Below are 57,484 nucleotides of genomic sequence, written 5' to 3' on the forward strand. Positions count from 1 at the left end.
GTGGGATCATGGGGCGCATACTTTCTTGGTACTTGTTGGCTCTGAAACAAACAAAGGGAATTTGCCTTCATCTAGATTCGCGCGAACCTTATCTATGATACTGACATCGTGATCGTCATTGAATGTGTGCTTCTTAATTATAGTTCCGGTGTCATAGAGATGAAGGCCTCCATGTACGAAAAAGACATTCTGATCTGATCGATTTTCCCATGTAGTAAAACTAAACCCATCACCTGTACGGTAGCCCGTTGGTTCAATCTCAGTTTTATTGACTATCCAGTAAAGCAATAAGTCGTAGTTGAGAGTGAAGATGTTTTTGAATTCTAGGATGAATGGTTTAGCTTTTTCGTATTGTGCTACTGAAACATGACTTGATCTTTCTGGATGAGTATCAGAAATTGAATCAATTAATGAATTCTTTAGTTGCTCTTGGTCTGTGCTGATTTCATCAATTTTTACAGCATCAATACCATAAGTTTCGCAGATAGCTTCGGCAGCCTCTAGAGCACGCATTACTTGCTCGAAATCGTATGTGTCGAATTTCGTGAAAATTTCCTTTATCTGTGCATCACGAACGCCAAAATCCGCTCCGTGAAGCAGGTTTTTATAGTTGAAAATTGCATGATCCCATGCTTGTGAGAAGCCGTTACCCAGTAGGACAGACGGCTTTTTATTGTCAGGCACACGCTTATTCATCGCGTCTTCAAAAGATTGTAGTGGCATAATCTAACTCTCCTTACGTGAATTGATATGCAACTATACCCTGTTGATTTCCGCTATTCTATATACCTAGTTCACAGAACCAACCGATGGAGCGCGTCTTACATTTTACTTTTCTATTAGCCTAAGTATCGCAAAAACATGTACTGTGGCTTGTTCTTATATTGGCACTGACTTGGAATGGGGCAAAACTGTTTTAGCAAACCCCATCTATCATCATAAATGACATACTCCCAACGCTCACAAAACTAATTCCCTCCCCTTTAAGGGGGAGAAACAGAACCATTATGAGCTTCTACTTTAAAGCATTAAATGGCATAAAACTAAGTTGTATTAATTAACCGCACCCCCTCAACTGAGCCAACCCATCCAGTCTCCTGCCCTACCTGCACGCAATTCTTATTGAGGGAAATTGCGCCACTCTCTTTTTATTTGCATAACAAATGTGTTTGGTTAACCTATCAAACCTAACTATGATGCATGGCGATTTTTCACAGCATAACGACAGAGAAACATTAATGAACAAAAAGAGCATCACCGCTTTGGTAGGGATAGGCCTTTTATCGATAGGCTTACTTTATCTATTTTGGGGACGTGAGTTTATCGCCCAAGACCGCTGTTTAGATGCGGGAGGTGCCTACCAGCAAGCAACGCAAAGTTGTGATCACAGCATGGATGATATTGCCTACGATGCCTTCGATGGCGTGATCTACCGTGGAGCGTTGGATGGCAAATCCGTCACCTTGGAGATCATTGGTCACGGAGATGGCTATCGGATGTCTGTTGATGGGCTGGTGACGCTTGGGGAACTCAATACAGAACGTGGCTTTGAGCAGGATGATAATGCATCACTATTTATCCTAAATTGGCGCAAGCCAGAAGTAGAGCAGATAAAATTTGTCAAGCTATCCAATGATCATCAGCGTTTAGTTTTGGTCGATGTTGGTGGAAGCCTCGATACTAGAGCGATACTTTCTGCACCAGAAACCACCGCTACCCCGCGTTAAACTCCCCCCTCAAATAACATAAAATAAGAAAATAAAAAAAGCCCGCTTAATTCAGCGGGCAATGAGGTTGTCTGTAGGTCTTAGACCTACTGATTTATTATTTTTTAACGCTTATGCTAAGTGTGCTTTCACTTGCGCGTGTAACTCTTGCACTGACGTGACTGATGACTTCGCATCGGCCGTATGAGACATACAGGTTGCAAAAGCAGCATTCAGTGTTGTGGTGTAGTTGACTTTTTGTGCCAATGCACCACGACGAAGAACCTTAGAATCTTCAATCGCTTGACGCCCCTCGGCTGTATTAATGATGTAGGTGTATTCATTATTCTTAATACGGTCAAGAATATGAGGGCGACCTTCATGCACTTTATTCACCAAACGTGGGTTAATACCGGCTTCACCTAAAATTACGGCGGTACCGTGAGTAGCATCAAGCTGATAACCTAATTTCACCAGTTTCGACGCTAAATCAACCACACGCTGTTTATCACCTTCACGTACAGAGAGCAGAGCTCGGCCGCCTTCAGGATAAACATTACCGCAACCTAATTCCGCTTTTGCATAAGCTTCAGCAAACGTTGCACCCACGCCCATCACTTCACCCGTTGAACGCATTTCAGGGCCAAGCAGTGGGTCAACACCAGGGAATTTATTAAATGGCAGAACCACTTCTTTCACTGAGTAGTAAGGCGGGATGATCTCTTTAGTAAAGCCTTGTGACTCTAGAGACTGCCCTGCCATCACGCGCGCGGCAATTTTGGCAAGCGGTGCGCCCGTTGCTTTTGACACAAACGGTACAGTACGAGCGGCACGAGGGTTAACTTCAATCAGGTAAACTTGATTATCTTTAACCGCAAACTGCGTGTTCATCAAACCGCGAACGCCCAATTCAAACGCCAGCTTCTCAACTTGTTCACGCATCACATCTTGGATTTCTTGGCTTAACGTGTAAGCCGGTAGAGAGCAAGCTGAGTCACCAGAGTGAACACCCGCTTGTTCGATGTGCTCCATGATGCCACCAATAACGACACGCTCACCATCACAAATCGCATCGATATCGACTTCAATTGCATCATCAAGGAAACGATCAAGCAGTACTGGTGATTCGTTAGACACACTGACCGCTTCGTTAAAGTAACGACGCAGATCTTGTTCGTCATAGACGATTTCCATCGCACGGCCACCAAGAACGTAAGACGGACGTACCACCAGCGGGAAGCCGATGTCTTTCGATTTTTCAATCGCCTGTTCCATCGTAGTCACTGTTGCGTTTTCTGGCTGCAGCAGACCTAAACGCTCAACCGCTTGCTGGAAACGCTCACGATCTTCGGCGCGGTCAATCGCATCTGGGCTAGTACCAATGATAGGCACTCCAGCGGCTTCAAGGGCACGAGCCAATTTCAGCGGTGTTTGACCACCGTATTGCACGATGACGCCTTTAGGTTTTTCAACCCGAACAATCGCCAATACATCTTCGAGTGTCACTGGTTCAAAATAGAGGCGATCGGAGGTGTCATAGTCTGTTGAAACCGTTTCAGGGTTACAGTTAACCATGATGGTTTCATAACCATCTTCGCGTAGCGCGAGTGAGGCATGAACACAACAGTAATCAAACTCGATACCTTGACCAATACGGTTTGGACCACCGCCGAGCACCATGATTTTGTCTCTATCGGTCGGTTGTGCTTCACATTCGTCATCATAAGAGGAGTACATGTAAGCCGTATCAGACGAAAACTCCGCCGCGCAAGTATCGACACGCTTGTAAACCGGATGAATATTATATTGGTCACGCATACGACGAATTTCACTTTCAGCCACGCCAAGCAGTGAAGAGAGACGCGCATCCGCAAAACCTTTGCGCTTCATCTTGCGTAGAACATCCGCATTTAAGCCAGCAAAACCGCCCGCTTTGACTTCTTGTTCCATTTTGACCAGTTCTTCGATTTGTACCAAGAACCAGCGATCAACGTTAGTCAGGTTGAAGACCCCATCCACAGACAAACCAGCGCGGAAAGCATCTGCGATATACCAAATACGCTCAGCACCCGCTTCTTTCAGCTCATGGCGAATTTTAGTCAGTGCATCTGGTGCGTCTAAATCAACCATTTCGTCTAGGCCGTTTACGCCAATTTCAAGCCCACGCAGTGCTTTTTGCAGCGATTCTTGTTGGTTACGACCAATCGCCATCACTTCGCCCACCGACTTCATTTGCGTGGTTAAGCGATCGTTAGCACCGGCAAATTTTTCGAAGTTAAAGCGAGGGATTTTCGTCACAACATAATCAATAGTTGGTTCAAACGACGCTGGGGTTGCACCACCAGTAATGTCGTTCATTAACTCGTCAAGTGTGAAACCTACCGCCAATTTGGCCGCAACTTTGGCAATAGGGAAACCCGTCGCTTTCGATGCAAGAGCCGAAGAGCGAGAAACACGTGGGTTCATCTCGATGATCACCATGCGGCCATCTTTCGGGTTGATACCAAACTGTACGTTCGAACCACCCGTTTCTACACCGATTTCACGCAGTACGGCTAGCGATGCGTTACGCATGATCTGATATTCTTTGTCAGTTAGCGTTTGCGCAGGAGCTACCGTGATCGAGTCACCCGTGTGAATGCCCATTGGGTCAAAGTTTTCAATCGCACAGACTATGATGCAGTTGTCCGCTTTATCGCGAACCACTTCCATTTCGTACTCTTTCCAACCGATGAGTGATTCATCAATCAACAGCTCGTTGGTTGGCGAAAGATCAAGGCCACGACGGCAGATCTCTTCAAACTCTTCTTTGTTGTAAGCGATACCGCCGCCGGTTCCACCCATGGTAAATGAAGGGCGAATAATGCAAGGGAAACCCACCATCTCTTGAACGCGGTAAGCTTCTTCCATCGTTTTTGCCGTATCAGCGCGAGGACAAGCTAAGCCGATTGACTTCATCGCTTTATCAAAGCGAGAACGATCTTCCGCTTTATCAATCGCATCAGCCGTTGCGCCAATCATCTCAACGCCAAACTCAGCCAGAACACCATGCTTTTCCAGCTCAAGTGCACAGTTCAATGCGGTTTGGCCACCCATGGTCGGTAATACCGCATCTGGGCGCTCTTTTTCGATGATTTTACGCACAACTTCCCAATGGATAGGCTCAATATAAGTCGCATCGGCCATCTCTGGGTCAGTCATGATAGTGGCTGGGTTCGAGTTAACCAAAATCACTCGGTAACCCTCTTCACGCAGGGCTTTACATGCTTGAGCGCCAGAGTAGTCAAACTCACAAGCCTGACCGATTACAATCGGGCCAGCACCTAGAATTAGAATACTTTTAATGTCAGTACGTTTTGGCATTGTCTACTACTCCGAATTACGCTGTGTGCTTTTTAATTAGTTCAATAAAATGGTCAAACAAAGGGGCGGCATCGTGCGGACCTGGACTCGCTTCAGGGTGTCCCTGAAAGCTAAAGGCTGGCTTATCGGTGCGGTGAATTCCTTGTAGTGAACCATCAAAGAGCGATTTGTGCGTTGCACGAAGTGTGACTGGCAGCGTTGCTTCATCAGCAGCAAAACCGTGGTTTTGTGCCGTAATCATCACCACATTACGATCCAAATCTTTCACTGGATGGTTCGCGCCGTGGTGGCCAAATTTCATTTTTACTGTTTTCGCACCAGATGCTAATGCCAAAATTTGATGTCCTAAACAGATGCCAAAAATAGGCAGTCCTTTCTCTAAGAACACTTTGGTTGCTTCAATCGCATAAGTACATGGTTCTGGGTCGCCAGGGCCATTTGATAAAAAGACACCATCAGGTTTCAGCGCTAGAACTTCTTCAGCCGAGGTTTGTGCTGGTACCACAGTTAGGCGGCATCCTCGGTCAACCAACATACGGAGGATATTGCGCTTTGCACCGAAATCGTAGGCAACAACGTGATAGGGCAACTCGCTGTCATCTTTCGCTTCAGGAAGTCCACCTTCGAGCGTCCACGAACCTTGTTTCCATTGGTACGCTTCTTTTGTTGTAACTTCTTTCGCAAGATCCATTCCTTTTAAACCGGGGAACTCTTTGGCTTTTACCAGCGCCAATGCTTCATCTAAATGGTCACCTGCCATAATGCAGCCATTCTGAGCTCCTTTTTCACGCAAAATGCGCGTTAGCTTGCGCGTATCGATATCGGCAATGCCCACAATATTTTGTGATTTAAGGTAGTCAGAAAGGGAAAGTTGATTACGGAAGTTAGAAGCGATAAGAGGGAGATCGCGAATCACAAGGCCTTGTGCATGGATAGAAGAGGATTCTTCGTCTTCGGAATTGGTTCCGGTATTGCCTATGTGGGGGTAAGTAAGAGTAACGATTTGTTGAGAATAGGAAGGATCAGTGAGGATTTCTTGGTACCCCGTCATCGAGGTATTAAAGACGACTTCACCAACGGATATTCCATCAGCGCCAATGGATACACCGTGGAACACCGTCCCATCTTCTAGGACTAACAGTGCTGACTTACTCAAGACAACCTCCAGAATAAAAATGCAAAAAATATAAATTAAACTGCAAATTCGTCTTCCTTAAGGCTACAAAATAGCGCCATAGGGGGATTTAGACAAATTGGCGGTATTCTAATGACCACCATGATTACTGTCAACATTTCATAATAAATTAAAGCAACATTTAGAGCATTAGAGATTAAAAGCGAATCTAAGGCAGCAAAAAGATATGTTTATTGATTAAAAAGAGGAGAATGGAGGAATTATCATGAGCAAAGTGAGATCCCTTGATTCATTTTAGGCAATAAACGGCAAACAAAATCACGCAAACGTTAATCAAGCAGAGAACAAGATGAATTTTAGGCATCTAAAACAAAAATGGAGGACCAACCCACCAAAAGATAACAAAAGTAAGCCGATAAATTGAAAATAATGAGAGATAATTAAATCAGAAAAAAGAGAGGCAACAAGGATGCGCCAGTAAATACTGACGCATAATTATGTAATTAAAGATCGTTCAAGCCTAACACATCAGCCATGCTATAAAAACCGGCAGGTTTATCAGCAAGCCAAACCGCCGCTCTCACTGCACCGTTGGCAAAAGTCATGCGATCCGTCGCTTTATGGGTAATTTCTACACGTTCGCCAATATCCGCGAACATCGCGGTATGCTCACCCACGATATCGCCAGCACGAATCGTAGCAAAACCAATCTCATTTTTAGTACGCTCACCGGTAATACCTTCTCGCGCATAGACGGCAACGTCACTCAGTTGGTTACCCATAGCATTAGCTATCTCCTCTCCCATACCAATTGCGGTTCCTGATGGAGCATCCACTTTATGACGATGGTGGGCTTCAATGATCTCGATATCACAGTAATCGCCCATCACTCTAGCCGCTTTTTCAAGCAGCTTGAAAACAAGGTTAACCCCAACGCTGTAGTTAGGAGCCATGACAATCGCAACCTGTTGTGCGGCAGCATTGATTTGTGCTTTTTCAGCATCAGAAAAGCCAGTAGTGCCAATCACTAGCTTCTTACCGTGTTTTTTGCATAACTCAATATTGGCTAAGGTGCTCACTGGCGCCGTAAAATCGATAATGACGTCGAAGTTCTCTACGGCATTTTCTAGGTTATCCACCAAGGCGATATCAAATCGCCCTTCACCGCATAACTCACCGATATCAACACCAACCAACGAGGACTCAGGACGCTCTGAGCCCGCACCCACTCGAGCATGGTTATTTTGATAAGTGGCTTTCACCAAATTGCGGCCCATTCGACCCGCCGCTCCTGCAATCGCAATTCTCACCATTGCGTTATTCTCCATTGTGACGACATCAGCTTAAGCTTGCATCGTTTCTCTTCATTCAAGGTGTTTCTGTAAACTATCAATATTTGCTTGTGGTGGCTAGCGACTTAGGCAAACTCTTTCATGACGCGCTCAACGATAGGCGTATTGGCTTCAGGAAATGAATAGTTTGCCAACTCAGAAACCGCTACCCATTCTCCTTGCTGCCCTTCTTTACCATACGGCTGATGATCAAATTGTGTCACGCAAATAAAATCAAAAGTTAAGGACTTGTCTGAATAGTCAAACTCAAGGTATTGGTAAGGAGATTGCTCAGTAATATGAATACCAATCTCTTCATCGAGCTCGCGGCAAATGGCTTGTTCAATCGTTTCGCCCGCTTCAACTTTGCCGCCAGGGAACTCCCAAAAACCGCCTTTGTGAAGATGATCTGGTCGTTTGGTAATGTAAATTTCTGATTTATCGCTATTAAAAATAATAGCCGCAACAATATGAACGCGTTTCATAAAGACTCCGATTCGGCGACTTCCCAACCTAGAAAATAAAGATGAGAAATATTGAGTTAAAAAAAGAGTCGCCTAAGCGACTCTTGGGGTGATCATTCAAGGGATAAGTTGATCTGTCCGTGGCACTGTTTGTACTTTTTACCGCTACCACAAGGGCAAGGCTCATTACGACCGACTTTACGCTCTTCACGAACCATAGGCTGGTGTCCTTGATCTTCAGAAGCTTCATCTGCAACCGAACTGTCGGCACTTTGGTGCTGGAACTGTTGGCGACGCGCGGCTTCTTCCGCCTGCGCTTGACGCTGTGCTTCCATACGTTCAACTTCTTCTTGCTGTTGTACGCGTACCTTAGACAAGATGGTAATTACATCAGTTTTCAAAGAATCCAGTAGCTCTTCAAACAGCTCAAACGACTCACGCTTGTACTCTTGTTTTGGGTTTTTCTGCGCGTAGCCACGTAGGTGAATACCTTGGCGCAAGTGATCCATCGCCGCTAGATGCTCTTTCCACAAGGTATCCAGAGTTTGTAGCATGACTGATTTTTCAAAGTTACGCAGAACCGAAGCCCCGACCGTTTCCTCTTTTTCACGATATACGCTAACCGCTTGTTCAAGAATACGTTCGCGCAGCGCTTCTTCGTACAATTTATCATCAGCATCTAACCATTGCTGTAATGGCAGCTCTAAATCAAAATCGTTTTTCAAACGATTTTCCAACCCTTTAACATCCCACATATCTTCGAGCGATTGTGGCGGAATGTATTCATCAATAACGGAAGTCAAAACATCTTGACGATTCTGCTCAATCATTTCGCTGATATCGTCTGCTTCCATGAGCTCATCACGCAGCTCATAAACTACTTTACGTTGATCGTTAGCCACATCATCGTATTCAAGAAGCTGTTTACGAATATCAAAGTTACGTCCTTCGACTTTACGTTGCGCTTTTTCGATCGAGCGAGAAAGCATCTTACTTTCGATCGCTTCACCTTCATCCATACCACTTTGGATAAGGCTTGCCATACGATCTGAGGTAAAGATACGCAGCAGTGAATCTTCCATCGATAGATAGAAACGTGAAGAACCCGCATCCCCTTGACGACCAGAACGACCCCGTAACTGGTTATCGATACGACGAGATTCGTGGCGTTCAGTACCAATAATGTGCAGACCACCAGCGGCTAACACTTGGTTATGAACCTCTTTCCACTTCGCTTTGATCTCATCGATCTGCTCTTGTGTTGGATTCTCTAGCTGCTCAATTTGTGCCTGCCAGCTACCGCCCAATACGATATCTGTACCACGACCTGCCATGTTAGTCGCAATCGTAACGGCCCCTGGAGTACCAGCTTGCGCTACAATTTCAGCTTCTTTTTCATGGAATTTCGCGTTAAGTACGTTATGTTTCACTTTAGCTTCTTTTAACGCATTAGAAAGCAATTCAGATTTCTCAATCGAAACCGTACCAACTAGCGTGGGCTGCCCTTTCGCAACACGCGCTTTGATATCTTCAATGATCGCTGCAAATTTTTCAGCTTCAGTGCGATACACCACATCTGGCATATCGTTACGAACCATAGGTCTATTGGTTGGAACTACCACGGTTTCCAAACCATAAATCGATTGGAATTCAAACGCCTCAGTATCGGCAGTGCCCGTCATACCAGAAAGTTTTTCGTATAAACGGAAATAGTTTTGGAAGGTGATCGACGCAAGAGTCTGGTTCTCGTTTTGGATTTTAACACCTTCTTTCGCCTCGACAGCTTGGTGTAAACCTTCAGACCAACGGCGACCAGGCATGGTACGGCCAGTGTGCTCATCAACGATGACCACTTCACTCTCTTCTGTCACGATGTAATCGACATTTTTCTCAAATAGCACGTGCGCACGCAATGCGGCATTGACATGGTGTAGCAAACTAATGTTGGCTGGTGAATAAAGAGTATCGCCCTCTTCCATCAAACCATTTTTCACCATCAACTCTTCAACAAATTCTTGGCCCGTTTCAGTAAAATGAACTTGTTTTGATTTTTCATCAACCGTGTAGTGACCATCACCACGATACTCTTCAGAGTCTTCTTTATCTTGCTTTTGCAGAAGTGGAATGAGGGTATTAATGCGGATGTACAACTCAGAACTATCTTCGGCAGGGCCTGAGATGATCAGTGGCGTTCGCGCCTCATCAATAAGAATTGAGTCCACTTCATCGACTACGGCAAAGAAACGTTCACGCTGTACTCGATCTTCTTTACGGAAAGCCATGTTGTCGCGTAAGTAATCAAAACCAAACTCGTTATTGGTCCCGTAAAGAATGTCCGCTTGATAAGAAAGTTTTTTCTCTTGTGGTGGCATATTCGGTACGTTAATGCCGACCGTCATGCCTAAAAATTCAAATAGTGGGCGGTTTGTTTCTGCGTCACGCTTAGCAAGATAATCGTTGACAGTAACAATGTGCACGCCTTTGCCAGGCAAGGCGTTGAGATACGCAGGCAAAGTTGCGGTTAACGTTTTACCTTCACCAGTGCGCATTTCTGCGATTTGACCCGCGTTGAGAACCATACCGCCGATCAACTGTACGTCGAAGTGACGCATACCATATACGCGCTTGGATGCTTCACGCACGGTGGCAAATGCTTCAGGAAGTAATTGGTCTAAGGTTTCACCTTGCTCTAAACGTTGACGAAACTCAACCGTTTTGGCTTTTAGTTCTTCATCCGTGAGTGCTTCAAAAGTAGGCTCGTAGTTGTTGATCTCTTTGACAATTTTTTTAAGGCGGCGCAGCGTTCTGTCATTGCGACTGCCAATAACCTTTGTCAGTAGCTTAGTTATCATGTGTCAGGAATCTCTCTTTATTAGATCGTTTTCGATCTACTCTTAATGCCGTCAGTCTCTACCAGTTTTGAACTAAGGATACTGAGATAAATCATGTATCACAGATATTGTGACGGTGAGGTTTATTTTCAAGGTATTAAATAATTATGTAACGCATAGTGTAAGGAATTTTTGCAGCGACAACCAATAGCAAAACTGTTTGTTTGAAGCACACTTAATATTTTTACGCTTTTTGAGCACTGTTTAAGCAATAAAATCGATTTATTACTATACGCATCCTAGGCACCACAATAGAATTGAATGGCAACTTAAGAGGGAGACTCCATGCGCGATCACCGTCCCACGTTAACCAAAGAGCTGATCAGCGATTCATCTCTAAAGAAAATACAGCAACATGCCACCGAGATCCTCGCTTTAAATAAAGTGCTCAATAAGTTGCTTCCCAAAGGAACGGCCGATCATGTCCGAGCCGCTAACATTCGCGGCGGTCACTTAATCGTTGAAGTGGCCAGTGCATCGATAAAAATGAAGCTTGATTATGACCGATTACACATTTTGAATCAGTTACGCAACCAAGGATTTGCCAAATTGATCAGCATTGAGCTCAAGATAAACCCAGCGCTCTATCGTAATCGTGGTATGAAAGAAGAAAAAGAAACGGTCGCGCGCCCACCACTATCTGAAAATACGGCGCAAGCATTATTGATGGTGGCGAGTAGCGCTTCCCCTAAAGTCAAAAAACGTTTGGAAAATTTGGCGAAATTGGCTAGGCCCAAATAAGCGTCATCGATGAATCAACCTAAATAAAAAGGCCAGACAATTGTCTGGCCTTTTTATTTAAACATTGCGCCTAAGCGAGAACCATATTCGGTTCAGCAAACGCTACTGGAGAGCCAACTTCTTCTTCAAAAGTAGCCCATTCCCACGCCTCTTGGTCGGCTAAGACTGCACGCAGTAGCTGGTTATTTAAACCATGGCCTGATTTATAAGCACGGAACTCACCCACAATGGAATGACCACACATGTACAAGTCACCAATGGCATCCAATACTTTATGAGTGACAAACTCATTGGCAAAACGCAAACCTTCTTCATTAAGAATACGGTATTCATCTAATACGATGGCGCAATCAAAGCTGCCACCTAAACAGAGGTTTTGCGATTGTAGGTACTCAATGTCACGCATGAAACCAAAAGTACGAGCTCTTGAAATTTCCTTGACGAAACCTTGCGAGGAAAAATCAAACACCATGCGTTGCTCATCAGAATCGATAGCGGGATGTTGAAAATCAATCTCAAAATCCATACGAAAACCGTTATGAGGTACAAGTTCTGCCCACTTATCACCATCTTCAAATCGAACTGGTTTCTTAATTCGAATAAAACGTTTTGGTGTATTCAGCGTTTGAATACCTGCTTGTTGCAGCAAGTAAACAAAAGGACTAGCGCTACCATCCATAATCGGAATTTCGGGTGCGTCAACTTCGATGATAACGTTGTCGATTCCCATGCCCGCTAATGCTGCATTTAAGTGCTCAACGGTAGAGATACGAATACCTTCATCGTTGACCAAAGCAGTGCATAGCATGGTATCGCGAACAGATTCAGGATCCGCAGGGAAGTCTACTGGTGGATTGACATCAGTACGGCGGTAAATGATCCCCGTGTTTGCAGCAGCAGGGCGAAGCGTTAATGTGACTTTACGACCAGAGTGTAAGCCCACCCCAGTTGTTTTCACTATTTCTTTCAGAGTTCGTTGTCTGATCATCTACTTGCCTCTATGTCAGTGCGACAAAACACGGTCGGTAAAGCACCGACCGCAAATGCTACCATAATTTTGAACAGTGTCAAATTATGTCTAATTGTTAATCAGCCTGACGACGTAAAAATGCTGGGATATCAAGATATCCATTTTCCTTATCTGCTTTCGGTGCCGTATTTTGACTTGCACCGGAAGAAGATGAAACAGTTGACGACGATGCTGATTGCGGTTTCACTTCTGCTCTTTCTCGCAAAGGCTGTGCCGTTTTTTCTTCGATTTTCGCTGCTTGTTGAACCATTTGTGGCTGAACTGCTGGTGCGACTTTGGCTTTACCGCCTGCAACTAAAGTGATGTCTGGCTTTTTCTCATTACCAATACCCGTTGCAACGACAGTCACGCGAATTTCGTCTGCCATATCAGGATCTAACGAAGTACCGATGACAACTGTCGCATTGTCAGACGCAAACGCCTTAACAGTATTACCGACGGTTTCAAATTCGTCTAGTCGCATATCCAAACCAGCGGTAATATTGACCAACACGCCACGAGCGCCTGCAAGATCAATATCTTCCAAAAGAGGGCTAGAAATTGCCATCTCTGCCGCTTCTTCTGCACGATCTTCGCCGCGAGCCACTCCACTACCCATCATAGCGTGGCCCATTTCTGACATCACAGTACGTACGTCAGCAAAGTCCACGTTAATCATGCCTGGGCGTGTAATCAGTTCAGCAATACCTTGTACTGCATTTTTAAGCACGTCATTCGCGCTTGCAAAGGCTTCGAGCAAAGTAATACCACGACCTAATACTTTCAGTAGTTTTTCATTAGGAATGGTAATCAAAGAGTCAACGTGTTTTGACAACTCTTCAATGCCTTGTTCAGCAAATGCCAAACGTTTTTTTCCTTCAAAACTGAAAGGTTTCGTGACAACCGCTACGGTTAAGATACCCAGTTCTTTGGCAACTTCTGCAATAACAGGAGCTGCACCAGTACCTGTACCACCGCCCATACCAGCTGCGATAAACACCATATCGGCACCCATCAGAACTTCTTTAATTCTTTCTCGGTCTTCTAGAGCTGCATCACGTCCAACTTGCGGGTTTGCACCAGCACCCAAACCTTTAGTGATATCACCACCAATTTGAATGACGCTACTTACGCTTGTTTTACGAAGTGCTTGCGCATCGGTATTGACACTGATGAATTCCACGCCTTCGATGGACTCACGCACCATGTGTTCAACAGCGTTACCGCCACCACCACCAACTCCAACGACTTTAATTACAGCATCGTCAGACATTTCCATCATCGGTTCAAACATGTGTTATCTCCGTTTTCCCTGCAACTCAGGTTAAAACTCTTTTTGTATCCAGTTACGCAAACGACCAATTAAGCTCGACATGGATTGGCGTTTCGGTTCGCTGTATTCCGTGTCGTCATTAATTTGGCTCTCTTTCGCATAATGAAGTAAACCAACCGCCGTAGAATGATACGGCTCTTTTACGTAATCTGTAAGGCCACTCACCTCTAGAGGCTTGCCTACGCGAACTTGATTGCGGAAAACGCGTTCCGCACACTCAACCAAACCTTCAATTTGCGCAGCGCCGCCAGTTAAAACAACACCAGCCGCTAAATGGTGTTTAATGCCATTTTTGCGCAATTTGTCTTGGACAGTATCTATAGTTTGGTTAACTAATCCCATTAATTCAGTGTAGCGAGGTTCAATCACTTCCGACAAGGTTTGTCTTTGTAAACTTCGCGAAGGTCTCCCTCCTACACTTGGGACGTTAACGGTATCATCCTTGCTTACCAACTCACTCAGCGCACAGCCATATTTTACTTTAATCTCTTCAGCATCACTGACTGGTGTGCCAAATGCAAAAGCAATATCACTGGTTACTGCATTTCCCGCATAAGAAAACACTTCCGTATGCCGTAATGCACCACCAGTCCAGATAGCGACATCCATAGTGCCTGCGCCTATATCAATCACGCACACACCTAATTCTCGCTCATCTTCAGTGATAACCGCATTACTTGCCGCTAAGCCAGAGTAAACCAGTTGTTCAACTTTTAAACCACAGCGTTCTACCGCTTTGATAATATTTCTCGCCATATCATTATGACAAGAAATAAGATGCACGCTCACTTCCATGCGTACACCTGATAAACCAAGCGGGTTTTTAATTCCCTCTTGGTAATCAATCGTAAATTCTTGAGGAATGACGTGCAATATTCTTTGCTCTTCCCCAATCTTTATTGATTTGGCGGTATGAATCGCTCGATCCATATCCTCTTGAGAAACTTCTTCATCTGAAATAGTTCCCATGCCTTTTTCAATACGGCTCGCAATATGTCGCCCAGATAGAGAGAGAAACACATTACTAATTTGGCATTCCGCCATTAATTCTGCTTGGTCAACCGCTCTTTGGACAGACTTAACGACCGATTCAAGATCGTTAACTCCCCCTTTATCCATCCCACGGGATGGGCTGGTACCAGCGCCAATAATATTAATTTGACCGTCAGGCAGTATTTCGCCAACTAAAGCTGATACGGTAGCAGTGCCTATATCAAGACCAACAATAATGTTGTCATCAGCGGTCTTAGTCATTTTTACTCTCTTGTGCTTCTTGTTCAGGGAACCAACCTATTGCGGCTCCTGTATCATATCTAAGATCGATATAGCTCACTTGTTCAGTTTTATTGCCTAAATTCTTATACAGTGAAATAAAACGAGCCACTCGTTCATCTAGTGATTCTTTGCCTAACTCTAAGCGAATACCATTATCTAATATGATTTGCCACGCTCGGCGATCATTGAGTAACAGTGACGATATATTTAAGTTTAATAATTGAAACTTAGGGTTCGTTCTCTTCCAAACATTCAATACTTCTTGGCTAGTTCCTTGCGGGCCATAAAGTTTGACTCTTTCACCGTTCAATTGACCAATATCGCCATTAAATACTGTGCCATATCCATCTAACAAAGCGTTGCCATTCCAAATCGCGACTGCTCTATATTCTGTCAGAAACACTTTTATAGTGTCAGGCCACTGTTTACGAATCGATGCATGGGCTACCCACGGAATAGCCTGTACGCTCGACTGAAGTACATTAATATCTTGCGACATAAAAGTACCGATATGATCCAACTGAGCAAAAGCGCGCTGTACATCTAGCGAAGATACATATTGCAAATCACCTTGTAGTACAATCTTTGAAAGCGGTAGCCGCTGTTCGTCCCACATCCAACTGAGTGTTGAATAAACGAGTGAACTTATCAGCAGCAGCACTACAAACAAAAAAACAACACCAGAGGCGTGATTTTTTATGAGTGGCGAACGGGAAACAGCTCGGCTTTCATCGAACACATTCATTAACAAAGCCTGATGTTCCTGTTTTCAAATCGCAATCTCGTGCCCTATTTGGTTTGCAATAGAGGTAAAAGCACTGACTTTAACCTCCGGATTATACTGAGGTCGTTGAAAGTATCAAACATTGAAAGTAAGAAATCTGGACTGGATACCATGTTATTCAATATTGATACACAAATAAGCGCTCTAAATTAAATCTGTTGCATTTTATTGACATTCAATTCGAGAGCCGCTAGATGTTTCGCCACCTTGCCGATATCGCCGGCTCCTTGCGTCAACACAAGGTCACCCTCTTGTAATACATTAGCTAAAACTGAAGGTAGCATCGCACTGTCAGGAATAAAAATAGGATCAATTTTACCGCGACTGCGTATCGTTCGGCACAGCGATCGGCCATCGGCTCCCGCAATCGGCTTTTCTCCTGCTGCATAGACATCGAGCATGATCAGCACATCGACTTGCTCCAGAACATTGGCAAAATCATCATACAGATCACGAGTACGGCTATAACGATGGGGCTGGAAAATCATCACTAGCCGTTTTTCTTGCCAACCGCTACGCGCCGCCTTAATCGTCACTCCAACCTCGGTTGGGTGATGACCATAATCATCGACAAGCATGACAACACCATTGCCCGTGTCAAACTCACCAAGATGATCAAAACGACGTCCAGTGCCTTGGGTGCTCGCCATCGCTTTTAAAATCGCTTCATCGCAAATATCGTCTTCTGTAGCTACCGCAATAGCCGCGGAGGCATTAAGTGCGTTATGACGGCCTGGAATATTCAGCGTAATATCCAGATTGGCTCGCCCCTTTCTGACGACAGTAAAGTGGCCTTGTTGCCCCTGCTGATGGTAATTATTGATCCTGACATCGGCATCATCGGCAAAACCGTAGGTGATCACTTGACGGCTGATGCGTGGAATGATTTCCCGCACAACAGGATCATCAATGCATAATATCGCCTGACCATAGAATGGCAGATTGTGTAGGAAATCAACAAAGGTTTGTTTAAGCGTTTCAAAATCACCGCCATAAGTGTCCATATGATCCGCTTCAATGTTAGTCACGATACTGACCATAGGCTGAAGATGAAGGAATGAAGCATCACTTTCATCAGCTTCAGCAATTAAAATGCGACTTAAGCCTAAACGCGCATTAGTGCCTGCGCTTTTGACTAGCCCGCCATTAACAAACGTCGGATCTAAACCAGCCTCAGAATAAATTTGCGTGACCAATGCTGTTGTTGTCGTTTTTCCATGCGTCCCAGCTACCGCAATACCGTGACGAAAGCGCATTAATTCCGCCAGCATTTCAGCACGACGAACAACCGGAATACGTCGTTCACGTGCCGCTTTCAGTTCTGGGTTTAGCTCATTGATTGCGGTAGAAACTACCACCACGCTGGCAAGTTCAATATTAGTGGCTTGATGGCCGATATAAATGATGGCCCCTTTACTTGCCAATCTTTCAGTCACAGGGTTGGAAGCGAGATCAGAACCGGTAATTTGGTAGCCTTCATTGAGCAACACTTCCGCAATCCCGCTCATGCCCGCCCCACCAATACCGACAAAGTGAATACACTTGACGCGGCGCATCTCTGGCACCATGGCACGGATTTGAGCTAAATCTTGAGTATGTTTAATGGTCATGAAAAATTTCTCGTTATTGGGTAAGTGCGATGATAGCGTCAGCAACGACTTTATCAGCATCCAGTTGTGCGGCTGCACGCGCTTGTTGCGCCATCAACAGCAGATCATGACGCTCAAGAGAAGCAATCTCTTGCGCTAGTTTTTCTACTGTGAGCTGCGGCTGTTCAATCATTTTGGCCGCACCGCAAGTAACTAAATGATCCGCGTTAAGCGCTTGCTGTCGATCTTTATGCATAAAAGGGATAAATATAGCGCCAACACCGGCTGCTGCCACTTCGGAAACCGTTAATGCTCCCGAACGGCACACCAGTAAATCAGCCCACGCATAAGCGCCAGCCACATCCTCAATGAACTCGGTAACGTGTGCATTTTTGATCTGAAGCGCGCGATAAGCTTGCTCAACCGACTGTTGATTATTCTTGCCTGCTTGATGGCAAACTTGGTAATCATCGCCAAGCACAGCTAGCACGTCAGGCAAAGTTCGGTTGAGAATCTGCGCACCTTGGCTGCCGCCCATCACGAGAATGCGGATCGGTTCATTTCGCTCAGCAAAGCGTACTTGCGGTGCGGGTAATGTAGCGACATCTTGGCGTACCGGGTTACCTACAACTTGCGCCTCAGTAAAGGCTCCGGGGAAGGCTTGAAATACGCGTTTGGCAATTTTCGAAAGCCAACGGTTGGTTAACCCTGCTACGGCATTTTGCTCGTGAAGCACAACGGGAATTCCCATAGACCAGGCTGCCACGCCACCGGGACCACTGACGTATCCGCCCATGCCGAGCACCGCATCAGGTTGCCACTGCTTCAAATAACGACGCGCTTGAAAAATCGCGTTCACAATTTGAAAAGGCGCTTTCAGCAAACGCCCTATGCCTTGGCCACGTAACCCTTTGACCTGAATAAAGTCGATCTCAATACCATGTTTAGGCACTAATTCTGCTTCCATCCGATCCGCAGTCCCTAGCCAGCGGATCTGCCAACCTTGCTGTTGGAGCTGTTTAGCCACAGCGAGGCCGGGGAAAACATGTCCCCCCGTTCCACCAGCCATAACCATTAAACGTTTATTGTTTGTCATTGGATTCTTTTTCTATAGACACTCGATTGCGATCTTTGAGTCGACATTCATGATCAATTCTCAACAAGATCGACACCGCAATCGACATAATAATTAAACTTGAACCGCCGTAACTGATCAAGGGCAGCGTCAGGCCCTTAGTCGGCACCATGCCCGCTGCAGCGCCAACATTGATGAGCGTTTGGAATGCAAACCAAATTCCAATCCCAAAGGCCAAATAACCACCAAATTGCTGATCATGCTCAAAGGCTTTTTTACCGATAAACACCGCTTTAAGTACCAGACTAAAAATCAGCAGTAGGACTAGTACAACACCAACAAAGCCGAGCTCTTCAGCCAGCACTGCAAATACGAAATCAGTGTGCGCTTCAGGTAAGTACTCTAGCTTTTGAATCGAGTTACCAAGCCCTTGACCAAACCACTCTCCGCGCCCAAAGGCCATCAGAGATTGAGTCAATTGATAACCGCTACCAAACGGGTCTTCCCATGGGTCAAGAAATGAAGTCACACGGCGAATACGGTAAGGCTCTGCCGCAATCAGTGCGATTACCGCAACAATTCCAGCCACCATGAGCGCAATAAATTGTGACAGTTTGGCCCCAGCAATAAACAACATGCCAAACAGAGTCACCAACATCACAACCACGGTTCCCAAATCTGGCTGACCAAGCAGCAAGATGGCCAAGGTTCCAAACACCATAATCGGTTTCATGAAGCCACCAAAAAAGGTTTGCCTCACTTCATCTTGTTTACGAACTAAGTACCCAGCCATGAAAATAAACAGTGACAGTTTTGCCACCTCAGCAGGTTGCAGGTTAAATAACCCCAAAGGGATCCAGCGCGAGGCACCATTGACCGATTTGCCCGCGAGCAAAACCACAATCAGCAGCATAAAAGAGACGCCAAGTAGCACCGAGCTGTATTGCATCCAACGTTTCATTGGCACTTGCAACACCACACTCGATGTCACAATGGCCAGCATCAAGAAAATGGCGTGACGAAACATAAAGTGAAACGGTTGATCCGTTAAACGCGAACTGATAGGAAACGAAGCCGATGTCACCATCACCAGCCCAGTCAGCATCAAACCTAAAGCAATCCATACCAATTGACGGTCAAACAAGGCTTCAGGCGCTTGGCTCTGAAACCATTGACGAGTCATTTTGATGAGGCTTGAAAAGGACAAAATGCAATTTCCTGTTGATTAAGCGTAACGCTGCGCAAGCTCGGCAAAGGCGTCACCTCTGGCCATAAAGTTTTTAAACTGATCAAAACTGGCACAAGCAGGCGAAAGCATCACCATATCACCACGACGCAGCTGCGGTTTGATCGATACGATAATCTCTTCCATCGATGAATAGAACTGAGCCGATGGATGCAGTGGCATGAATTGCCCACCGTCAACGCCAAAACAGCACAGTTTTACGTTCAATGTTTTTAGTATCGGTGCTAATAGCGAGAAATCAGCGCCCTTGCCAACGCCCCCCACGAGCAGATACAAAGTTCCTTGGCAATTTAACCCCGACAACGCCGCTTGGGTGCTTGCGACATTAGTTGCTTTCGAGTCATTGACCCATTTTACGCCGTGATTATCAGCAACAACCTGACAACGATGTGTCAGCCCGCGGTAAGATTTCAATGCATCAAGCGCAGATGAGTAATCAACACCCGCCAAATCGAGTAGTGCGAGTACAGTGAGCACGTTGGCACTATTGTGTCGTCCCACTAATCTGAGCTCCTCGCTTGCCAACAATGGCGTGCCTTTCGCGACTAAAAACGATTTTCCATCAATCATTTGCGTGCAATAGTCGGCGTCATGTTCAACGGAAAAACGTGCGATGTGACCTGAAAATGAGGGAGGTTCCGTCTGGCTATCATCGGCGTTCACGACCGCCGCTTGCGCATACTTAAAAATGCGCAATTTAGCTTGGCGATACGATTCCATACCATCGTAGCGATCCATATGATCTTCAGTCAGATTGAGAAAGGCAGCAGAGACGAGTTTTAAACTTGAGGTCGTTTCTAGCTGGAAGCTTGAAAGCTCCAGCACATAAAGATCGGCCTCTTGCTGAAGTAGATCTAAAGCAGGCACACCAATATTGCCGCCAACGGCAACCTTAACCCCAGCAGCTTTAGCAAGCACTCCGGTTAAATCCGTCACTGTGCTCTTACCGTTGGATCCGGTGATAGCGATAACAGGCTTATCCACCTGCCAAGCAAAGAGCTCAATATCGCCCACCACGGGAATATGTTGCGCTAACGCCTGTTGAATCTCTGGCGTAGCTAAAGCAATGCCCGGATTAGTAACAATCAAGTCAGCGTCAAATAACCAAGCTTGGTTCCAGCTGCCACAATGTAGCTCAACTTGCGAGCTTAAATGTTCTCGACCTGGCGGGTTGTCCCGCGTGTCGATCACCTTAATCGTGAGCGAGCGATCTAAACTCAAAAGGTAGTTCACCACCGAGAGGCCCGTCATACCGAGCCCCACGACCACCACATTATTAACAGTTTGCCAACGATCCATCTTCATTCCATTCAACACCGTTTTGCTCTATCACTAGCGCACTTTTAGTGTAGCCAAACCCACTAACACCAACACAATTGAGATAATCCAAAAACGGACGATCACACGTGGTTCTGGCCAACCTTTCAATTCATAGTGGTGATGGATAGGGGCCATCCGGAAAATACGTTGACCACGTAATTTGTAGGAACCGACTTGTAAAATCACCGACAAGGTTTCCATCACAAACACGCCGCCCATGATCACTAACACAAACTCTTGACGAACCAACACCGCTATTGTACCGAGTGCACCGCCTAGAGCGAGTGAACCCACATCGCCCATAAAGACTTGTGCAGGATAAGTGTTGAACCACAGAAAACCTAAACCGGCCCCCACAATTGCAGTACACACCACCACTAGCTCTGAGGCATAAGGAACATAAGGAATATGCAGATAACTGGCGAAATTGACGTTCCCAGTTGCCCATGCAATCACAGCAAAACCGGCAGCAACTAAAACAGTCGGCATGATGGCTAAACCGTCCAGACCATCGGTTAAGTTCACCGCGTTACTGGTTCCGACGATGACAAAATAGGTCAGCACAATGTAGAGCAAGCCCAGTTGCGGCATCACATCTTTAAAGAAAGGCACCACAAGCTGAGTAGCTGCGGTATCGTTGCCATGTGCATAGAGAGCAAACGCCACTATCAACGCAATGGCTGACTGCCAAAAGTATTTCCAGCGTGCGATCAATCCATCACTATTTTTACGCACCACTTTGCGATAATCATCCACAAAACCGACTACGCCATAACCAAGCAGCACCGCAAGTACAGCCCACACGTAAGGGTTTGAGAGATCAGTCCACAGCAGTACGGTAGCAATGATAGAGGCGAGGATCATAACACCGCCCATGGTTGGCGTACCGCGCTTACTAAAGTGTGATTCTGGACCGTCGTTACGCACCACTTGACCAATTTGCAGTAGTTGCAAACGTTTAATCAAGCGCGGCCCCATCCATAACGACAGAGCAAGTGCGGTTAAAATACTGACGATGGCCCGAAATGAGAGATATTCGAACAGACGAAAAAAAGAGAAGTATGGCTGGAGTAGATCCGCGAGCCAAATAATCATGAGTATTTCTCCTTGAGAGCAGCCACAATTTTACTCATACCCGCACTGTTTGCACCTTTGACAAGTAAGGTATGAGACTCTTGATCGAATTGTGATAATTGCTGCTCGATATAAGCAATCATGTCCGCATGGCTTTCAAAATGGAGGCCATGGCATAGGTCACTGATCACTTTTGCATCGCGACCGTAAGTAAGGACATAGTCAAACTGGAATGGTGCAGCATGTTCACCGACTTGACGATGAAGTGCAAGGCTTTCATCGCCCAACTCGGCCATATTACCTAAAATTAACCAACGCCTTGCAGAGAAAGTGTTAAGTAGATCAACCGCCGCTTTCATTGCTGGAACACTGGCATTGTAACTGTCATCAATCAGTTTCACAGTCGAGCTCAATTGGGTGACATCAACACGCCCTTTCACCTGAGCCAGATGCGCAAGTCCGTACTGCACCTCTTCAAGATTTGCACCCAACTCCATGGCTAATGCCGCCGCCGCCAACGCATTAGAAACGTTATGTTCACCCACAATATTGAGCCCAATGTCAATATGACCGACTGGTGTGATCATTTCAAACTGAGCTTCACCTTGTTCGTTAAGCCTAATACCACGGGCGTAAAAATCTGCCATTTGACGGCTGGAAAAGGTTTTAACGGTTTTGTCCGCTAAAATAGCGCTCCACCGCTCACCACCGTGGCTTTCTAAATTAATAATGGCTGTCGCACCTGAAGCAAGGCCTTGATAAATTTCACCTTTCGCCTGTTTTACGCCCTCAATTGAGCCAAAACCTTCCAGATGCGCCGCGGCAACATTGTTCACCAATGCGACATCCGGCTTCACTAAAGAGGTGGTATAAGCAATTTCACCAATATGATTCGCCCCTAACTCAATCACTGCATACGCATCATTAAGACCAGAGCGAAGCAGAGTGAGCGGCACGCCGATATCATTATTAAAATTGCCAGCAGTAAAGAGCACGCGGCCTTTGGCTGATAAAATATTTGCCACCATCTCTTTGACTGTGGTTTTACCGCAACTACCTGTAATCGCTGCGGTCGGTGTTTGACACTGTTGGTGAACCCAAGCGCCAAGCAGGCCTAACGCCAGTTTGGTGTCGGTAACCACCAGCTGAGGAACCGAAACCGCCAAAGGGCACTGAACCAATAACGCCTTTGCACCAGAGGCAACCGCTTGTGCAGCAAACTCATGAGCATCAAATTTATCACCAACCAAGGCAACAAAGAGCGAACCCGGTTTGATTTGACGCGTGTCGGTCGAGACCTCAGACACGGTGACATCACAACCAACCAATTGTGCATGCAAAACGTGCGTCAATTGCTGTAAAGAGACTTCTATCATGCACTTATCTCCAGTAAGGTTTGCGCCGTTTCGCGATCCGAATAGTGAATAGTTTGATGGGCCATCACTTGATAATCTTCATGCCCTTTGCCTGCCAATAAAATGATATCTTGCTGATCGGCATGTTGCAGGGCGTATTGCACGGCAGCATAACGATTGTGCTCAACGTGTGCGCGACTTGCAAACTTAAGTCCTGCCACCATATCTTGCACAATGTCTGCCGGTTTTTCGCTACGAGGGTTATCGTCGGTCAAAATGATCTTATCAGCGCAGCGCTCTGCAATTTCGGCCATCATCGGACGTTTGCCTTTATCGCGGTCGCCACCACAACCAAAAATCGCCCATAGCTGACCTTGGCAATGAACGCGAAGTGCCAACAGTGCTTTTTCCAAAGCATCGGGCGTGTGTGCATAATCGACGACGATCTTCGCACGATTTGGCGCTTGAAAGAGTTCCATTCGCCCTAAGACCGGCTGCAGTTGAGAAGCCGTTGTCATCAAGGCTTGTTTATCAAACCCTAAAGTCAGCATAATGGCAAAAGCGAGTAGAAGATTGCTGGCGTTAAATTCGCCAATCAACGGCACGCTCAATTCACCTTGACCATAGTAGCCGTCGAAGGTTAATGAAATACCATTATCACTGTAAGAGACCGAGCTCGCCCACAGCGCTTTAGCGCATTGCGGTTGCTGCTTTAAAGAGACAGCAATCGGTGCTTTCAGCTGTGCTAACCAACTCGCACCCACCGCATCGTCGGCATTGATGACAGCGTGTTGGCAGTGATGAGCGGTAAATAAGGAGAGCTTTGCTTTGGCGTACTCTTCCATGGTGCCATGATAATCGAGATGATCGCGGCTTAAGTTAGAAAACACGCCCACAGCGAACTTCAATGCTTGAACTCGCCCTTGAACTAATCCGTGCGAAGAGACTTCCAGCGCGGTATAGCGAGCGCCTTGCTGCGCTAATTGATAGAGTGTTTCTTGGACCTCAATGGCATTACCTGTGGTATTGGCGGCAGGCTGTAAATGGTTAAGAAAACCATTACCCGTCGTACCCAGCACCGCCGCTTTATCGCCTAACAAGTCAATCCACTGCGCGATTAATTGAGTAATGGTGGTTTTACCGTTGGTTCCCGTAACCCCAATCAACGTACTGGTCTTCGAACGATAAAGCCGCGATGCCAGTTGAGATAAATGTTGGTTTAGATCAGCAAGGTAAATCACTAACACGCCATTGACCGTAGTCATACTGCCATGCGGATGCTGCGCACACGCTTGAGCCAATACCAGATTCGCCCCAGCTTGAGTAGCGCTATCAATAAACTGCCTTCCGTCGATGGCATGGCCGACCACTGCAATAAAGGTATCATTGGATGATATTTTACGGCTATCGAGCACTAAACGAGTCACCGACAACGTTGAAATAGAATGGCCATCGAGGTCAAGCCAAGGGGCGATGAGATCTTGTAAACACATACTCGGCGTCATTGTGCTTCTCTCTTAATTATTTTTGGAATCGATTTTCATCAGGAGCGACATTGAGGATCTGCAACGCTCCTTTCATTATTTCGGCAAAGACAGGGCCGGCAACGGAACCGCCATAATATAAGTCACCTTGAGGTTCATTCACCATCACCACTAACGAGACTCGAGGGTCACTCACTGGAGCCACTCCTGCCGTGTAAGCAAAATATTCATCACCATAACCGCCGGCAATCGCTTTGCGCGAAGTGCCTGACTTGGCCGCAATACGATAGCCCGGAACCGCGGCTTGAGTTGCTGTGCCACCGGGTTGGGTAACGGTTCCTAACATTTCCAACACTTTCTTAGCATTAGTTTTATCAACCACTTGGCGTGATAAATCTTGCTGGTTGCTGTCAATAATATGGATTGGTTGGTACTGACCTAAATTGCCTAAAGTGGCATAAGCATGAGCCAACTGAATGGGGGTAATTGACAAACCATAGCCAAATGCCAAGGTGGCAATTTCAAACGGTGACCAACGGCGGCGATTCGGGAAAATACCCAAAGTCTCACCGACAAGGTTTAAACCCGACATTTCACCAAGCCCTACAGAGGTATACATACCTAATAGAGCTTCGAGAGGCATTTCAAGCGCCAGCTTAGCCACTCCGATGTTACTCGATTTTTTCAGAATTAAGGTTAAATCGGCTTTGCCGACTTTTGAGGTATCACGCACTCGACTGCCGCCGATTTGCATGATGCCATTCCCTGTATCAATCACCGTTTTGTCATTCGCAACGCCATTTTCAAGCGCGGCCAATACTACAAAAGGTTTGACAGTTGAGCCCGGTTCAAAGGCGTCCGTGATCACGCGGTTACGCATTTTAAAACTTTGCCAATCGGAACGGTTATTGGGGTTGTATGAGGGGGCGTTAACCATCGCTAATACTGCACCCGTTTTCACGTCGAGCAAAATCGCCGATGCCGAAGTGGCACGATAGTCCGCCACAGCTTGCTTGACCGCACGAAAGGCGATCGCTTGCAAACGTTGGTCAATGGTCAACGCCAGTGGCTTGCCCTCTTCACGCTCTTCAAGCGAGATATTTTCCACCACTCGGCCATACCGATCTTTGCGGATCACCTGTTTGCCCGCTTCCCCCGTCAGCCATTTATCATAGCTGCGCTCAACCCCTTCTAAACCGTGGCCATCGATGCCCGTCACACCAATTAAGTGTGCACTCGCCTCACCGGCTGGATAGTAACGGCGAGATTCGGCCTTGAGCCCCACACCCGCTAATTTGAGTTCGCGAATATAATTGGCCATTGCAGGGCTCACTTGACGCTGCAAATAGATAAAACGGCGGGTTTGGTTCTCTTCAATTTTTTTCAGCAGCTCACTGCGCTTAATGCCTAACACATCAGCCAGTGCGTACCAACGTTCACGTTCAACTAAGCCGCCGGCTTTAAAAATAGCCACAGGATCAGCCCATACTGCATCGACAGGAACACTGACTGCGAGAGGTTCACCATTACGATCCGAAATGATTCCGCGTGCCGATGGCAAGGTTTTGGCTCGGACAGAGCGCATATCCCCTTCGCGGATCAAATTATCCGGTTCGATAATTTGGATGAAGGCAACGCGCCCAACCAATAAAGCGAAAGTAACGAATACAAAAAAGAGGATGAGATAGAATCGCCAACGGATCAAAATAGGAGATGTCGCTTTTTCTTGACGAGGTGCCGCTTGGGCTTTGTCTTTGTTTTTTTTCATTTGAGCGTAATCACCACTTCTTTATCAGAATCAGGTCGCTTCATTTCCAGCTCTTGTTTGGCAAGATTCTGCACGCGACTATGTTCTGCTAGGGCCGTTTCCTCAAGAATGAGGTTACGCCATTCATTATCGAGCCGCTCGCGCTCAACTAAGGTTTGATCTTTTTCCGAAATCGCCTGCCTAGAATGGTGGGTAATAAACACCACTCCCATCGCACTGGCAAAAATTAACATTAACAAAATAAGCGGCACTCGACCCACCGTAAACAGGTCAAGTGCAATCAGTTTGGTTAAATTCGGCGGCGATTTAGACATAGACTACAGTTTTTCAGCAACTCGTAATACTGAGCTACGTGAACGGGGATTGAGTTCCACTTCTTCTTTAGTTGGCATAATCGCTTTCCCAACTGGTTTTAAGTTGGCTGAGCCCAATGCCTGAATTTGTATTTCTGTTAACGGCAAACCATGTGGAACCTCTGGGCCTTTACTCTCTTTACGAATAAAGCGTTTGACCATGCGATCTTCAAGCGAATGGAAACTGATCACCGATAAGCGCCCTTGCGGGGCTAAGATCTTAGCTGCGCCTTTCAATGCAGTGTCGATCTCTTCTAATTCACTATTGATATAGATACGAAATGCTTGAAATGAGCGCGTAGCCGGGTGTTTTTTCTCTTTAAAGCTTTTCGGCGCAGCTTCTGAAATCAGTTTGGCCAATTGGCTGGTGCGCGTCAGAGGCTCTTTTTCATCGTCTTCACGGTAAGCGACAATCGCTTTGGCAATACGGCGTGCGTGCTTGTCTTCACCAAATTCACGAATCACCCAAGTAATGTCGTCCAAATCGGCTTGCGCAAGCCACTGCGAGACAGGGATCCCTGACGTCGGGTCCATACGCATATCAAGCGGGCCATCTTTCATGAAACTAAAACCGCGCTCGGCATCGTCCAACTGCGGCGAGGAAACGCCTAAATCAAGCAGTACTCCATCTACTTTCCCAACCAGATCGTAGCGCTCAGCGTATTGTGCCATGCCAGAGAATGGGCCATGAATGATAGTAAAACGCGGGTCGTTAATTTTTCCAGCTTCAGCAATCGCTTGTGGATCGCGGTCTATGCTGTAAAGCCGACCATTGTCACCCAACTTAGAGAGAATTGTACGACTATGACCACCACGGCCAAACGTGCCGTCGATATAAATACCGTCTGGTTTGATAGCAAGGCCATCAATGGATTCATTCAGTAGTACAGAAATGTGTTGAAAAGGTTCAGTCATCGTTTTCTCATCGGGCTAAAGCTGAAATATAGCAATCGGCTACGGCGCAAGTATTCAGTTTACTGATTTAACGCCGCATCGCTACCACTTGACGTTGGCATCACGTGATATTGCGCTAAGTTTAGTGCTTACGAAATAATTTTCGTCAATAAAAAGCAAAAAACCCATCATAACCGCAAGAGTTATGATGGGTCTGCAATAGGTGGAGTTGACGTATAAGCCGGGTTCTGTTCCGCTTGCGCGGCAGTAGCCATTCGTCTAGGCCAGCAATCACTCACTGGCTCAAGCAACCTACCCGCTTCCTTACGCGAGCAACGCAATGTGGAAGCCTATTTGGTCTTGCTCCGGGTGGAGTTTACCTTGCTACGAACTGTTGCCAGACGCACGGTGCGCTCTTACCGCACCCTTTCACCCTTACCTGTGCCCATTCCGAAGAAATTGGGCCATCGGCGGTCTTCTCTCTGCTGCACTTGTCGTAGGCTTTCGCCCCCCAGGCGTTACCTGGCACCCTGCTCTATGGAGCCCGGACTTTCCTCCCCTCCATCAGTCTCCCCAGCACAAGGCTAAAGGACATCAATGAAGCAGCGACTACCCAGTCAACTCCGAGGGCGGATTGTATAGAGAAAGATAGGTACTGTCTAGGCTCAAACAACTTCTGTGTTTAATTCACGCTTAAGCGTTTAATTATCCATCGATTTAAAGCATTAAGATGCTGCTGGCTAATTAAGCAGATAGGTTTTCAAGCCCCCACTTATAAAGGGCATTTTTCTTAAGGTTATAAATTTCAGCCGCCAATGCGGCCGCTTTTTTCAGAGGCAGCTCTTTTGTCAAAATCGCTAAACTGCGCAACGCTTCGTCCGGCAAGCTATCGTCCACGCTGTCTCTGTAACCATGGATCAGTAACACCATTTCACCACGCTTGCGGTTCTCATCTTCATTAATCCAATTAATCAGTTCGCCTAACGGCAAACCTTGAATCGTCTCGAAGGTTTTGGTGAGTTCGCGGGCTAGCACCACGTTACGATCTGGCCCTAAGATAGCTAACATATCTTGCAGTGATTCGCTAATTCGGTGTGGTGACTCATAAAAAATACAGGTGCGTTCAGCCTTAGCGATCTCGAGGAATTTATCTTTACGCCCTTTGCTTTTCGGCGGCAAAAAACCTTCAAAACTGAAACGATCAGAAGGTAAGCCTGATGCACTGAGCGCAGTAATCACAGCACAGGCGCCAGGAAGTGGCACAACTCTCACACCAGCTTGACGACATTGATTGACAAGATGGTACCCTGGATCACTGATCAGTGGCGTTCCTGCATCAGAAACCAACGCAATAGATTGCCCTGATAATAATTTATCGACTAACACTTGTGCTTTTTGCTGTTCGTTGTGATCATGCAAGGCAAAGGTTTTAGTCTGGATATTGAAGTGAGCGAGAAGTCTGCCAGTATGGCGTGTATCTTCCGCAGCGATAACATCAACACTTGAGAGTACTTCAATGGCTCGCTGGGTAATATCACCCAAATTGCCAATTGGCGTAGGAACAATGTAGAGAGTTGGGATCTCTGCTGGCAAGGTTTTGCTATCTGTCATTTGTTTACCATCACTTCAACGATTAATATAGAGACAATTTTACACGGAATAATGAAAGAACTCATGGCTATGAAGAACCATCCGAGACTCAGTGTACCACGCTTATTCACGCCCGTTGCATTAGCAATGGCTTTGGCGGCGTGTTCGTCTTCACCGTCGACGCCCACCTCAGTCGATATTACGCAAGATCCCGCCAAGTCAGCGCAAACTTACTTGATGCAAGCAGATAGTAGCCAAGGTCCACTGCAAAATGATTGGTTGATCATGGCTCTTAAAGCCGCCATTAACGAAAACAACAGCGAACAAGCGCAACTGTTGATTATGCGCTTAGCCAAGCAGTCGCTCTCTGAAGCGCAACAAGCTGAATGGCAAATGGCTAGGGCGCAGTTGCTGAGTAATGCGGAACAGTTTTCACAAGCGCTCTCTCAGCTTAATTTTCAGGCTTGGTGGAAGCTAAGCCCTGAAACATGGGCTCAATACCATCAAATGCGCGCCGATATTTTTACCGCGCTCAGCCGCCCTTTTGATTCAAGTAGGGAGCTTATTGCATTAAGCACTTACGTTGATGATGCCGAGCAAGAAGCGATTGCCGATCAAATTTGGCTCAATTTCAATCACTATAGCGAACGTGAAATTACCCAATTCAATCCAGAGCCTAACGAAAACGTGCTCGATGGCTGGCTACAACTGGCTGTATATATGAAAACGCTCAATAGCAATATTCCGCAGCTGAAGAATACGCTCGAAAAATGGCTTGCGGAAAACAGCAATCACCCAGCGGCTCGTTATACGCCTAAAGCGATACAAGATATTTTAGCGCTGGAGATCATCAAGCCCACTAACACCGCGTTGTTACTTCCTCTTTCAGGAAAGTTTGCCACGCAAGCTCAACTGATCCGTGATGGCTTTATCATGGCGATGATGAATGACCATAACCGTGACCTCAATGCTACCTTGACTGTGATTGATACCAATGTCGAAGACGCCGCGCTCATAGACAAGCAACTGATTGAAAAAAACATTGATTTCATTGTTGGACCACTCATCAAAGAGAACATCGAGAATCTACATAAGCTTCAACAAGCACGCTTAGCTTCTATCCCTACGCTGGCGTTGAATATTCCAGACCAAATTGAAGATCATCCTAACACTTGCTATCTTGCACTTTCGCCAGAGCAAGAGGTTGAACAAGCCGCTAAGTATCTGTTTAGCCAAGGCTATCAATACCCTTTAATACTCGCTCCTCAAGGTAATTACGGCCAACGTGTAGTAGAAGCATTTAGCGAAGAATGGCAAAAATACAGCAAGAATAAAGTATCGGTGAACCTGTTTGGTGATAAGCATCAATTGCAACGCAACATTAACTCAGTATTTGGTCTGCAAGATAGCCAACAAAATATCGCGCAAATGGATGCGTTGATGGGTATTGATTTGCAAAGCCTGCCCCGCAGTCGTCGTGATATCGATTCGGTTTATATCGTGGCTAACAGCGCAGAATTGACTTTAATTAAACCCTTTATCGAGGTCGCAATTAACCCTGACACTAAGCCACCCAAACTGTTTTCAAACTCTCGTAGTAACAGTGGTAACACACAGTATGAAGACCTCTCTGGTGTAACTTATAGCGATATTCCATTACTCATTCATCCCAATTCAATGCTGGATAATGAAATGAACCAATTGTGGCCAAAGAACTCTAATAGTGAGAGGCGCTTACAAGCATTAGGTATGGATGCTTACCAGTTGATGATTGAGCTACCACAAATGAAAGTCGTCGATGGGTATAGCATCGATGGCAAAACAGGCACATTAAGTATTGATGAACAATGCGTAATACAGAGAGAGATCAGTTGGGCGGTATATGGCGCTCTTTAGTCGCAGAGCGATAGGTCAACAGTATGAAAACGCAGCCAAACACTATTTATTGAGTTGCGGTTTAGTTTTTATTGAACAAAATTTCAATACCAAAATCGGTGAAATTGACCTCATCATTATGCGGGATAAAAATACCTTAGTGTTCGTAGAGGTTAAATACAGGAAAGATCAACATCATGGCCATGCAGCAGAAATGGTTACTACTGCAAAAATGACAAAGTTGATGAAAACCGCGAATTTATGGCTACTGAAGCGTGGCCTATCGCCCTATGACACCGATTTTCGTTTCGATGTGATCGCCATCCACCAAGATGTGCATCATATTGAGTGGATTAAAAACGCAATAACTCAAGGATAAACGATGCTAGACAGCATTAAAGACAGTTTTACCGAAAGCATCCAAATTCAAATTGCGGCTGCTGAAGCACTACCCCATGCGATCACGCATGCTGCACAAGCCATGGTGGCAACGCTACTTAACGGTCATAAAATTCTCTGTTGTGGTAATGGTGGCTCCTCGGCCAATGCCCAGCTTTTTTCTTCTTGCTTACTGAACCGTTTTGAAACTGAACGCCCGAGTTTACCCGCCATTGCATTAACCGCAGACAATACCACGTTAACCGCAGTGGCTAACGACTATCACTACCAAGAAATATTCTCGAAACAGGTGCGTGCATTTGGTCAACCTGGCGATGTTTTGTTGGCTATTTCAACCAGTGGTAACAGCAAAAACATCATTAAAGCGATGGAAGCGGCTGTGACTCGCGATATGACGATTATCGCTCTCACAGGCAAAGACGGTGGAGAAATGGCTGGTCTTTTAGGTGAAAATGATGTGGAGATCCGTATTCCATCGCAGCGGACAGCTCGAATCCATGAAGTTCATATGGTCACCCTACACTGCTTATGTGACTTGATTGATCAAGTCCTTTTCCCTTCTCATGAAGAATAGACAATGAATAGATTAAAACTTTCACTCATTCTACTGTTGAGCTTTGCTGTATCAGGTTGTGCAGGCGTTATCCTTGCTGGCGCGGCAACAACAGCGAGCCTAGTAACAGACCCTCGAACCACTCAAGAAATTTGGAATGATAATAACATCGAATTTGAAGTAGCAGGTATCGCCAATAAAGCCCCCTTTAACGGAAAAACTCGCATTACGGCCAGTTCTTATCAAGGGATTGTCGTGTTGATGGGACAAGCTAAAAACTCCGGATTACTCAATGAGTTTGAAAATAAAGCACGTGAGACAAAAGGGGTCACAACCATTCATAATCAAGTCAGAATAAAAGCGCCTTTATCGATTGGCGAAATCAGTAACGACAGTTGGATTACGACTAAAGTAAAATCAGCGCTGTTGGCCAATTCTGAACTGAACACAATCAAAATCAAAGTAATCACAGAAAATAGAGAAGTATTTTTACTTGGCTATATCTCGGCAGAACAGGCTAATCTAGCCAGCGATATCGCTCGAAACATATCAGGCGTAAAACAGGTGATTAAGGCATTTCAATACAGCGAATAACCTTGGTTATCCTTTGTTTTTGTTAGAAAAAAAGCAGCGAATATCGCTGCTTTTTCGATCATGACTGCTTAATGTGTGAAAATGAGTTACTTAATGACTCTTAAGCTTGGTTTTCCCTTAGGCCGAGAAGTTTCTTGTGCCCGAGTCTCTAATAATTCCTCATCTTCTTGAGAAGCAACGCTTAACATCGGTTCTTGTTCAGATTCCTCTGTTATGCCAGCTTCTAGATAAGCGATATAGGCCTCTTCAGGTTCAAACATAGTACCGGCACCGTTTTCACGTGCATAGATAGCTTGCACTGCGTACAAAGGCACTATGACCGAATGAGGACGTCCACCAAAGCGAGCATTGAACGTAATCGCTTCATTGCCAAGCTCAAGGTTACCTATAGCTCTTGGGGCGAGATTAAGGATAATTTGTCCATCTTGCACAAACTCCATCGGCACTCGTACACCCGTAAGAGTAGCATCCACAACAACATGAGGAGTCAATTCATTTTCTAATAGCCAATCATAAAATGCTCTAAGCATATAAGGTCGGCGAGGAGTCATTTGAGAGATATCCATCAAACTGCCTTAACGAACTAAACGCATCTCACGTTCAGCTTCTGTTAAAGAAGCCAAGAATGAATCATGCTCAAAAACACGATTCATATATACTTTAAGCTCTTTAGAGCCAGGACCAATCAGATCGATCCCTAAGATAGGTAAGCGCCATAATAATGGAGCTAAATAGCAATCAATGAGGCTAAACTCTTCGCTCATGAAATATTCGTATTCCGCGAACACAGGGCCAAGAGTTAATAGATCATTGCGTAATTTATTACGAGCAGCTTCTGACTCTTCCGCATTGCCCTTCACGACTTTCTCAGCCAGTGAGTACCAGTTTTTCTCAATACGGTAAATCATCAAACGGCTATTACCACGAGCCACAGGATAAACAGGCATCAGCGGTGGATGAGGGAAACGCTCATCTAGGTATTCCATGATGATCTTTGAGTCATAAAGAGCAAGCTCACGATCAACCAACGTTGGTACTGTCTTATATGGGTTTAGCTCAATAAGGTCAGCAGGTAGATTGGTTTCATCAACTAATTCTACTTCAACACTGACACCTTTTTCCGCTAGAACAATACGTACCTGATGACTATACATATCAGATGCACTCGAAAATAGCGTCATCACAGAACGTTTATTGGCAGCTACAGCCATGGAGCCCTCCAGCACACTTACAGATATAAAAACAATGGAGGCCAGGCCTCCATTGAAGATTCTAAAAATTAGAAATTAACGCCGCATGGTAGCATAATTAGTGCACATCACGCCAATATTCTTTCTTCAATAGAATGACCACGATAGTAAATAGCACAAGGAATGCCATTACCCACCAGCCTAAAGTTTGCCTTTCAAGCTTGACTGGTTCAGCGGAATATTCAAGAAAGTTAACGATGTCGCGGACCGCTTGATCATACTCACTTTTACTCAGCTCACCAGTCCCATCAGACTCGACACCAATAACCGTCTTAACTTCCTCACCATTAACGATATGGGTGCTATAAACAGGCTGTGGTATACCTTGTAGCTCTTCAAGCACATGAGGCATACCGACGCTTGGGAATACAATATTGTTTACACCAAATGGCCGGCTAGGATCGGCATAAAATGAGCGAAGGTAAGTATACAGCCAATCTGTTCCTCGCACTCGGGCCACCAGCGTTAAATCAGGTGGTGGTGCACCAAACCATTTTGCTGCTGACTTATCTGGAATAGCATTCTCCATCAGTTGACCAATTTTGGCATTAGGATCAAAGATCAAATTCTCTTTCATCAAATCTGCAGGAATATTCAAGTCATTCGCTACACGTTCATAACGCTGGTATTGAGTTGAGTGGCAAGCAAAACAGTAGTTCATGAATAACTTAGCACCATGCTGTAGTGATGCTTGGTCCCTTAAATCATTATTCGCTTTATCTAGATGTACATTGGCTCCAGCTGCCAGAGCAAGTGACGGCAGCATTGCAAATAAAACTACAATCCACTTTTTCATTTAAATGTCACCCTTTCTGGTAATGGTTTCGTTGCTTCATTTTTGCTATAGAAATAGAGCAAAACAAAGAACATGAAATAACCTAAGCTAAAGATCTGCGCCATAAGAGTATAAGTTGGCGTGGCTGGCAACGCGCCCAATACACCCAAAGCAATAAAGCAGATAGTGAACTGAATGATATTGAATAAGTGAAACTTACTGCGGTAGCGGTAAGAACGAACTTTACAGCGATCCAACCATGGCAATAAGAACAGCACTACAATCGATGCGCCCATTGCAATTACACCGATCAGCTTATCTGGAACGGCACGTAAAATGGCGTAAAACGGAGTGAAATACCAAACGGGTGCAATGTGTTCAGGTGTTTTAAGTGGATTTGCCGCTTCAAAGTTAGGCGGCTCAAGGAAATATCCCCCCATCTCTGGGTTAAAAAACAGCACGTAACAGAATAAGAACAAGAAGCCAGCAACACCAATAAGATCTTTTACCGTCCCGTAAGGGTGGAATGGAATAGAATCAATGATGTCGTATTTCTTAGTGTAGTAGTCATGGAATTTAAACTGCGTTTTATAATCATCGCCCATAGACCCTTTTGGTATCTTGGTTTCAATACCGTCAGGGTTATTAGAGCCAACTTCATGCAGTGCTAAAATATGAAGAACAATAAGTAATAATAAGACGATAGGTAAAGCAATCACATGCAGAGCAAAGAAGCGGTTTAATGTAGCGCCTGAAATAACGTAGTCACCACGTATCCATAGAGTTAAATCATCACCGATAACAGGGATTGCACCGAACAAAGAGATAATAACTTGCGCTCCCCAGTAGGACATTTGTCCCCATGGTAGCAAGTATCCCATAAAGGCTTCAGCCATCAACACTAAGAAGATCAGCATTCCAAATAGCCATAGCAGCTCACGAGGCTTCTGATATGAACCGTAAATTAAGCCACGGAACATATGTAGATAAATCACCACAAAGAAAGCTGAAGCTCCGGTAGAGTGCATATAGCGCAGTAACCAACCATACTCAACATCACGCATTATGTATTCAACTGACGCGAAAGCGCCTTCACCTGATGGCACATAGTTCATGGTTAGCCACACACCTGTGAGCAGTTGGTTAACTAGAACCAACATAGCTAACGATCCAAACAAATACCAAAAGTTAAAGTTTTTCGGCATTGGGTATTCAGATAGGTGTTTCTTATAAGCGTTCATTGCAGGTAAACGCTTTTCTACCCAATCAAGTAAAACTTGCATTATGCAGCCTCCCCTGTTTCATCTAACCCAATGACAATACGAGTATCGCTAAGATACATGTATTGAGGGATAACCAAGTTTAGTGGTGCAGGTACGCCTTGGAAAACTCGGCCAGCCATATCAAATTTTGAACCATGACAAGGACAGAAGAAACCAGATTTCACCCCTTGAACTTGTTCACTAAAAGAATCCGGTAAATAAGTGGGTGAACAGCCAAGGTGGGTACAGATACCAACCGCAACGAAATATTCAGGTTTAATCGAACGATAAGCATTTTGTGCATAATTAGGCTGCTGCTGTTCATCTGATTGAGGATCTCGAAGCTGGTTTTCGATATCTTTTAGCCCATCGACCACTGATTGAGAACGACGAACAACCCAAACAGGCTTTCCTCGCCACTCAACACGAACCATTTGCCCCTCTTCAAGTTTACCTATTTCAACTTCAACAGGAGCACCCGCCGCTTTGGCTTTGGCACTTGGGTTCCAAGATTTAATAAAAGGAACGGCGACAGCAGCGGCGCCTAACCCTCCGACAACGGCTGTTGTCGCGGTTAAGAAACGTCTGCGGCCGTTATTTAAAGGCGCATTGCTCATCCAAACATTCTCCCATTTGCTCCCTGTGGATTATTGTTATTCCGCTTATAAGAGCATGGCTAACAAAATACGAATCTAGTTGTATTTATTTGATGGTAAATGATAAATAAAACCCTACTTTTTGACAAGATAAAGCTACCTTTTCGTAACATTCGTGAAGTAAATCGCACGTGAGGTCACAAAAGAAAGATTAAAGAACCATAACCAAATGATGTGATTAAAAAAATGAGTGTTTGCTAACACCAAAAAACAAAAAGCCCGGTATAAATACCGGGCTTTTGAACCACAATCCAGTAACACTGGAAGCGAATCTTTTGAAAAAAGATTAACGCTTAGAGAATTGTGGTTTACGACGTGCTTTACGCAGACCAACTTTCTTACGTTCAACGCAACGAGCGTCGCGAGTAACGTAGCCAGCTGCACGTAGAACAGGACGTAGTGATTCGTCGTATTCCATTAGAGCGCGAGTGATACCGTGACGGATAGCACCAGCTTGACCAGAAATACCACCACCTTTAACAGTGATGTATAGATCCAGTTTCTCAGTGAGTTCAACTAGCTCAAGAGGTTGTTTAACAACCATGCGAGAAGTTGGACGACCAAAGTAAACATCAAGGCTACGCTTGTTGATTACAATGTTGCCGCTGCCTGGTTTAATAAAAACGCGTGCAGCTGAGCTTTTGCGACGGCCAGTGCCGTAGTATTGATTCTCTGCCATTTTCGAAATCCCCAATTAGATGTCTAGTACTTTTGGTTGTTGAGCAGCATGGTTGTGCTCAGCGCCAGCGTAAACTTTCAGCTTACGGTACATAGCACGGCCTAGAGGACCACGTGGTAGCATACCTTTAACCGCTAGCTCAATAACCATCTCTGGCTTACGAACAATCAGCTTGTCGAAAGTGATTGATTTTAAGCCGCCTGGAAATTCAGTGTGACGGTAGTAAGTTTTAGCTGCTGCTTTGTTACCAGTTACAGTAACTTTCTCAGCGTTTACAACGATGATGTAATCACCAGTGTCTACGTGAGGAGTGTATTCAGCTTTATGTTTGCCACGTAGGCGAGATGCAATTTCACTTGCTAGACGACCTAGAGTTTTACCCTCAGCGTCTACGATATACCAGTCGCGTTTTACAGTTTCTGGTTTAGCAACGAAAGTTTTCATGCTAATAATAACCCGTTAAATAAAATTTACACTAAAAGGAGCATTAAAATGCCCCCACTGTCTAAGAGTCCAAAGTTACCCCTTCGAGCGTTTGGTTTCTCTCGGCCTCTCGTTTCACAGAAACAGGCCTGCAGTAACGGTGGGTCGCAGGATTATAGGGAAGTCAGTAGAAAAAATCACCTCTTTTTGAACAAAATCACGATTTTTTTATTTTGCTTTAAAAGTGTCCGAATTGAGCTAAGCCAGATGTTCCCTTGCTAAATACTCATGACTTTGCATTTCAATTAACCGCGACTGACAACGTTTGAATTCAAACTCAAGTTGCCCATGCGGGTACAGCTCGTCCAACGCCACTTCGGCTGAGATAATCACTTTGACATGCCGTTCATAAAACTCATCAATCAACGCAATAAAACGCCGTGCTGCATCATCAATGGTTCTATCCATCTGCTTCACATCAGCCAACAGTACTGTATGGTAAATTTTGGACAACTCAATGTAATCATTTTGGCTTCTTGCCGTTTGGCATAACTGCTCGAAGGTTGCATACAAAATACCATCACCAGCTTTTACAACAGAGAGAGTGCGGTGATTGATTTCGATCTCACTGAGCGCCTCTTTTTTCTCGTCACCAACCAATTGCCGATAGTAATGTTGTAAATTATGGCTTGCCGCTTCATCCAATGGATAGTGGTAAATTTCCGCTTGCTCTAATGTTCTTAAGCGATAATCAATACCACTATCGACGTTCAACACATGACAGTGTAATTCAATCAAAGCAATTGCAGGGAGAAATCGGGCTCGTTGCAAGCCGTTGCGATATAAGTCGTGCGGTGGAATGTTCGATGTCGCCACTAAGATAATACCGCGTTTAAACAGTGCTTGAAACAAGGTACCCAAAATCATCGCATCAGTAATATCTGATACGAAAAACTCATCAAAACAGATAATTTCCGTTTCTGACTTAAAAATATCGGCAACCTTTTCTAAGGGCTCCTCAACTCCAGCCAGTTCCTTCAACTCATCATGAACTCGATACATAAAACGGTGGAAATGCACTCGCAATTTACGAGTGGTTGGCAGAGCCTCAAAAAACGTATCCATTAAATAGGTTTTTCCTCTCCCGACACCGCCCCAAAAATAGAGCCCTTTAGGCAAGTTAGGCAGCTCAGGTTGGCGACCAAACCATTTAGCCCAAACCGCGGAAGGCTTAATTGGTTGGTTAAGATAATCCTGAAACTGGTGGTAGAGTAAATCCAACGCATCGACGGCGCTTTCTTGAGCAGAGTCTCGTTGAAAACCGAGTTTTTTCAAATCGTGTTCATATCGCTGTTTTGGTGTCATGACTGCCTACTACACTAAAAAATGGAAACTGCTATTTCGTGTATTTCGCTTTATTGGCTAGAGCAGTCATAGTAACATGTCGAAGCAACATGTGTAACCAATAGGTAATAAACATGTTAAATAACAACAATAAGGAGCTGTTATGCCTTTGATATATGCCATTGTGGGCTTGCTAGTAGGGGCTGCGTTGGGAATGGTCATTTCACGATTGACTACGCCTCAATATAAAAACCAAAAGTCTCTACAAAAAGAATTAGATAACGCGAAATTTAGTTTGGAACAACAGCGCCAAGAATTGTCAGATCATTTTGCTCAAACAGCAGAGATGCTCGATACCCTAGGTAAAGATTACACCAAACTGTACCAACACATGGCCAAAACATCGTCCGAAATTTTACCGAATATGCCAGAGCAAGATAATCCATTTATCAAAAAAATTGCACTGCACAGTGAACCAGAAAAAAGTAACGATAATCTTTTTGAACAACCACCAAAAGATTATGCTAATGGGGCTACGGGGCTTTTTAATACTCCAGAAAAAGAGATCATTCATTCTGCAGACGTAGTTAAGGCGAAAGCCCTTTAATCTGAATTCATGAACCTTATAAAGGTTTTTGAGTCATAAACCTCACGAGAGTGTTGAAGTTTTGTCTTTCGTACAAATATTAAACTTCGGACACAGTTATTCTAAAGGAGCTTATGATGAAAAAACCTTTACTTATTTTAACCGCCCTATCATTAAGTTTAAGTTCAATCATCACCCCACTACCTGCAATGGCAGCACTACCCTTTTCTGTCAGTGGTGAGCCATTGCCAAGCTTAGCACCGATGCTAGAGCAAGTGACGCCTGCGGTTGTCAGTATCTCCGTTGAAGGAACTCAAGTTTCTCATCAACGTTTACCCGAGCAGTTTCGATTTTTCTTTGGTCCTGATTTTCCAATCGACCAATCGCAAGAGCGGCCATTTAGAGCATTAGGCTCTGGTGTCATTACTGACGCAGACAAAGGCTATGTTGTGACTAATTATCACGTCATCGATGGTGCTGATAAGATTCGCGTTAAACTGTACGACGGCCGAGAATACGATGCGGAGCTCGTCGGTGGCGATAAAATGTCCGATGTCGCGCTGATCAAACTCAAAAAAGCAAAAAATTTAACCCAAATTCGTATCGCAGATTCAGACAAACTGCGTGTAGGTGATTTCACTGTCGCGATCGGGAACCCGTTTGGTCTTGGTCAAACGGTGACTTCCGGCATTGTTTCTGCGTTGGGACGAAGTGGACTTAATCTTGAAAACTTTGAGAACTTTATTCAGACCGATGCCGCGATTAACAGTGGCAACTCTGGTGGTGCCTTGGTCAATCTCAATGGTGAATTGATTGGGATTAATACCGCGATTCTTGGACCGAATGGTGGCAACGTTGGGATCGGTTTTGCAATCCCATCAAATATGATGAAAAACTTGACCGAACAGATCTTAGAATTTGGTGAGGTAAAACGTGGCGTGCTCGGCGTTCAAGGGGGTGAAATAACCTCTGAACTGGCTGAAGCGCTAGGCTATGAGTCAAGTAAAGGGGCGTTTGTTAGCCAAGTTATCAAAGATAGCGCCGCCGATAAAGCAGGGATCAAAGCGGGTGATGTCATCACAGCTATTAATGGAAAAAACGTTTCTACCTTCAACGAATTAAGAGCCAAAGTAGCGACATTAGGTGCAGGTAAAAAAATCACAATCGATGTTATCCGCGATGGTCAAAACAAAACCTTCGACGTAACCTTGAGTGAAAACAACACCACAACTAAAGCAGAGCAACTGCACTCGGGGTTGACTGGTGCGGCACTGACCAATACTACGGATCAAGACCCAATCGCTGGCGTTAAAGTGACTACTATAGAGAAAGGGTCAGCAGCAGAAGCGTACCAACTACAAAAAGAGGACATCATCATTGGTGTTAACCGCCAACGAGTGAAAAACCTCGCACAATTACGCGAAATTTTGGAGAAAAAGCCGAGCATACTTGCGCTGAATATCCAACGAGGTGATAGAACCATTTACTTGGTTATTCGCTAACATTTACTTGGTTATTCGCTAACATTTACTTGGTTATTCGCTAACATTTACTTGGTTATTCGCTAATTAGTGAGAATCGCTTGTGGAGCGAAAAGGGCAGCATTTGAATGCTGCCCTTTTCTTATTCAATCATGTAGTGCTATTCTTCCTCTCTCAAGCTCAGGTGTAAAATAAGCTGAGTATATAGCGGGTTTTGTTTGGGGAAGATATGCTTAACTTTTTACTTCGTTCAATGGGACTTGGGCTTCTCGCTGCTGTCGTTATCTTATTAGCGGTTCCCTCGCTACGTTCCAATGTTCTCCCAAAAATAACAGCAATAGAATCACCTAATGCACTCTCTTTGCAAATTTCGTTTAACCAAGCAGTTCGCCGCGCCGCACCTGCTGTCGTCAATATTTACAACCAAAAATACACCGAAAGCGATCGCAGTAAACTGTCGATTCAGGGGTTAGGCTCTGGTGTAATTGTGAGCGAGAAAGGGTACATCATTACGAACTATCACGTAGTAGCCCAAGCCGACCAAATCGTGGCGGCATTGCAAGATGGCCGTCTCGCTGCCGCACAATTGGTAGGCAAAGATCGACGCACGGATATCGCAATTTTGCGAATTGAAGGCACAAACCTTCCCGTTATTCCACAAAATCCCAATTACTCGGTGAAAGTTGGCGATGTGGTACTGGCCATTGGCAATCCATACAACCTTGGGCAAACCACTACTTTTGGTATCATTTCTGCTACTGAACGTTCATCTGTCAGCACCGATGGACGCCAAGCTTTGATCCAAACTGATGCGGCCATTAATGAAGGCAATTCAGGAGGAGCTTTGGTCAACACTCAAGGAGAGCTGGTAGGTATTAACACGGCTTCGTTTCAACAAGCAACTGAAATGAAAACTGATGGTATATCATTCGCGATTCCCTACAAATTAGCCAATACCATTATGGAAAAAATCATAGCTGATGGACGCGTGATTCGCGGCTATATCGGTATTGATGGGCAAGATATTACTCCAGTAACATCTCGCTTACTTGGCAGTGAACATATTGGCGGTATAGTTGTGTTGGGCATTGACCCCAATGGCCCTGCGGAAACGGCTGGTTTTAAAGAGCGTGACATTATTCTAAAAATTGGCGGTAAAAAAATTAATGGTCGCAAGAGTGTGATGGAAATTGTCACTGACTTGCGCCCAGGTACCGTTGTCGATGTGCTTATCTTACGTAAAGGTGAAGAGATGACACTTCCCGTGACAATTGTTGAAGACCTACGCGAATAAAACTAAGCACCAAAAACAAAGAGACATAAAAAAGCCCCCAACTCACGAAGGGGGCTTTTATTTATAGATTTTTACTCTTGCTCAAGATCTGAATCACTAAGGTCTGATTCAATCTCAATTGCAGTAACACGTTGCAGCCCTCTCGGTAGTAAGCTACCTCGACGCCCACGCTCACCACGGAAGTTATCTAGATCGCTGGCTTTTAAACCAAGTTTGCGTTTACCAGCATAGAGCGTAATAGCCGCTCCTTGAGGCAAGGAAATTAAGTGTGACACAAACTCTTCACGCTCTTTGGACTTAGCCGCAGGAATATTGATTATTTTGTTGCCTTTGCCTTTGGTTAGCTGTGGTAAATCTTTGATTGGGAATAGCAACATTCGGCCCTGATTCGTGATCGCTAAAATGTCATCAGACTCCAAATGGCCGATGGTATGCGGCGTCATTATCTCTGAGTTCTCAGGCAAATTAACTAAGGCTTTACCACTACGGTTTTTCGACAGTAGTTCACCACCTTTACACACAAAACCATAACCGGCATCCGAGCCCACTAACCAGAGTTGATCCTCTTCCCCCATCACTACTTGGCGAATAGACGAGCCCTCTGTGATGTTGAGACGACCCGTAATCGGCTCACCTTGGCTGCGCGCCGAAGGTAGCGAGTGGGCTTCAAGCGAATAACTTCGACCATCGCTACCCAAGAATACGACCTGTTGATTGCTCTTACCACAAGCATGAGCCAAATACTGATCGCCGGATTTATAGCTCAAACTTTGGCAATCCACATCATGCCCTTTGGCATGACGTACCCAGCCTTTTTCCGAAAGCACAACGGTGATCGCTTCACTTGGCACAAGGTCACGCTCAGTCAAGGCTTTAGATTCAGCACGCTCAATCAGTGGTGAACGGCGATCATCACCATACTTCTCAGCATCTGCTTTGATCTCTTTCTTCAACAAGGTGTTCAAGCGACGCTCAGAACCAAGCAACTGCTCTAATTTTTCGCGCTCTTTAGCAAGCTCATCTTGCTCACCACGAATCTTCATCTCTTCAAGTTTGGCTAAGTGGCGAAGTTTGGTATCTAAAATCGCATCGGCTTGAATAGCACTAATACCAAAACGGGCCATCAGTACCGCTTTCGGTTCATCTTCAGTACGAATGATTTCAATCACTTCATCAATATTCAGATAAGCGATTAGTAAACCTTCCAAGATGTGCAAACGCGCCATGACTTTATCAAGACGGTACTGCAAACGGCGGCGAACCGTGGTGCGGCGAAACTCAATCCACTCAGAAAGAATAGTCACTAAACCTTTCACTTCTGGGCGATTGTTTAAGCCAATCATGTTCAAGTTAACACGGAAGCTTTTTTCTAGATCGGTTGATGCGAACAAGTGGCTCATCAACAAGTCACAATCTACACGGTTAGAACGCGGCACAATAACAATGCGCGTAGGGTTCTCGTGATCCGATTCATCGCGTAAATCTTCAACCATTGGCAATTTCTTCGCGCGCATTTGGTTAGCGATTTGTTCGAGCAATTTAGCGCCTGAAACTTGATGAGGTAATGCGGTGATCACAACATCACCACCCTCTTTATGCCAAACCGAGCGCATTTTGATACTGCCGCGACCTGAGCGATATATTTTCTCAATTTCAATTCTGGGTGAAATAATTTCCGCTTCGGTCGGATAATCTGGCCCTTGCACATACTGCATCACATCGTGCAGTTGCGCCTCTGGGTTATCGATCAGGTGAATCGTCGCATCGGCAATTTCACGCACATTGTGTGGTGGAATATCGGTCGCCATGCCCACCGCAATTCCCGTGACGCCATTGAGCAAAATATGAGGTAAACGCGCCGGCAGCATTTGGGGTTCTTGCATTGTGCCATCAAAGTTAGGCTGCCAATCAACGTTGCCTTGTCCAAGCTCACCCAGTAAAACTTCAGCGAATTTAGACAGTTTCGCTTCGGTATAACGCATCGCCGCGAAGGATTTTGGATCGTCCGGAGCACCCCAGTTACCTTGACCATCCACCAGTGGATAGCGGTAAGAAAAGGGTTGCGCCATTAATACCATTGCTTCGTAACAGGCCGAATCACCGTGCGGGTGGTATTTACCTAGCACGTCACCAACGGTACGCGCTGATTTTTTGTACTTGGCTGACGCCGAGAGTCCAAGCTCCGACATCGCATAAATAATACGTCGCTGTACCGGTTTTAAACCATCGCCAATATAAGGCAGTGCGCGGTCCATGATGACGTACATCGAATAATTGAGATAGGCGTCTTCAGTGAACTTACGCAGCGGCAGTTTCTCAACACCATCAAAGGTTATTTCAGTTGACATTTATTGCACCTCTGCCATATCGCCATAACGTTGCAACCATGCGCGGCGGTCATCTGCACGCTTTTTACCTAGCAACATGTCCATCATTTCATCCGTTGCTTCAGCATCATCAATGGTCAGTTGCACCAAGCGGCGCGTGTTTGGATCCATCGTTGTTTCACGCAATTGAAGCGGATTCATTTCACCCAAACCTTTAAATCGCTGGACGTTGATTTTGGCTTTTTTCTGGCTAAGTCGCTCTAAAATGCCCTCTTTTTCAGCATCATCGAGTGCATAAAAGACCTCTTTGCCGCAGTCGATCCGATACAAAGGAGGCATCGCAACAAAAATATGCCCCGCTTTGACTAATGCTCGGAAATGTTTGGTAAATAAGGCGCAGAGCAAGGTGGCAATATGTAAACCATCAGAGTCCGCATCTGCGAGAATACAGATTTTACCGTAACGCAATCCATCCAGATCGTCGTTATCAGGATCAATCCCAAGCGCAACAGAAATATCATGCACTTCTTGTGAAGCCAGCACTTGGTCTGCCGACACTTCCCACGTATTTAAAATTTTCCCACGCAGTGGCATAACCGCTTGAAATTCACGATCGCGCGCTTGCTTAGCACTGCCGCCTGCTGAATCCCCTTCGACAAAGAAGATTTCAGTGCGGCTCAGGTCTTGTACTGAACAGTCGGTCAATTTACCGGGGAGCGCGGGGCCTGATGCGATTTTTTTCCGTACCACTTTTTTGCTGGCTCGCATGCGGCGATGCGCATTGGCTATGCACACTTCGGCAAGTAATTCCGCCAGTTGTGGTTTTTCATTCAGCCATAAACTGAAGGAGTCTTTTATCACACCAGAAACAAAAGCCGCGGTTTGACGTGAAGAAAGGCGCTCTTTGGTTTGCCCTGCAAACTGTGGGTCTTGCATCTTAACCGACAATACATAAGAACAGCGGTCAAAGACATCTTCACCAGTTAACTTAACGCCACGCGGCAACAGGTTGCGGAATTCACAGAATTCACGCATCGCATCGAGCAACCCTTGGCGTAAGCCGTTAACGTGCGTACCACCTTGTGCGGTAGGGATTAAGTTAACATAGCTTTCGGTGATCATCTCACCACCTTCAGGTAGCCAAATCACTGCCCAGTTGGCCGCTTCAGTTTCAGCGACAAACTCACCCGTAAATGGCTCTTCGGGCAATAAGGTGTAACCCTTTACGCCTTCTGCGAGATAATCTTTTAGGCCGTCTTCGTAGTACCAACGGTGCTCAAGATTGTTAACCTTATCACTAAAAGTAATCTCGAGCCCCGGGCAAAGCACCGCTTTAGCGCGCAAATTATTGATTAGGCGAGTCACTGAAAAGTTAGGCGAGTCAAAATAGCTGGTATCGGGCCAAAAGTGAACACTCGTCCCTTTATTACGGCGACCACAGCTCCCAGTTACCGTCAATTCCTCGACTTTATTACCGTGCTCAAACGCCATTTCATATATTTGCCCATCACGGCGAACGGTCACTTCCACACGCTTGGATAGGGCATTCACTACAGAAATACCTACCCCATGTAAACCACCGGAGAACTGGTAGCTTTTGTTTGAAAACTTACCCCCCGCATGTAATTTACAGAAGATAAGCTCAACGCCTGATATTTTCTCTTCAGGGTGAATATCAACGGGCATACCACGCCCATCATCGATCACTTCAAGTGATTGATCGGCGTGGAGAATAACTTGTACCTTGGAGGCATATCCGGCTAGCGCTTCATCGACACTGTTATCGATAACTTCTTGGCCCAAATGGTTCGGCCGCGCGGTGTCCGTATACATCCCAGGTCGGCGACGTACTGGTTCTAAACCATTAAGAACTTCAATGGCCCCAGCATTATATTGTTCAGTCATAATACGGAATGCTTTTATAGATAAATGATTCGTTACTTTTTCGGCAGTTTATCAATGATGTGCTTGTGCTTAATTAACGACAACAACGCTGATTTTTTCAGCATTATAAACTGCAAAAGTATAGGTAGAACATAGTCTGGAAGAGACTTGCTTATGTCAAGCGAGATAAGTAAGTAACAGGTAAAATTATGACTCTCCCCTCAATGAAGCCGTCAGAGATCTAGGAATTCGATGATTTGCCGCGGATATCGCTCAAAGTTCACAAAACTATGATCGCCGCCAAATTCAACCGTCTGTTTCGACCCTGTCAGTTTAGCGACAGCTTGACGGTAATCTAGTACTTCGTCACCCATTTGTTGCAACAACCAAAACGAAGTGGCGTCATTAATTTTAACCTCTAACGCTTTGAGCTCTTCAATATGTTTTGCTTCGAGTCGATAGTGCTCTTGCGTGTACGGGTTGACTTGTTCGCCTAAAAAATTGGCCAATAATTCATACGGTTTGATTGCTGGGTTTATCACCACGGCACGAAAACCAAACAAATAGTTTAACCAAATCGACAAATACCCGCCTAATGAACTCCCCACCAGCGCAATGCGATATTGATCTTGATGTTGGTGAATAAGATCAAGTAGATATTCCGCAGCTTGCGCGGGAAAACTGGGTAACTTAGGCACTAGCACTTTGATATCAGGTCGCTGCATTTGGCAATACATCACCATCACTTGTGCTTTATGCGACAACGGCGAGCTATTAAAGCCGTGAATGTACAGCAGCATAGGTTGACGAATAGGCATTTCAGTATCCATTAGCGTTAAAATCAGGTTGGAATGCGCCGTTAGCTAAACGTTTGACTTGAGTTTCTATTTGACCATCAGCCGATAGCGTTAATTCACGCCACCCTGGGGAAGTGCGATCCAAAACAAAATCATCTGAATTGGGCTTAAATTGTACACAGGTTGAGGGAGTGGCCATCACTCGGACACCGTGATGGAGTTTATCCATATTTTGATGAACATGACCACACAGGACGGCTTTCACATTGCGATGTTGCGTGACGATATTCCAAAAAGCATCGCTGTCTTTAAGGTTATGTTGATCGAGCCAAGCACTCCCCACCAATAGAGGATGATGATGTAGCACAACCAAGGTGTGTCGCTGATGGTGCGTCGATAATTTTTCGTCAAGTAAAGCCAATTGTTGATCGCTCAGCCGTCCATGCGGTACGCCCACGACTTGAGAGTCGAGCATCACCATTTGCCAGTGTTCACCGAGTAATACATGCTCCGACTGTTGAATCTGCTCTGACGGGAATACCGCGCCCATATTGGGTTTAAAGTCGTGATTACCTGGAAGCCAAAAACAAGTTTTTTCTAATGAGGAAATACCACGAGAGAAGCGAAGATAAGACTCAGCACTATGATCTTGTGAGATGTCGCCTGTGGCCAGAATGGCATCAAATTTAACATGTTGCGCACAAATCTCCGCCACAACAGCATGAAAGCTATCTACCGTATTAACACTCAACAAGCTGCCATCATCCGGCGCAAACAGATGCGTATCGGTGATTTGTAGCAGCTTGATGCTGTCTGAATTGTCTAGAGTTGGCGACACGTTCAAAATTTATTAATCCAAATTGAATGACTAATTTTCATCGATGACGAAGACTAAATTGGAGCTCGGCTAATCCCGTGCTTTAAACAGAAAGTAAGCCAATCGCCTAAAAAGCGATTGATTTGCGCTTTCTCATCTTTTTGCATCATTTGTTCATTCGGGTAATCATAGCGAGCTTTGATCTGATTTATCCGCGCACTTGCACACACTTAGGAAACACGTGCATCGTGGTAAAGCCTGACAGAAATCGACGGTAATGGAAATACTGAAACGTCATCACTCTGACAAATCTCCACTAAAGTTGTGTACTTTGTGACCTCTAGCACTTGTAATTGATAGGTCATTTGAGCAGCTTGATAACAGCGTAAGTCACCCACGCTCGGCTGACTTGGTAGCAAAGCGTTCAATTTCGCGTAGTTAGTTTCGTACACACGCATTAATTCCGATAAATCAACGTGATACGGTTTTTTCAATGCTAATTCTGCCATTGCAATTGTAACTGTTGATAGTTTAGCTCTAACCATTGTAAAGCGATAATTGAGGCACCATTCTCAATTTGACCATTTTTCACCAAGCGGTAAGCCTCTTCACGGCTCATGACATGAACTTTGATGTCTTCACCTTCACACTCCAACCCATGTACACCTTTAGCTTGCGTTGCATCGATTTCACCCACAAAGACGTCCAGTAATTCAGAGCATCCGCCAGATGATGGATAATAAGAGCTAATTTTTTCGATTCGGTTCACTTTAATTCCCGCCTCTTCGATCGCCTCTCGACGGATAACCTGCTCGGACGATTCATCAGGGTCGATGACTCCCGCAACAATTTCCAGTTGCCAAGGCTGGGCGTGCTCTAATGCTCCAACTCGAATTTGCTCTATAATCACCACCTCATCACGCGCAGGATCATAAGGAAGCATAGCCGCAGCATGACCTCTTTCAAACATTTCTCTTTCAATCTCCTCACTCCATCCGCCTTCAAACAACTTGTGTTTAAAGCGGTATTTCACCATGCGGAAAAAACCTTGGAACAGAGTTTCTTTTGAAATGACGTCCACATCTTGGGGCGTAAAAAGGTTGTACCGTTTATCAGGCTGCTGCATTTGAAACCTCGCTCATTTAATCTCATAGTTTAATCATGGAATTCATCCATCACCAAGGATATTGCTCAACTTTTTATACAAATTTTATATTTATTTTTAAATGAGCATCAATTTTTATTGCACAGATGGACAGTTATGTGTAAAAAAGTGCAAAGTTTCGAGTGAATTACCACCAATTTAAGTTAAACTCCTTAAAAGTAACCTTCTTACATATTAAGGCAGGGAATAGGACCAATGAAAAAACTGCTTCCACTATTCATCAGCGCAGCATTAGGCAGCCTGAGCTCTTCAGTATGGGCGGATACCCTCGCTGAAATCTATAATCAAGCCAAAGAAAATGACCCTCAGCTACTGAGCTCTGCAGCTCAACGTGATGCTGCATTTGAAGCGGTAACATCTAGCCGTGGCGATCTGTTACCACAAATCGACCTAGCCGCAGGTTACAATATTAACCGCAGTAATATTGATGAACGTGAAAGCGATAAGCTCACGGCAGGCATCACTTTTACTCAGCAACTTTATCAACGCTCAAGTTGGATTTCTTTAGATACCGCAGAAAAAAATGCACGCAAAGCGGATTCTGCCTACGCGGCAACGCAACAAGGGCTGATTTTACGCGTTGCACAAGCGTATTTTGAAGTGCTTCGTGCTAAAGATAACTTGGCCTTTGTCCGTGCAGAAAAAGTGGCGGTAGCTCGTCAATTAGAGCAGACGAAACAACGTTTTGAAGTCGGCCTTTCTGCGATTACTGACGTGCATGATGCGCAAGCGCAATACGATCGTGTACTTGCTGATGAAGTCTTAGCAAAGAATAGTCTTACCAACAGCTATGAAACCTTGCGTGAAATAACAGGTCAAGAACATTCTGATTTAAGTGTGTTGGATACTAATCGTTTTTCAGCCAGCAAAACAACGCAGCCGATTGATGTTCTACTTGAAGAAGCTCAACAGAAAAACCTCTCTTTGCTGACTGCGCGTATTACTCAGGATGTCGCGAAAGATAATATTTCATTAGCAAGTTCAGGACACTTACCCTCACTGACTCTTGATGGTGGCTATAAGTACGGTGATGAGAGTAATAATAACGGCGGCTCTAAAGTGGATTACAACGATTTCAATGTTGGGATTAACCTTAAGGTGCCGCTGTATACTGGCGGAAATACCACCTCGCAAACCAAACAAGCCGAATTTGCGTACGTTGCTGCAAGCCAAGATTTAGAAAAAACGTATCGCAGCGTGGTGAAAGATGTACGCGCATTTAATAACAACATCAATGCCTCCATTGGCGCTTTACGTGCTTATGAGCAGTCAGTTATTTCAGCGAAATCAGCACTGGAGGCGACCGAAGCAGGGTTTGATGTAGGTACGCGAACTATTGTTGACGTACTTGATTCAACGCGCCTTCTCTTCGAGGCGAATAAAAGTCTCTCTAACGCACGTTATGACTATGTACTGAACGTACTGCAATTGCGTCAAGCAGTAGGCACCTTGAGCGAGCAAGATATTTTAGATATCAATGCTGGCTTAAAAGCGGACAGACTAAAAAAGTAAAAGCCGCTGAATTTTCAGCGGCTTTTTTGTAGCGATTGGCTCATTTTATACAATCCGCCAAAGGATGCAGCGCGATGTTAGCCTCTGCCGCCTTTAATCGCTTCAATAATTTCTGTGGTTGAGCAGCCATCTTCAAAGTTCAACACTTTGACTTCTCCACCCGCCGCAATCACTTCTTCACCACCAGCGATATCTTCAGGTTTATAGTCGCCACCTTTCACCAATAAGTTAGGTAGTACAGCCGCAATCAAACGCTGTGGCGTATCTTCAGAAAAAGGAACCACCCAATCGACAGCGCCCAATGCAGCCAGTACCGCCATGCGGCGATCTGTTGTATTGACTGGGCGACCTGGGCCTTTCAAACGCTTAACCGACTCATCCGTGTTAACCGCAACAATCAGGCGATCGCCCAATTTGGCAGCGTGGTTAAGATAAGAAACATGTCCTGCATGCAAAATATCAAAGCAACCATTGGTCATCACCACCTTTTCGCCCTGAGCTTGAGCCACTTTTACCGCATCAATTAAGGCTTGTTCACTGATGACACCATAATCAGTATCTTTGCTACCATGAACCGCTTCCGCTAGTTCAATGGTTGAAACGGTTGAAGTGCCCAATTTCCCAACCACAACACCCGCCGCTGCATTGGCCAATGCGCACGCTTCATCAAGTGGTTTACCTGCCGCAACTGATGCCGCCAGCACTGAAATGACCGTATCTCCCGCGCCCGTTACGTCATACACTTCTTTGGCTAACGTCGGTAAATGGAATGGCTTCTGGTTGCGCTGTAATAGTGTCATGCCATGTTCGCTGCGAGTCACCAGCAGTGCGCCAAGATCAAACTGTTCAATCAAGGCAGAGCCTTTTTCTACTAACTCTTGCTCTGTTTTTACTTTGCCTACGACTTGTTCAAATTCAGACATGTTAGGTGTAAGCAATGTTGCACCGCGATAACGTTCGAAATCGGCTCCTTTAGGATCGATAAAAACGGGAACGTTGGCTGCACGTGCTTTTTGAATTAATTGCTGCACATGCTCTAGTGCGCCTTTGGCGTAATCGGACAAGATCACCGCTTTTACTTTCGGTAAAGCCAGTTCCATGCGAGATAAAATCAGTTCTGGATCGGTGTTCTCAAACTTATCTTCGAAATCCAAACGGATCAGCTGCTGGCCTCGGCTTAGCACGCGTAATTTCGTAATGGTTGGGTAATTTGGCAGAGCAACAAAATCACAACTCACTTTCAACGCTGTTAACGTTTCAGTCAGAACGTTCGCTGGCTCATCCACGCCAGTTAAACCAACAATGTGCGCATGACCGCCTAGTGAAGCAATGTTCATTGCAACGTTTGCCGCGCCGCCTGGACGTTCTTCGCTATTCTCTACTTTTACTACAGGAACGGGGGCTTCTGGTGAGATGCGACCGGTTGGGCCATACCAGTAGCGATCAAGCATCACATCGCCAATAATCAATACACCTGCATCATTGTAGTCAGGTAGGATTGGTTTCATTGTGGATCTCCAATTTTTGTTATTGTGCTGAGTGTAACACAGCTCATTGAGTGTCTAAAACACTCAACCTAGCCACTGCTGCCAAGCATCTGTGACTCGTTTTCGCAGGTCAACAAACTTACTTTCATCAACATCCGCATCCAAGTTAAGCAAGTTTCGATGATGGATCTGATTGCGCATCGAAGTATAGGCATCGGTGAGAGCCAGCGATTGTTCTTTGTCCATCACACCTTGGTTCAGTAGTGATTCAAAAATGCGTACGTTGTCTGACCAAAACGTCAACTTTGGCTTTTCATGGCTAAAACGCAGCACTAGATATTGAGCTAAAAACTCAATATCAGTGATGCCACCAGCGTCTTGTTTGAGCATAAAGCGGCCACTCTTCTTACTGCCCAAATGATCACGCATTTTTATCCGCATCGAAACTACATCTTGCTTGAGCTTGGTTTCATCTCTCGTCAATGACAAAATCTCATGACGGGTGTGATGGAAAGCCTGTTGCAGAGGCTCATCACCATAAATGATTCGGGCACGAACTAAGGCTTGGTGTTCCCACGTCCACGCTTCATTTCTCTGGTATTCATCAAACGCTTCAGCAGGGCTAACTAACAAACCAGACGCTCCAGATGGGCGCAAACGAGTATCAACCTCATACAAAATACCAGAGGCGGTGCGAGTGGCAAAAATGTGGATCACGCGCTGGGCTAAGCGCAAATAAAACTGACGGCCGTCAATCTCTTTTGCGCCATCAGTGTAGCAATCCGCTGGGCAGTCATGGAGAAATACGATATCAAGATCGGAATTGTAGCCCAACTCCCAGCCCCCCACCTTGCCATAACCAACCACGGCAAACCCTTTACCATCCCTCTCTTTTAAATGAGTGGGTTGGCCGTATTTTGCACTGACTTGCTGCCAAGCTTGGTTGATCACAGCTTCAACGATGGCTTCAGCAAGGTAAGTTAAGTGATCGCTCACTTTCATCACAGGCAACGCACCGGCAATATCAGCGGCAGCAATACGCAAAATGCAGATCTGCTTAAATTGGCGTAATCCTTCCATTTGCTGCTCCATATCCTCTTCGGGAATACGAGCAAGAAAATCACGCAGTTCAGTTTTATAAGCGGACAGCGCCATTGGATTATAGAGATGCTGCGGGTCGATAAGTTCGTCGAGTAAAATGGGGTAACGACTAAGCTGTTCCGAAATCATCGGGCTTGCGGTGCATAAACGCACCAGTTGCGTCAATGCCGCAGGGTGTTCATCTAGCAGCTCAAGGTAAGTGGTTCGAGTCACAATTTTGTACATCAAATGCAGCACACGAGGCAAGCCAAACTGCGCATCTGGGTGGGTAAAAATTGCTTGGAACAGTTTAGGCATCAATCGGTTTAAAACATCTCGTCCGCGTGGACCCAGCGTTTTTTTCGCCAAATCCTCTTTAAATTGGATCAATACATGCGCCATGCCGGCAGGATCATCACAGGTAAGCTCTTGTTGAAAAATCGTTTCAAGCACATCTGGCTTGTGCGCCATATCCCACAGCTCGTGAAAATATTTAGCAACGCAGTGGTCATCTTCTTCATCATCACCAATCAGAGTTGCAAACACTTGATGTACTTTGGTCATATGCTGATGCGTTTCGTGAAGCAGCGTTACCCAATCAGGGCATTGCATAGCAACGGCTAAGCGAAGTTGATCCAGTTCATTGTCTGGCAAGGTTTGCGTCTGCTTATCGGCCATCGCTTGCAATAGGTTCTCAAGGCGACGTAAAAACAGATAAGCTTGTCGTAAATCGGCCACTTCTTGCGATTTGAGCAGGGCAAGTTCTTCTATTGCAACCAGTGTTTCTAATAATCCACGCTGACGTAAACTGGGTTCTCGTCCACCACGAATTAACTGAAATACTTGGGCGATGAATTCAATTTCGCGGATTCCACCCGCGCCTAATTTGATGTTGTTATGCAGCCCTCGACGTCGCACTTCACTGCTGATCATCGATTTCATACGGCGCAGCGATTGAATGGCGCTAAAATCGATGTAGCGGCGGAACACAAATGGCCGCAGCATTTGACGCAGCTCTTGATACTGCGGATACATTTCCCGCCCCATCACTCGAGCTTTGATCATCGCATAACGCTCCCAATCACGCCCTTGCTCTTGGTAATAATCTTCGAGCGCCGCATAGCTCATCACCAGTGGGCCACTTTCGCCAAAAGGACGCAAACGCATATCAACTCGGTAGCAAAAACCGTCAAAGGTATGTTGATCCAACGCTTTGATGATTCGCTGGCCTAAGCGGGTAAAAAATTGTGCATTCGCGATGCTGCGGCGAGCGCCTTGTGTTTCACCGTTTTCAGGATAAGTAAAGATGAGATCGATATCTGAAGAAAAGTTCAACTCACCGCCACCTAATTTGCCCATGCCAATGATCAACATAGGTTGCGCTTCACCTCGGTCGTTGCTTGGCGCTCCCCACTCTAAGCAGCAAGCAGCGTACTGCCACTGATAGGTCTCAAAAATGAGCGCTTCCGCCAGTGCTGAAAGATGTGTAAGGCTCTCTTCTAACGTCCAACTGGCGGTGAAATCTCGCCAAGCGATGTACACCATTTCACGGTTACGAAACTGACGCAAAATACGATGCCCTGACATTTCATCTTTGCACCCTTCTAACTGTATGGCGAGATCGTCTCGGTAGTGCTCTAGCCTTGGCTCTCCCGCCAACATTTCCGGCAATTGCGTACACAACCGTTCATCGCGCAATAATGCTTCATTGATAAACTGGCTCATCCCGACCACATACAACAGTTGTTTTTTCAATGGCTCGGACCACTGCGCAATACTCGGTTGTTGCTCTAGCAAATCTTGATAGGTTGTGTGCGCAAAAGCGTGAAGTGATGAAGGCAGTAACATGTGACATCCTTGTGAATTGAGACCAATGCAGTCGCTAGAAGGCTATTTATAGCAAACTTATATCAATAAAAAACGCCCAACAACAAGAATTGTGGGCGTTGATTGAAGGATCGAATTTCTACAGAGTTAGACTTTGAACATCGTAATTTTCCGATCTAACTCTTCAGCGTTACTTTGCATGATCTCTGATGTTTCAAGCAACTCACCAACCACTGTTACTGAGGCTTCAACGAGCTCCCTCACATTGGTGAGATTTTGGTCCATTTCCTGAGCCACGCTAGTTTGCTGCCCTGCCACCGTTGCTATCTGCAAGTTCATACCGTTGATGCGTTGTACTTGACTGACAATGCCGTCGAGTTCGCTACCTGCATTAGTGACCAATTCAACTCCATCAGCCGCTTCAACCACACTTTTTTCCATCAAATCAACAGCAGAATTGGCACTATTTTGTAATTGAGAAATCATCTCTTGGATCTCAATCGTTGCTTTTTGGGTGCGCTGCGCTAAGTTACGCACTTCATCAGCGACCACGGCAAAGCCTCGTCCTGCTTCACCGGCACGCGCCGCTTCAATAGCAGCGTTAAGCGCGAGTAAATTCGTTTGTTCGGAAATACTTTGGATAGTGCCAACCACGCTGCCAATGGCCGCGACGCGCTCTTCAACTTGAGTCACGGCTTGCGCTGATGCAGCGATATCTTTCGATAATTCACTCATTTTAGTAATGGTGCCTTTGACAAAACGCTGCCCCGTTTCCGCTTGGCATGATGCTTGTTCGGTTAATGCTGACGCATGTTGTGCATGCTCAGCGACCGTTTGTGCAGTCGATGTCATTTGACTCATCGCGGTAGAAAGTTGATCAATTTCGTTAAACTCTTCTTGAGCGGACTCTTTGGTTTCTGACATGCTAATAGTCATGACCTCAGTAAGTGACGAAAGCTCTTGCGAGGCATCGACTTGCATCTTGATGACGTCTTGTAACTGGCGGCGAGTTTTCTCAAGTTCGCGTGCAACGTCACCGTACTCATCTTTACATTCCATATTAATCGGTGTGGAAAGATCACGACTTGCCATCAACTTAATTGAATCACTTAAATATTGTGTTTGGCGCAGCATGACTTTGGCTGCGGCGAGTAACAGCACAACAAAAACGATGATCATGAGTGCCGTTTGCCATACTACTTGAGTCAAATAAGCATCATAGTGTTGCTGAGCGATGTCGGTATTCTGAGTTACTGCAAGCAGTGATTCGTAAAAAGTACGAGCATCCCAAAGCTGCTTTGTGACGATCAATACTGTACTAAACACCATCAGCATAACCATTTTAGGAACGAGACGAATATCGGTAATCAAACGTTCCCATGGCTTAAATGCCATTGTTGTCATTGTCAGTTCTCCACTCTGTCTTATTCGTTGATAATTTAGGTCAGTAGATACAAACTCAAACAAATCAAAAAAACACTATTTTTGAGCTTCGTATGAAAGAAGATGATATCAAACATGAGACAAACTCAATGCGTTTATTGTCATTGACCTGCTCATTTGTGGCATTATTTGTGATCTCAGACTTGTTGCTCATCCTTATCAATCACTCATACCGTTTAGAAAGGTATCGGCCC

47 protein-coding genes, 1 other RNA gene and 1 pseudogene are annotated in these 57,484 nt (G+C 45.3%); 10 read left to right on the forward strand and 39 right to left on the reverse strand.

What is annotated here, in order from left to right:
- Nucleotides 1-6: 6 nt before the first annotated feature.
- Entirely contained in the window at nucleotides 7-723 is a 717-nt protein-coding gene (locus tag VOR_RS0102200) for a DUF4917 family protein (RefSeq protein WP_010317982.1), read from the reverse strand.
- Between the two features lie 515 nt (nucleotides 724-1,238).
- Between VOR_RS0102200 and VOR_RS0102205 the strand changes: the two genes are divergently transcribed.
- Complete coding sequence (locus tag VOR_RS0102205) at nucleotides 1,239-1,727, forward strand: hypothetical protein (RefSeq protein WP_010317983.1); 489 nt, start codon at nucleotides 1,239-1,241, stop codon at nucleotides 1,725-1,727.
- A gap of 111 nt (nucleotides 1,728-1,838) precedes the next feature.
- On the opposite strand, the gene carB is transcribed toward VOR_RS0102205, so the two are convergent.
- The 5 genes from carB to secA all read right to left on the reverse strand — a co-directional run bounded on the left by carB (nucleotide 1,839) and on the right by secA (nucleotide 10,851).
- Nucleotides 1,839-5,069, reverse strand: coding sequence for a carbamoyl-phosphate synthase large subunit (carB, locus tag VOR_RS0102210; RefSeq protein ID WP_010317985.1), 3,231 nt, complete (start codon nucleotides 5,067-5,069; stop codon nucleotides 1,839-1,841).
- A gap of 16 nt (nucleotides 5,070-5,085) precedes the next feature.
- Entirely contained in the window at nucleotides 5,086-6,225 is a 1,140-nt protein-coding gene (gene carA / locus VOR_RS0102215) for a glutamine-hydrolyzing carbamoyl-phosphate synthase small subunit (RefSeq protein ID WP_010317987.1), read from the reverse strand.
- 482 nt (nucleotides 6,226-6,707) lie between these two features.
- Nucleotides 6,708-7,532, reverse strand: a complete 825-nt coding sequence (gene dapB, locus VOR_RS0102220) for a 4-hydroxy-tetrahydrodipicolinate reductase (protein ID WP_029626823.1) — start codon at nucleotides 7,530-7,532, stop codon at nucleotides 6,708-6,710.
- A gap of 89 nt (nucleotides 7,533-7,621) precedes the next feature.
- Nucleotides 7,622-8,020: an 8-oxo-dGTP diphosphatase MutT gene (mutT, locus tag VOR_RS0102225; RefSeq protein ID WP_010317990.1), complete on the reverse strand. Its 399-nt coding sequence runs from the start codon at nucleotides 8,018-8,020 to the stop codon at nucleotides 7,622-7,624.
- 92 nt (nucleotides 8,021-8,112) lie between these two features.
- Nucleotides 8,113-10,851, reverse strand: coding sequence for a preprotein translocase subunit SecA (gene secA, locus VOR_RS0102230; protein ID WP_010317991.1), 2,739 nt, complete (start codon nucleotides 10,849-10,851; stop codon nucleotides 8,113-8,115).
- A gap of 324 nt (nucleotides 10,852-11,175) precedes the next feature.
- Here secA and VOR_RS0102235 point away from each other — a divergent pair, with 324 nt between their 5' ends.
- Nucleotides 11,176-11,631 (forward strand): DUF721 domain-containing protein, encoded by a 456-nt coding sequence (locus VOR_RS0102235; protein WP_010317992.1) that lies wholly within the window; start codon nucleotides 11,176-11,178, stop codon nucleotides 11,629-11,631.
- A 70-nt stretch (nucleotides 11,632-11,701) separates the two neighbouring features.
- Here the strand turns inward: VOR_RS0102235 and lpxC are convergent, their stop codons facing one another.
- The 16 genes from lpxC to rsmI all read right to left on the reverse strand — a co-directional run bounded on the left by lpxC (nucleotide 11,702) and on the right by rsmI (nucleotide 29,801).
- Nucleotides 11,702-12,619: a UDP-3-O-acyl-N-acetylglucosamine deacetylase gene (gene lpxC / locus VOR_RS0102240; RefSeq protein ID WP_010317993.1), complete on the reverse strand. Its 918-nt coding sequence runs from the start codon at nucleotides 12,617-12,619 to the stop codon at nucleotides 11,702-11,704.
- A gap of 97 nt (nucleotides 12,620-12,716) precedes the next feature.
- Nucleotides 12,717-13,934 carry a cell division protein FtsZ gene (gene ftsZ / locus VOR_RS0102245; protein WP_010317994.1) on the reverse strand — a complete coding sequence of 406 codons (1,218 nt, stop codon included), beginning with the start codon at nucleotides 13,932-13,934 and terminating at the stop codon, nucleotides 12,717-12,719.
- A gap of 30 nt (nucleotides 13,935-13,964) precedes the next feature.
- Nucleotides 13,965-15,227, reverse strand: coding sequence for a cell division protein FtsA (ftsA, locus tag VOR_RS0102250; RefSeq protein ID WP_010317995.1), 1,263 nt, complete (start codon nucleotides 15,225-15,227; stop codon nucleotides 13,965-13,967).
- On the reverse strand, nucleotides 15,220-15,993 hold the full coding sequence (locus VOR_RS0102255; RefSeq protein WP_010317996.1) for a cell division protein FtsQ/DivIB: 774 nt from the start codon (nucleotides 15,991-15,993) through the stop codon (nucleotides 15,220-15,222). Before VOR_RS0102255 ends, ftsA begins: the two co-directional genes overlap by 8 nt.
- 188 nt (nucleotides 15,994-16,181) lie before the next feature.
- Nucleotides 16,182-17,642, reverse strand: coding sequence for a UDP-N-acetylmuramate--L-alanine ligase (gene murC / locus VOR_RS0102260; protein ID WP_010317998.1), 1,461 nt, complete (start codon nucleotides 17,640-17,642; stop codon nucleotides 16,182-16,184).
- Nucleotides 17,643-17,655: 13 nt separating this feature from the next.
- Nucleotides 17,656-18,717 carry an undecaprenyldiphospho-muramoylpentapeptide beta-N-acetylglucosaminyltransferase gene (gene murG, locus VOR_RS0102265; RefSeq protein WP_010318000.1) on the reverse strand — a complete coding sequence of 354 codons (1,062 nt, stop codon included), beginning with the start codon at nucleotides 18,715-18,717 and terminating at the stop codon, nucleotides 17,656-17,658.
- Nucleotides 18,704-19,879: a cell division protein FtsW gene (gene ftsW / locus VOR_RS0102270; protein ID WP_033197376.1), complete on the reverse strand. Its 1,176-nt coding sequence runs from the start codon at nucleotides 19,877-19,879 to the stop codon at nucleotides 18,704-18,706. The genes murG and ftsW overlap by 14 nt, the downstream gene beginning before the upstream one ends.
- A gap of 42 nt (nucleotides 19,880-19,921) precedes the next feature.
- A complete protein-coding gene (gene murD, locus VOR_RS0102275) occupies nucleotides 19,922-21,259 on the reverse strand; it encodes a UDP-N-acetylmuramoyl-L-alanine--D-glutamate ligase (RefSeq protein ID WP_155815337.1) in 1,338 nt (445 codons plus the stop codon).
- Between the two features lie 15 nt (nucleotides 21,260-21,274).
- On the reverse strand, nucleotides 21,275-22,357 hold the full coding sequence (mraY, locus tag VOR_RS0102280; RefSeq protein ID WP_010318005.1) for a phospho-N-acetylmuramoyl-pentapeptide-transferase: 1,083 nt from the start codon (nucleotides 22,355-22,357) through the stop codon (nucleotides 21,275-21,277).
- Nucleotides 22,354-23,712 (reverse strand): UDP-N-acetylmuramoyl-tripeptide--D-alanyl-D-alanine ligase, encoded by a 1,359-nt coding sequence (locus VOR_RS0102285; protein ID WP_010318008.1) that lies wholly within the window; start codon nucleotides 23,710-23,712, stop codon nucleotides 22,354-22,356. Before VOR_RS0102285 ends, mraY begins: the two co-directional genes overlap by 4 nt.
- A complete protein-coding gene (gene murE, locus VOR_RS0102290; RefSeq protein WP_010318009.1) occupies nucleotides 23,709-25,196 on the reverse strand; it encodes a UDP-N-acetylmuramoyl-L-alanyl-D-glutamate--2,6-diaminopimelate ligase in 1,488 nt (495 codons plus the stop codon). Before murE ends, VOR_RS0102285 begins: the two co-directional genes overlap by 4 nt.
- Before the next feature lie 16 nt (nucleotides 25,197-25,212).
- Nucleotides 25,213-26,943: a peptidoglycan glycosyltransferase FtsI gene (locus VOR_RS0102295; RefSeq protein WP_010318011.1), complete on the reverse strand. Its 1,731-nt coding sequence runs from the start codon at nucleotides 26,941-26,943 to the stop codon at nucleotides 25,213-25,215.
- Entirely contained in the window at nucleotides 26,940-27,257 is a 318-nt protein-coding gene (gene ftsL / locus VOR_RS0102300) for a cell division protein FtsL (protein ID WP_010318013.1), read from the reverse strand. The genes VOR_RS0102295 and ftsL overlap by 4 nt, the downstream gene beginning before the upstream one ends.
- Before the next feature lie 3 nt (nucleotides 27,258-27,260).
- Nucleotides 27,261-28,211, reverse strand: a complete 951-nt coding sequence (rsmH, locus tag VOR_RS0102305) for a 16S rRNA (cytosine(1402)-N(4))-methyltransferase RsmH (protein WP_010318016.1) — start codon at nucleotides 28,209-28,211, stop codon at nucleotides 27,261-27,263.
- A gap of 200 nt (nucleotides 28,212-28,411) precedes the next feature.
- Nucleotides 28,412-28,815: RNase P RNA component class A (gene rnpB / locus VOR_RS18110), an RNA gene on the reverse strand.
- A gap of 119 nt (nucleotides 28,816-28,934) precedes the next feature.
- Nucleotides 28,935-29,801, reverse strand: coding sequence for a 16S rRNA (cytidine(1402)-2'-O)-methyltransferase (rsmI, locus tag VOR_RS0102315; RefSeq protein ID WP_010318018.1), 867 nt, complete (start codon nucleotides 29,799-29,801; stop codon nucleotides 28,935-28,937).
- A 69-nt stretch (nucleotides 29,802-29,870) separates the two neighbouring features.
- Here rsmI and VOR_RS0102320 point away from each other — a divergent pair, with 69 nt between their 5' ends.
- From VOR_RS0102320 to VOR_RS0102335, 4 genes are read left to right on the forward strand one after another with little or no spacing between them, the layout of a single operon-like run.
- On the forward strand, nucleotides 29,871-31,676 hold the full coding sequence (locus tag VOR_RS0102320; RefSeq protein WP_010318021.1) for a penicillin-binding protein activator: 1,806 nt from the start codon (nucleotides 29,871-29,873) through the stop codon (nucleotides 31,674-31,676).
- Nucleotides 31,663-32,034, forward strand: a complete 372-nt coding sequence (locus VOR_RS0102325; RefSeq protein ID WP_010318023.1) for a YraN family protein — start codon at nucleotides 31,663-31,665, stop codon at nucleotides 32,032-32,034. The genes VOR_RS0102320 and VOR_RS0102325 overlap by 14 nt, the downstream gene beginning before the upstream one ends.
- Before the next feature lie 3 nt (nucleotides 32,035-32,037).
- A complete protein-coding gene (locus VOR_RS0102330) occupies nucleotides 32,038-32,628 on the forward strand; it encodes a phosphoheptose isomerase (RefSeq protein WP_010318025.1) in 591 nt (196 codons plus the stop codon).
- A 3-nt stretch (nucleotides 32,629-32,631) separates the two neighbouring features.
- Nucleotides 32,632-33,201, forward strand: a complete 570-nt coding sequence (locus VOR_RS0102335) for a BON domain-containing protein (protein WP_010318027.1) — start codon at nucleotides 32,632-32,634, stop codon at nucleotides 33,199-33,201.
- Between the two features lie 86 nt (nucleotides 33,202-33,287).
- On the opposite strand, the gene sspB is transcribed toward VOR_RS0102335, so the two are convergent.
- The 8 genes from sspB to zapE form a co-directional block, all read right to left on the reverse strand.
- Nucleotides 33,288-33,767, reverse strand: coding sequence for a ClpXP protease specificity-enhancing factor (sspB, locus tag VOR_RS0102340; protein WP_010318029.1), 480 nt, complete (start codon nucleotides 33,765-33,767; stop codon nucleotides 33,288-33,290).
- A 9-nt stretch (nucleotides 33,768-33,776) separates the two neighbouring features.
- The gene (gene sspA, locus VOR_RS0102345) at nucleotides 33,777-34,412 is read right to left on the reverse strand and encodes a stringent starvation protein SspA (RefSeq protein WP_010318032.1); all 636 of its coding nucleotides are present in this window, start codon (nucleotides 34,410-34,412) and stop codon (nucleotides 33,777-33,779) included.
- Nucleotides 34,413-34,509: 97 nt separating this feature from the next.
- On the reverse strand, nucleotides 34,510-35,247 hold the full coding sequence (locus VOR_RS0102350) for a cytochrome c1 (protein WP_010318033.1): 738 nt from the start codon (nucleotides 35,245-35,247) through the stop codon (nucleotides 34,510-34,512).
- Nucleotides 35,244-36,509 carry a cytochrome b gene (locus VOR_RS0102355; protein WP_010318035.1) on the reverse strand — a complete coding sequence of 422 codons (1,266 nt, stop codon included), beginning with the start codon at nucleotides 36,507-36,509 and terminating at the stop codon, nucleotides 35,244-35,246. The genes VOR_RS0102350 and VOR_RS0102355 overlap by 4 nt, the downstream gene beginning before the upstream one ends.
- The gene (gene petA / locus VOR_RS0102360) at nucleotides 36,509-37,105 is read right to left on the reverse strand and encodes a ubiquinol-cytochrome c reductase iron-sulfur subunit (RefSeq protein ID WP_010318038.1); all 597 of its coding nucleotides are present in this window, start codon (nucleotides 37,103-37,105) and stop codon (nucleotides 36,509-36,511) included. Before petA ends, VOR_RS0102355 begins: the two co-directional genes overlap by 1 nt.
- A 325-nt stretch (nucleotides 37,106-37,430) precedes the next feature.
- Entirely contained in the window at nucleotides 37,431-37,823 is a 393-nt protein-coding gene (rpsI, locus tag VOR_RS0102365; protein WP_010318040.1) for a 30S ribosomal protein S9, read from the reverse strand.
- Between the two features lie 15 nt (nucleotides 37,824-37,838).
- Nucleotides 37,839-38,267, reverse strand: coding sequence for a 50S ribosomal protein L13 (rplM, locus tag VOR_RS0102370; RefSeq protein ID WP_010318042.1), 429 nt, complete (start codon nucleotides 38,265-38,267; stop codon nucleotides 37,839-37,841).
- Nucleotides 38,268-38,504: 237 nt separating this feature from the next.
- Entirely contained in the window at nucleotides 38,505-39,611 is a 1,107-nt protein-coding gene (gene zapE, locus VOR_RS0102375; RefSeq protein ID WP_010318043.1) for a cell division protein ZapE, read from the reverse strand.
- Nucleotides 39,612-39,753: 142 nt separating this feature from the next.
- Here zapE and zapG point away from each other — a divergent pair, with 142 nt between their 5' ends.
- The 3 genes from zapG to degS all read left to right on the forward strand — a co-directional run bounded on the left by zapG (nucleotide 39,754) and on the right by degS (nucleotide 42,951).
- Nucleotides 39,754-40,197 carry a Z-ring associated protein ZapG gene (gene zapG, locus VOR_RS0102380; protein ID WP_010318045.1) on the forward strand — a complete coding sequence of 148 codons (444 nt, stop codon included), beginning with the start codon at nucleotides 39,754-39,756 and terminating at the stop codon, nucleotides 40,195-40,197.
- A gap of 116 nt (nucleotides 40,198-40,313) precedes the next feature.
- Nucleotides 40,314-41,678 carry a Do family serine endopeptidase gene (locus VOR_RS0102385; protein ID WP_010318046.1) on the forward strand — a complete coding sequence of 455 codons (1,365 nt, stop codon included), beginning with the start codon at nucleotides 40,314-40,316 and terminating at the stop codon, nucleotides 41,676-41,678.
- 208 nt (nucleotides 41,679-41,886) lie between these two features.
- Complete coding sequence (gene degS / locus VOR_RS0102390; protein ID WP_010318047.1) at nucleotides 41,887-42,951, forward strand: outer membrane-stress sensor serine endopeptidase DegS; 1,065 nt, start codon at nucleotides 41,887-41,889, stop codon at nucleotides 42,949-42,951.
- 71 nt (nucleotides 42,952-43,022) lie between these two features.
- Here degS and parC read toward each other — a convergent pair whose 3' ends face one another.
- The 6 genes and pseudogenes from parC to nudF form a co-directional block, all read right to left on the reverse strand.
- Nucleotides 43,023-45,299, reverse strand: a complete 2,277-nt coding sequence (gene parC, locus VOR_RS0102395) for a DNA topoisomerase IV subunit A (protein ID WP_010318048.1) — start codon at nucleotides 45,297-45,299, stop codon at nucleotides 43,023-43,025.
- Complete coding sequence (parE, locus tag VOR_RS0102400) at nucleotides 45,300-47,183, reverse strand: DNA topoisomerase IV subunit B (RefSeq protein WP_010318049.1); 1,884 nt, start codon at nucleotides 47,181-47,183, stop codon at nucleotides 45,300-45,302.
- 212 nt (nucleotides 47,184-47,395) lie between these two features.
- Nucleotides 47,396-47,980 (reverse strand): esterase YqiA, encoded by a 585-nt coding sequence (gene yqiA / locus VOR_RS0102405; protein WP_010318050.1) that lies wholly within the window; start codon nucleotides 47,978-47,980, stop codon nucleotides 47,396-47,398.
- Nucleotide 47,981: 1 nt separating this feature from the next.
- On the reverse strand, nucleotides 47,982-48,803 hold the full coding sequence (gene cpdA / locus VOR_RS0102410; RefSeq protein WP_010318051.1) for a 3',5'-cyclic-AMP phosphodiesterase: 822 nt from the start codon (nucleotides 48,801-48,803) through the stop codon (nucleotides 47,982-47,984).
- Between the two features lie 47 nt (nucleotides 48,804-48,850).
- Nucleotides 48,851-49,285 (reverse strand): annotated as a pseudogene (locus VOR_RS17630) (DUF1249 family protein).
- Nucleotides 49,273-49,902 carry an ADP-ribose diphosphatase gene (gene nudF / locus VOR_RS0102420; RefSeq protein WP_010318052.1) on the reverse strand — a complete coding sequence of 210 codons (630 nt, stop codon included), beginning with the start codon at nucleotides 49,900-49,902 and terminating at the stop codon, nucleotides 49,273-49,275. The pseudogene VOR_RS17630 and the gene nudF overlap by 13 nt, the downstream one beginning before the upstream one ends.
- A 234-nt stretch (nucleotides 49,903-50,136) precedes the next feature.
- Between nudF and tolC the strand changes: the two genes are divergently transcribed.
- A complete protein-coding gene (gene tolC, locus VOR_RS0102425) occupies nucleotides 50,137-51,453 on the forward strand; it encodes an outer membrane channel protein TolC (protein ID WP_010318053.1) in 1,317 nt (438 codons plus the stop codon).
- Between the two features lie 77 nt (nucleotides 51,454-51,530).
- Here tolC and hldE read toward each other — a convergent pair whose 3' ends face one another.
- The 3 genes from hldE to VOR_RS0102440 form a co-directional block, all read right to left on the reverse strand.
- Nucleotides 51,531-52,961, reverse strand: a complete 1,431-nt coding sequence (gene hldE, locus VOR_RS0102430; protein WP_010318056.1) for a bifunctional D-glycero-beta-D-manno-heptose-7-phosphate kinase/D-glycero-beta-D-manno-heptose 1-phosphate adenylyltransferase HldE — start codon at nucleotides 52,959-52,961, stop codon at nucleotides 51,531-51,533.
- A 63-nt stretch (nucleotides 52,962-53,024) separates the two neighbouring features.
- The gene (glnE, locus tag VOR_RS0102435; RefSeq protein WP_010318058.1) at nucleotides 53,025-55,868 is read right to left on the reverse strand and encodes a bifunctional [glutamate--ammonia ligase]-adenylyl-L-tyrosine phosphorylase/[glutamate--ammonia-ligase] adenylyltransferase; all 2,844 of its coding nucleotides are present in this window, start codon (nucleotides 55,866-55,868) and stop codon (nucleotides 53,025-53,027) included.
- Nucleotides 55,869-55,994: 126 nt separating this feature from the next.
- Nucleotides 55,995-57,251: a methyl-accepting chemotaxis protein gene (locus tag VOR_RS0102440; protein WP_010318060.1), complete on the reverse strand. Its 1,257-nt coding sequence runs from the start codon at nucleotides 57,249-57,251 to the stop codon at nucleotides 55,995-55,997.
- Nucleotides 57,252-57,484: the final 233 nt, after the last annotated feature.

This window comes from Vibrio ordalii ATCC 33509, assembly GCA_000257205.1.
Classification (GTDB): Bacteria; Pseudomonadota; Gammaproteobacteria; order Enterobacterales; family Vibrionaceae; genus Vibrio; species Vibrio ordalii.

Coding starts and splice junctions, on each gene's coding strand:
- secA (WP_010317991.1), bottom strand. CDS start 10,851: ATGATAACTAAGCTACTGACAAAGGTTATTGGCAGTCGCAATGACAGA.
- ftsA (WP_010317995.1), bottom strand. CDS start 15,227: ATGACTAAGACCGCTGATGACAACATTATTGTTGGTCTTGATATAGGC.
- murG (WP_010318000.1), bottom strand. CDS start 18,717: ATGACAAACAATAAACGTTTAATGGTTATGGCTGGTGGAACGGGGGGA.
- sspB (WP_010318029.1), bottom strand. CDS start 33,767: ATGGATATCTCTCAAATGACTCCTCGCCGACCTTATATGCTTAGAGCA.
- VOR_RS0102440 (WP_010318060.1), bottom strand. CDS start 57,251: ATGACAACAATGGCATTTAAGCCATGGGAACGTTTGATTACCGATATT.
- glnE (WP_010318058.1), bottom strand. CDS start 55,868: ATGTTACTGCCTTCATCACTTCACGCTTTTGCGCACACAACCTATCAA.
- ftsZ (WP_010317994.1), bottom strand. CDS start 13,934: ATGTTTGAACCGATGATGGAAATGTCTGACGATGCTGTAATTAAAGTC.
- mutT (WP_010317990.1), bottom strand. CDS start 8,020: ATGAAACGCGTTCATATTGTTGCGGCTATTATTTTTAATAGCGATAAA.
- parE (WP_010318049.1), bottom strand. CDS start 47,183: ATGACTGAACAATATAATGCTGGGGCCATTGAAGTTCTTAATGGTTTA.
- nudF (WP_010318052.1), bottom strand. CDS start 49,902: ATGCAGCAGCCTGATAAACGGTACAACCTTTTTACGCCCCAAGATGTG.
- hldE (WP_010318056.1), bottom strand. CDS start 52,961: ATGAAACCAATCCTACCTGACTACAATGATGCAGGTGTATTGATTATT.
- murE (WP_010318009.1), bottom strand. CDS start 25,196: ATGACGCCGAGTATGTGTTTACAAGATCTCATCGCCCCTTGGCTTGAC.
- VOR_RS0102295 (WP_010318011.1), bottom strand. CDS start 26,943: ATGAAAAAAAACAAAGACAAAGCCCAAGCGGCACCTCGTCAAGAAAAA.
- VOR_RS0102205 (WP_010317983.1), top strand. CDS start 1,239: ATGAACAAAAAGAGCATCACCGCTTTGGTAGGGATAGGCCTTTTATCG.
- degS (WP_010318047.1), top strand. CDS start 41,887: ATGCTTAACTTTTTACTTCGTTCAATGGGACTTGGGCTTCTCGCTGCT.
- rpsI (WP_010318040.1), bottom strand. CDS start 37,823: ATGGCAGAGAATCAATACTACGGCACTGGCCGTCGCAAAAGCTCAGCT.
- ftsW (WP_033197376.1), bottom strand. CDS start 19,879: ATGACTCGTCAATGGTTTCAGAGCCAAGCGCCTGAAGCCTTGTTTGAC.
- parC (WP_010318048.1), bottom strand. CDS start 45,299: ATGTCAACTGAAATAACCTTTGATGGTGTTGAGAAACTGCCGCTGCGT.
- rplM (WP_010318042.1), bottom strand. CDS start 38,267: ATGAAAACTTTCGTTGCTAAACCAGAAACTGTAAAACGCGACTGGTAT.
- murC (WP_010317998.1), bottom strand. CDS start 17,642: ATGACCATTAAACATACTCAAGATTTAGCTCAAATCCGTGCCATGGTG.
- lpxC (WP_010317993.1), bottom strand. CDS start 12,619: ATGATCAGACAACGAACTCTGAAAGAAATAGTGAAAACAACTGGGGTG.
- VOR_RS0102350 (WP_010318033.1), bottom strand. CDS start 35,247: ATGAAAAAGTGGATTGTAGTTTTATTTGCAATGCTGCCGTCACTTGCT.
- petA (WP_010318038.1), bottom strand. CDS start 37,105: ATGAGCAATGCGCCTTTAAATAACGGCCGCAGACGTTTCTTAACCGCG.
- VOR_RS0102255 (WP_010317996.1), bottom strand. CDS start 15,993: ATGAATGTGTTCGATGAAAGCCGAGCTGTTTCCCGTTCGCCACTCATA.
- zapE (WP_010318043.1), bottom strand. CDS start 39,611: ATGACACCAAAACAGCGATATGAACACGATTTGAAAAAACTCGGTTTT.
- VOR_RS0102235 (WP_010317992.1), top strand. CDS start 11,176: ATGCGCGATCACCGTCCCACGTTAACCAAAGAGCTGATCAGCGATTCA.
- VOR_RS0102200 (WP_010317982.1), bottom strand. CDS start 723: ATGCCACTACAATCTTTTGAAGACGCGATGAATAAGCGTGTGCCTGAC.
- rsmH (WP_010318016.1), bottom strand. CDS start 28,211: ATGACTGAACCTTTTCAACACATTTCTGTACTACTGAATGAATCCATT.
- ftsL (WP_010318013.1), bottom strand. CDS start 27,257: ATGTCTAAATCGCCGCCGAATTTAACCAAACTGATTGCACTTGACCTG.
- VOR_RS0102285 (WP_010318008.1), bottom strand. CDS start 23,712: ATGATAGAAGTCTCTTTACAGCAATTGACGCACGTTTTGCATGCACAA.
- mraY (WP_010318005.1), bottom strand. CDS start 22,357: ATGATTATTTGGCTCGCGGATCTACTCCAGCCATACTTCTCTTTTTTT.
- VOR_RS0102335 (WP_010318027.1), top strand. CDS start 32,632: ATGAATAGATTAAAACTTTCACTCATTCTACTGTTGAGCTTTGCTGTA.
- yqiA (WP_010318050.1), bottom strand. CDS start 47,980: ATGCCTATTCGTCAACCTATGCTGCTGTACATTCACGGCTTTAATAGC.
- VOR_RS0102320 (WP_010318021.1), top strand. CDS start 29,871: ATGAAGAACCATCCGAGACTCAGTGTACCACGCTTATTCACGCCCGTT.
- rsmI (WP_010318018.1), bottom strand. CDS start 29,801: ATGACAGATAGCAAAACCTTGCCAGCAGAGATCCCAACTCTCTACATT.
- zapG (WP_010318045.1), top strand. CDS start 39,754: ATGCCTTTGATATATGCCATTGTGGGCTTGCTAGTAGGGGCTGCGTTG.
- dapB (WP_029626823.1), bottom strand. CDS start 7,532: ATGGAGAATAACGCAATGGTGAGAATTGCGATTGCAGGAGCGGCGGGT.
- tolC (WP_010318053.1), top strand. CDS start 50,137: ATGAAAAAACTGCTTCCACTATTCATCAGCGCAGCATTAGGCAGCCTG.
- VOR_RS0102385 (WP_010318046.1), top strand. CDS start 40,314: ATGAAAAAACCTTTACTTATTTTAACCGCCCTATCATTAAGTTTAAGT.
- VOR_RS0102325 (WP_010318023.1), top strand. CDS start 31,663: ATGGCGCTCTTTAGTCGCAGAGCGATAGGTCAACAGTATGAAAACGCA.
- VOR_RS0102330 (WP_010318025.1), top strand. CDS start 32,038: ATGCTAGACAGCATTAAAGACAGTTTTACCGAAAGCATCCAAATTCAA.
- carB (WP_010317985.1), bottom strand. CDS start 5,069: ATGCCAAAACGTACTGACATTAAAAGTATTCTAATTCTAGGTGCTGGC.
- VOR_RS0102355 (WP_010318035.1), bottom strand. CDS start 36,509: ATGCAAGTTTTACTTGATTGGGTAGAAAAGCGTTTACCTGCAATGAAC.
- sspA (WP_010318032.1), bottom strand. CDS start 34,412: ATGGCTGTAGCTGCCAATAAACGTTCTGTGATGACGCTATTTTCGAGT.